Annotated in this window: 53 protein-coding genes and 3 tRNA genes (1 of these 56 cut by a window edge); 31 read left to right on the top strand and 25 right to left on the bottom strand. The window is 67.5% G+C overall.

Translation table 11 applies throughout. The features are described 5' to 3' along the window. The 4 genes from clpP to ASE86_RS10455 all read right to left on the bottom strand — a co-directional run. On the bottom strand, positions 1-181 hold the start of the coding sequence (clpP, locus tag ASE86_RS10470) for an ATP-dependent Clp endopeptidase proteolytic subunit ClpP (protein WP_056425638.1). The gene continues 464 nt to the left of window position 1, outside the view; 181 of the gene's 645 nt are visible here — the first part of the coding sequence; its start codon is at positions 179-181; its stop codon lies beyond the left edge, outside the window. A 63-nt stretch (positions 182-244) separates the two neighbouring features. Further along, positions 245-1183, bottom strand: coding sequence for a glycosyltransferase family 2 protein (locus tag ASE86_RS10465; protein WP_056425636.1), 939 nt, complete (start codon positions 1181-1183; stop codon positions 245-247). 53 nt (positions 1184-1236) lie between these two features. After that, positions 1237-2880, bottom strand: a complete 1644-nt coding sequence (gene tig, locus ASE86_RS10460; RefSeq protein ID WP_056425633.1) for a trigger factor — start codon at positions 2878-2880, stop codon at positions 1237-1239. 85 nt (positions 2881-2965) lie between these two features. Then, a tRNA-Leu gene (locus ASE86_RS10455) sits at positions 2966-3050 on the bottom strand. Positions 3051-3158: 108 nt separating this feature from the next. Here ASE86_RS10455 and ASE86_RS10450 point away from each other — a divergent pair. Beyond that, entirely contained in the window at positions 3159-3368 is a 210-nt protein-coding gene (locus ASE86_RS10450; RefSeq protein ID WP_082441785.1) for a hypothetical protein, read from the top strand. Positions 3369-3418: 50 nt separating this feature from the next. Here the strand turns inward: ASE86_RS10450 and ASE86_RS10445 are convergent, their stop codons facing one another. Together ASE86_RS10445 and ASE86_RS10440 are read right to left on the bottom strand one after the other, a co-directional pair. Beyond that, positions 3419-3664 (bottom strand): hypothetical protein, encoded by a 246-nt coding sequence (locus ASE86_RS10445; protein ID WP_056425631.1) that lies wholly within the window; start codon positions 3662-3664, stop codon positions 3419-3421. Beyond that, complete coding sequence (locus tag ASE86_RS10440) at positions 3661-5355, bottom strand: M1 family metallopeptidase (protein ID WP_056425629.1); 1695 nt, start codon at positions 5353-5355, stop codon at positions 3661-3663. Before ASE86_RS10440 ends, ASE86_RS10445 begins: the two co-directional genes overlap by 4 nt. 154 nt (positions 5356-5509) lie before the next feature. Here ASE86_RS10440 and lon point away from each other — a divergent pair, with 154 nt between their 5' ends. The 3 genes from lon to ASE86_RS10425 all read left to right on the top strand — a co-directional run bounded on the left by lon (position 5510) and on the right by ASE86_RS10425 (position 8523). Then, positions 5510-7966 (top strand): endopeptidase La, encoded by a 2457-nt coding sequence (gene lon, locus ASE86_RS10435; RefSeq protein ID WP_056425628.1) that lies wholly within the window; start codon positions 5510-5512, stop codon positions 7964-7966. 145 nt (positions 7967-8111) lie between these two features. Then, on the top strand, positions 8112-8384 hold the full coding sequence (locus ASE86_RS10430; RefSeq protein ID WP_056425625.1) for an HU family DNA-binding protein: 273 nt from the start codon (positions 8112-8114) through the stop codon (positions 8382-8384). A gap of 64 nt (positions 8385-8448) precedes the next feature. Then, positions 8449-8523, top strand: a tRNA-Val gene (locus ASE86_RS10425). A gap of 57 nt (positions 8524-8580) precedes the next feature. On the opposite strand, the gene ASE86_RS10420 is transcribed toward ASE86_RS10425, so the two are convergent. Beyond that, positions 8581-9888, bottom strand: coding sequence for an SLC13 family permease (locus ASE86_RS10420; RefSeq protein WP_056425622.1), 1308 nt, complete (start codon positions 9886-9888; stop codon positions 8581-8583). 114 nt (positions 9889-10002) lie between these two features. Between ASE86_RS10420 and ASE86_RS10415 the strand changes: the two genes are divergently transcribed. From ASE86_RS10415 to ASE86_RS10405, 3 genes are all read left to right on the top strand, one after another. Further along, a complete protein-coding gene (locus ASE86_RS10415; protein WP_056425619.1) occupies positions 10003-10881 on the top strand; it encodes a hypothetical protein in 879 nt (292 codons plus the stop codon). A 275-nt stretch (positions 10882-11156) separates the two neighbouring features. Beyond that, the gene (locus tag ASE86_RS10410) at positions 11157-12749 is read left to right on the top strand and encodes a hypothetical protein (RefSeq protein ID WP_056425616.1); all 1593 of its coding nucleotides are present in this window, start codon (positions 11157-11159) and stop codon (positions 12747-12749) included. 73 nt (positions 12750-12822) lie between these two features. Then, positions 12823-15501 (top strand): TonB-dependent receptor domain-containing protein, encoded by a 2679-nt coding sequence (locus tag ASE86_RS10405; protein WP_056425614.1) that lies wholly within the window; start codon positions 12823-12825, stop codon positions 15499-15501. Positions 15502-15640: 139 nt separating this feature from the next. On the opposite strand, the gene ASE86_RS10400 is transcribed toward ASE86_RS10405, so the two are convergent. Continuing rightward, on the bottom strand, positions 15641-16321 hold the full coding sequence (locus ASE86_RS10400) for a prolyl hydroxylase family protein (protein WP_056425612.1): 681 nt from the start codon (positions 16319-16321) through the stop codon (positions 15641-15643). 84 nt (positions 16322-16405) lie between these two features. Between ASE86_RS10400 and ASE86_RS10395 the strand changes: the two genes are divergently transcribed. After that, positions 16406-16482, top strand: a tRNA-His gene (locus ASE86_RS10395). 106 nt (positions 16483-16588) lie between these two features. Then, the gene (locus tag ASE86_RS10390) at positions 16589-17641 is read left to right on the top strand and encodes a Leu/Phe/Val dehydrogenase (RefSeq protein WP_056425607.1); all 1053 of its coding nucleotides are present in this window, start codon (positions 16589-16591) and stop codon (positions 17639-17641) included. Between the two features lie 16 nt (positions 17642-17657). Here the strand turns inward: ASE86_RS10390 and ASE86_RS10385 are convergent, their stop codons facing one another. Then, positions 17658-17945, bottom strand: a complete 288-nt coding sequence (locus ASE86_RS10385) for a hypothetical protein (protein WP_056425601.1) — start codon at positions 17943-17945, stop codon at positions 17658-17660. Continuing rightward, a complete protein-coding gene (locus ASE86_RS10380; protein ID WP_235524040.1) occupies positions 17942-18595 on the bottom strand; it encodes an acyloxyacyl hydrolase in 654 nt (217 codons plus the stop codon). The genes ASE86_RS10385 and ASE86_RS10380 overlap by 4 nt, the downstream gene beginning before the upstream one ends. 256 nt (positions 18596-18851) lie before the next feature. Here ASE86_RS10380 and ASE86_RS10375 point away from each other — a divergent pair, with 256 nt between their 5' ends. From ASE86_RS10375 to ASE86_RS10340, 9 genes are all read left to right on the top strand, one after another. Continuing rightward, positions 18852-19304 (top strand): hypothetical protein, encoded by a 453-nt coding sequence (locus ASE86_RS10375; protein ID WP_156347095.1) that lies wholly within the window; start codon positions 18852-18854, stop codon positions 19302-19304. After that, complete coding sequence (locus ASE86_RS10370) at positions 19304-19534, top strand: helix-turn-helix domain-containing protein (RefSeq protein WP_056425595.1); 231 nt, start codon at positions 19304-19306, stop codon at positions 19532-19534. Before ASE86_RS10375 ends, ASE86_RS10370 begins: the two co-directional genes overlap by 1 nt. 53 nt (positions 19535-19587) lie before the next feature. Continuing rightward, positions 19588-20313 (top strand): heme ABC transporter permease CcmC, encoded by a 726-nt coding sequence (ccmC, locus tag ASE86_RS10365; RefSeq protein WP_056425592.1) that lies wholly within the window; start codon positions 19588-19590, stop codon positions 20311-20313. Continuing rightward, complete coding sequence (locus ASE86_RS16625; RefSeq protein WP_268795314.1) at positions 20310-20438, top strand: hypothetical protein; 129 nt, start codon at positions 20310-20312, stop codon at positions 20436-20438. Before ccmC ends, ASE86_RS16625 begins: the two co-directional genes overlap by 4 nt. Further along, the gene (ccmE, locus tag ASE86_RS10360) at positions 20435-20869 is read left to right on the top strand and encodes a cytochrome c maturation protein CcmE (RefSeq protein WP_056425589.1); all 435 of its coding nucleotides are present in this window, start codon (positions 20435-20437) and stop codon (positions 20867-20869) included. Before ASE86_RS16625 ends, ccmE begins: the two co-directional genes overlap by 4 nt. A gap of 133 nt (positions 20870-21002) precedes the next feature. Then, positions 21003-22925: a heme lyase CcmF/NrfE family subunit gene (locus ASE86_RS10355; protein WP_056425586.1), complete on the top strand. Its 1923-nt coding sequence runs from the start codon at positions 21003-21005 to the stop codon at positions 22923-22925. Next, a complete protein-coding gene (locus ASE86_RS10350; protein ID WP_056427001.1) occupies positions 22922-23449 on the top strand; it encodes a DsbE family thiol:disulfide interchange protein in 528 nt (175 codons plus the stop codon). The genes ASE86_RS10355 and ASE86_RS10350 overlap by 4 nt, the downstream gene beginning before the upstream one ends. Next, a complete protein-coding gene (locus tag ASE86_RS10345) occupies positions 23446-23841 on the top strand; it encodes a cytochrome c-type biogenesis protein CcmH (RefSeq protein ID WP_056425583.1) in 396 nt (131 codons plus the stop codon). The genes ASE86_RS10350 and ASE86_RS10345 overlap by 4 nt, the downstream gene beginning before the upstream one ends. Beyond that, complete coding sequence (locus tag ASE86_RS10340) at positions 23841-24479, top strand: tetratricopeptide repeat protein (RefSeq protein ID WP_056425580.1); 639 nt, start codon at positions 23841-23843, stop codon at positions 24477-24479. The genes ASE86_RS10345 and ASE86_RS10340 overlap by 1 nt, the downstream gene beginning before the upstream one ends. Positions 24480-24502: 23 nt before the next feature. Here the strand turns inward: ASE86_RS10340 and trpE are convergent, their stop codons facing one another. Together trpE and ASE86_RS10330 are read right to left on the bottom strand one after the other, a co-directional pair. After that, complete coding sequence (trpE, locus tag ASE86_RS10335; protein WP_056425577.1) at positions 24503-25993, bottom strand: anthranilate synthase component I; 1491 nt, start codon at positions 25991-25993, stop codon at positions 24503-24505. Next, positions 25993-27939 carry a peptidylprolyl isomerase gene (locus tag ASE86_RS10330; protein WP_056425574.1) on the bottom strand — a complete coding sequence of 649 codons (1947 nt, stop codon included), beginning with the start codon at positions 27937-27939 and terminating at the stop codon, positions 25993-25995. Before ASE86_RS10330 ends, trpE begins: the two co-directional genes overlap by 1 nt. A gap of 119 nt (positions 27940-28058) precedes the next feature. Between ASE86_RS10330 and tpiA the strand changes: the two genes are divergently transcribed. Next, the gene (gene tpiA / locus ASE86_RS10325; protein WP_056425570.1) at positions 28059-28802 is read left to right on the top strand and encodes a triose-phosphate isomerase; all 744 of its coding nucleotides are present in this window, start codon (positions 28059-28061) and stop codon (positions 28800-28802) included. Positions 28803-28932: 130 nt separating this feature from the next. Here tpiA and ASE86_RS10320 read toward each other — a convergent pair whose 3' ends face one another. Next, entirely contained in the window at positions 28933-29145 is a 213-nt protein-coding gene (locus ASE86_RS10320) for a DUF3072 domain-containing protein (protein WP_056425566.1), read from the bottom strand. A 40-nt stretch (positions 29146-29185) separates the two neighbouring features. Then, positions 29186-30292 carry an alanine dehydrogenase gene (gene ald / locus ASE86_RS10315; protein ID WP_056425564.1) on the bottom strand — a complete coding sequence of 369 codons (1107 nt, stop codon included), beginning with the start codon at positions 30290-30292 and terminating at the stop codon, positions 29186-29188. Between the two features lie 118 nt (positions 30293-30410). Between ald and ASE86_RS10310 the strand changes: the two genes are divergently transcribed. From ASE86_RS10310 to ASE86_RS10295, 4 genes are all read left to right on the top strand, one after another. Next, on the top strand, positions 30411-30893 hold the full coding sequence (locus tag ASE86_RS10310; protein ID WP_235524039.1) for an Lrp/AsnC family transcriptional regulator: 483 nt from the start codon (positions 30411-30413) through the stop codon (positions 30891-30893). Positions 30894-31031: 138 nt separating this feature from the next. Beyond that, positions 31032-32957: a potassium transporter Kup gene (locus ASE86_RS10305; RefSeq protein WP_056425559.1), complete on the top strand. Its 1926-nt coding sequence runs from the start codon at positions 31032-31034 to the stop codon at positions 32955-32957. A gap of 113 nt (positions 32958-33070) precedes the next feature. Further along, positions 33071-34207, top strand: a complete 1137-nt coding sequence (locus ASE86_RS10300) for a glycosyltransferase family 4 protein (protein ID WP_056425556.1) — start codon at positions 33071-33073, stop codon at positions 34205-34207. Positions 34208-34269: 62 nt separating this feature from the next. Beyond that, complete coding sequence (locus ASE86_RS10295) at positions 34270-35673, top strand: NAD(P)H-dependent flavin oxidoreductase (protein WP_056425554.1); 1404 nt, start codon at positions 34270-34272, stop codon at positions 35671-35673. Between the two features lie 31 nt (positions 35674-35704). Here the strand turns inward: ASE86_RS10295 and ASE86_RS10290 are convergent, their stop codons facing one another. Next, complete coding sequence (locus ASE86_RS10290) at positions 35705-36148, bottom strand: hypothetical protein (protein WP_056425551.1); 444 nt, start codon at positions 36146-36148, stop codon at positions 35705-35707. Positions 36149-36296: 148 nt separating this feature from the next. Next, complete coding sequence (locus ASE86_RS10285) at positions 36297-37292, bottom strand: 2-hydroxyacid dehydrogenase (protein WP_056425548.1); 996 nt, start codon at positions 37290-37292, stop codon at positions 36297-36299. 85 nt (positions 37293-37377) lie between these two features. On the opposite strand from ASE86_RS10285, the gene ASE86_RS10280 reads away from it, so the two are divergent. Next, the gene (locus ASE86_RS10280) at positions 37378-37866 is read left to right on the top strand and encodes an SH3 domain-containing protein (RefSeq protein ID WP_056425545.1); all 489 of its coding nucleotides are present in this window, start codon (positions 37378-37380) and stop codon (positions 37864-37866) included. Positions 37867-38231: 365 nt separating this feature from the next. Here ASE86_RS10280 and ASE86_RS15705 read toward each other — a convergent pair whose 3' ends face one another. From ASE86_RS15705 to ASE86_RS10250, 5 genes are all read right to left on the bottom strand, one after another. Further along, positions 38232-38723, bottom strand: coding sequence for an SRPBCC family protein (locus tag ASE86_RS15705; protein WP_162233326.1), 492 nt, complete (start codon positions 38721-38723; stop codon positions 38232-38234). Positions 38724-38993: 270 nt separating this feature from the next. Beyond that, the gene (locus ASE86_RS10265; RefSeq protein WP_056425533.1) at positions 38994-40181 is read right to left on the bottom strand and encodes an acetyl-CoA C-acyltransferase; all 1188 of its coding nucleotides are present in this window, start codon (positions 40179-40181) and stop codon (positions 38994-38996) included. 43 nt (positions 40182-40224) lie between these two features. Further along, on the bottom strand, positions 40225-41793 hold the full coding sequence (locus ASE86_RS10260; RefSeq protein ID WP_056425531.1) for a DHA2 family efflux MFS transporter permease subunit: 1569 nt from the start codon (positions 41791-41793) through the stop codon (positions 40225-40227). Between the two features lie 160 nt (positions 41794-41953). Continuing rightward, entirely contained in the window at positions 41954-43015 is a 1062-nt protein-coding gene (locus tag ASE86_RS10255) for an HlyD family secretion protein (RefSeq protein ID WP_056425528.1), read from the bottom strand. Next, the gene (locus ASE86_RS10250; RefSeq protein ID WP_056426998.1) at positions 43008-43448 is read right to left on the bottom strand and encodes a MarR family winged helix-turn-helix transcriptional regulator; all 441 of its coding nucleotides are present in this window, start codon (positions 43446-43448) and stop codon (positions 43008-43010) included. The genes ASE86_RS10255 and ASE86_RS10250 overlap by 8 nt, the downstream gene beginning before the upstream one ends. Positions 43449-43590: 142 nt before the next feature. Between ASE86_RS10250 and ASE86_RS10245 the strand changes: the two genes are divergently transcribed. Beyond that, a complete protein-coding gene (locus ASE86_RS10245; protein ID WP_056425527.1) occupies positions 43591-44352 on the top strand; it encodes an alpha/beta fold hydrolase in 762 nt (253 codons plus the stop codon). A gap of 30 nt (positions 44353-44382) precedes the next feature. Here ASE86_RS10245 and ASE86_RS16005 read toward each other — a convergent pair whose 3' ends face one another. From ASE86_RS16005 to ASE86_RS10225, 4 genes are all read right to left on the bottom strand, one after another. Beyond that, complete coding sequence (locus ASE86_RS16005) at positions 44383-44889, bottom strand: hypothetical protein (RefSeq protein WP_056425524.1); 507 nt, start codon at positions 44887-44889, stop codon at positions 44383-44385. 75 nt (positions 44890-44964) lie between these two features. Beyond that, a complete protein-coding gene (locus ASE86_RS10235; protein ID WP_056425521.1) occupies positions 44965-46419 on the bottom strand; it encodes an AMP nucleosidase in 1455 nt (484 codons plus the stop codon). Positions 46420-46508: 89 nt separating this feature from the next. Beyond that, positions 46509-46811 carry a hypothetical protein gene (locus tag ASE86_RS16315; protein WP_200911503.1) on the bottom strand — a complete coding sequence of 101 codons (303 nt, stop codon included), beginning with the start codon at positions 46809-46811 and terminating at the stop codon, positions 46509-46511. A 117-nt stretch (positions 46812-46928) separates the two neighbouring features. Next, positions 46929-47411: a peroxiredoxin gene (locus tag ASE86_RS10225; RefSeq protein ID WP_056425516.1), complete on the bottom strand. Its 483-nt coding sequence runs from the start codon at positions 47409-47411 to the stop codon at positions 46929-46931. 127 nt (positions 47412-47538) lie between these two features. Here ASE86_RS10225 and ASE86_RS10220 point away from each other — a divergent pair, with 127 nt between their 5' ends. The 6 genes from ASE86_RS10220 to ASE86_RS10195 all read left to right on the top strand — a co-directional run. Further along, positions 47539-48099 carry a YqgE/AlgH family protein gene (locus tag ASE86_RS10220; RefSeq protein WP_056425513.1) on the top strand — a complete coding sequence of 187 codons (561 nt, stop codon included), beginning with the start codon at positions 47539-47541 and terminating at the stop codon, positions 48097-48099. A gap of 42 nt (positions 48100-48141) precedes the next feature. Next, a complete protein-coding gene (locus tag ASE86_RS10215) occupies positions 48142-48984 on the top strand; it encodes a sterol desaturase family protein (RefSeq protein ID WP_056425510.1) in 843 nt (280 codons plus the stop codon). 69 nt (positions 48985-49053) lie between these two features. After that, positions 49054-50481, top strand: a complete 1428-nt coding sequence (locus tag ASE86_RS10210; RefSeq protein WP_200911502.1) for a DUF4139 domain-containing protein — start codon at positions 49054-49056, stop codon at positions 50479-50481. Next, a complete protein-coding gene (locus ASE86_RS10205) occupies positions 50481-52013 on the top strand; it encodes a DUF4139 domain-containing protein (RefSeq protein ID WP_200911501.1) in 1533 nt (510 codons plus the stop codon). The genes ASE86_RS10210 and ASE86_RS10205 overlap by 1 nt, the downstream gene beginning before the upstream one ends. Before the next feature lie 171 nt (positions 52014-52184). After that, complete coding sequence (ahcY, locus tag ASE86_RS10200) at positions 52185-53606, top strand: adenosylhomocysteinase (protein WP_056425507.1); 1422 nt, start codon at positions 52185-52187, stop codon at positions 53604-53606. A 137-nt stretch (positions 53607-53743) separates the two neighbouring features. After that, on the top strand, positions 53744-56077 hold a 2334-nt coding region (locus tag ASE86_RS10195), incomplete at its 3' end, for a sensor histidine kinase (RefSeq protein WP_056425504.1).

Genomic DNA, 56077 nt, shown 5'->3' with positions numbered 1-56077 from the left:
CGAGGAAGAGCAGCTGCGCGGTGATGAGCGAGGCCATGTGATCCTCGACCGGCCCAACGACGAAGATGATGCGTTCGCGCAGCAGGCGGGAATAGATGTCGAAGCTGCGCTCGCCGCGGCTCGACTGTTCGATGACGATGGGGACGAGGGCGTTCTGGATGACGCTCATAGGGTCGTGCATGATGTTCCCGCTCTAGGATTGACCGCGCTTACATCGGCGTTCGGGCGGTAGGGCGCAAGAGGGTCAGACTTGCGGCCCCGGAACCGCGAGGTAGGCGAGCCGCTTGATCTCGCGCCGCCCGCGCACGACGGTGTCGAGGATCAGCCCGGTGAACAGGTTCAGCACCGCGACGATCATCAAGCCCGTAGCCAGGATCGCGGTGGGGAAGCGCGGGACCAGTCCGGTCTGGACGTAGGTGATGGCGAGCGGAACGCTGAGCAGGATCGCCGCCAGCGCCAGCACGGCGCCGATCGCGCCGAAGAACCACAAGGGCCGCTCGATCCGGTAGAGCGTGGCGATGGTCCGGGCGATGCGCGCGCCGTCGCGGTAGGTATTGAGCTTCGACGCCGACCCTTCGATCCGCGCCAGATAGCGTGTCTCGACCTCGCCGACCGGCATCTTGAGTTCGAGGGCGTGGACGCTGATTTCGGTCTCGATCTCGAAGCCGCCCGACAGTGCGGGGAAGCTTTTGACGAACCGGCGCGAAAAGACGCGGTAACCCGAAAAGATGTCGGTGAAGCTGCGCCCGAACAGCGACGCGAGCAGCCCGGTCATCGCGCGGTTGCCGAGCACGTGCCCGCGGCGATAGGCCTCGGCGGCCTCATGCACGCGGGTGCCGACGATCATGTCGAGGCCCTCGTCGACAAGCCGATCGACCATCGCGGGCGCGGAGGACGGGTCATAGGTCAGGTCGCCATCGGCCATGACGTAGATGTCGGCATCGACATCGGCGAACATTCGGCGGACGACATGGCCCTTGCCCTGCATCCGTTCGGTGCGGACGACGGCGCCGGCAGCGCGCGCGACCTCGACCGTCCGGTCGCGGCTGTTGTTGTCGTACACGTAGATGGTCGCGTGCGGGAACACGTCGCGGAAGCCCACGACCGTCTGCGCGATCGCGGCCTCCTCGTTGTAACAGGGCAGCAGGATGGCGATGCGTGGTGCGGTCACTTCAGCCCCCATCCGTTACCCCGGCGTCGCCCCGGCCTGTGCCGGGGTGACGCTGGATGCTTAGCTTATGCCTCGGTCTTCTTCTTGGCCGGGGCCTTCTTCGGCTTTGCGGCGGCGGCGACATCTTCGCCCTCCGCGGTCGGCTCGACGGCCTTCTTGGTCGGCGCCTTCTTGGTCGCGGCCTTCTTCACCGGCTCCGCTTCGACCAGCTCGTCGCCGTCAGCGGCGGGCGCTGCGTCCTCGGTCGCCTCGGCGGCCTTCTTTTTGGCCGGAGCCTTCTTCGGTGCGGCGGGCTTGTCGTCGCCCGCGTCGGCCTTTTTCGACTTGCGCGGAGTCGGCTTGTCGTGGTCGTGGGTGTGCGTGCCGGTGTCGAAGCCGTCCTCGCTCTCGATCGCGGCTTCCAGCTCCTCGCGGGTCACTTCGCGGTCGGTCACTTCGGACTTGCCGAACAGGAAGTCGACGACCTTGTCCTCGTACAGGGGCGCGCGCAGCTGGGCGGCGGCCATCGGCTCCTGCTGGACGTACTGGATGAAGCGCTCGCGCTGATCCTGCGGATACTGCTGCGCGGCCGCCATCACGAGCTGGTTCATCTCGTTGTTGCTGACCTCGACGCCGTTCGCCTGGCCGATCTCGGACAGCAGCAGGCCCAGGCGCACGCGGCGCTCGGCGATCTTGCGGTAATCGTCCTTCTCGGCTTCCAGCTCGGCCTTGGCGGCGTCGACATCGGCCTCATGCTCGGCTTCGTGCTGGAGCTGGTGCCAGATCTGGTCGAACTCGGCCTCGACCATCGACGGCGGCACGGGGAAGTCGTGGCCGGCGGCGAGCTGGTCGAGCAGCTTGCGCTTCATGTGGGTGCGGGTCAGGCCGTTCAGCTCCTGCTCCGCCTGGCCCTTCAGGATGCCGCGCAGCTGCTCCAGGCTCTCGAGGCCCAGGTTCTTGGCCAGCTCGTCGTCGATCTTGGTCTCGCCGGCGACGCGGACATCGGTGATCGTCAGGTCGAAGGTGGCGGGCTGGCCGGCCAGGTTCTTGGCGCCATAGTCTTCCGGGAAGGTGACCGAGATCTGCTTCTCGTCGCCCTTCTTCACGCCGACCAGCTGGTCCTCGAAGCCCGGGATCAGGCGGCCCGAGCCGATCTCGACCGACATGTCGGTGCCGGTGCCGCCGTCGAAGGCGACGCCGTCGGCGGTCTTGCCGACGAAGTCCATGACGACCAGGTCGCCGGTCTGCGCGGCGTGGCCCGCGTCCGCGTCGTCATACGACTTGGCGCCGCTGGCCAGTTCGGCGATGCGCGCGTCGAGCTGCGCCTCGTCCGGCTGGACGGTCAGACGCTCCAGCTTGAGGCCATCGATCGCGGGCGCGGGGACGTCGGGGAGCACTTCCAGCTCGACCGTGACAACCGCATCCTTGCCCGGTGCATATTCGTCCTCCAGGCGGACCGACGGCTGCATCGCGGGGCGCAGGCTCTTGTCCGCCATCAGCTGCTGGACGCCCTGCTGGATCGCCGAGTTCAGCGCGTCACCGGCAATCGCCTCGCCATGCATCTTGCGGATCAGGTTCGCGGGAACCTTGCCGGGGCGGAAGCCGGGCATACGGATCTGCGGCGCCATGCGCTTCACTTCGGCGTCGACCTTGGCGTCGATGTCCTTGGCGGTGATGGTCAGCGTGTAGGCGCGCTTGAGGCCTTCGTTCAGCGTCTCGACGGTCTGCATGGTTGCGGCTTGGCTTTCTGAACTAAAAAGAGGAATCCGTTAGCGGCCACCCACCTCCCGCGCGTGTCGCGTGAGAATGGGTAGCTGGTGCGGGCGAAGGGACTCGAACCCCCACATCTTGCGATACTGGTACCTAAAACCAGCGCGTCTACCAATTCCGCCACGCCCGCGCGGCGGATGGAGCCGCCGGTTGCGGCGGGCTCTATAGCAAAGCGCGTGGGCGGCGCAACCGTGTGCGATGGGCAGGCGTTGATGGCGGGTTCAAAGGAGATATCCCTATGCCCGTCGAACCGCCGATCCCCCAGCCCGATGCCCCGCCGCCCGAGGCGCCCGTTCCCGCGACGACGCCGGCCCAGCCGACGCCGGGCACGCCTGCCGAGACGCCGCCGGTAACGCCGCAACCGGCCCAGCCGACGACGCCCCCCCCGGAGGTGTCGCCGCCGACGCCCGACATCGACGTTCCGTCACCGGGTACGATCGTCGGTTGATCGATTTGGAAAACGCCCCGGCTAACCGTCGGGGCGTTTTTTCGTGCGGGTCAGCGTCGCGTCGGGCGCTGGCTGGCAGCGATCGCCAGCCCCGCGGCGATCTGAAGTGCGCCGTACACACGCCGCCGACCAGGCTTTCCGCGAAACGGCGCGACCAGCACGTCGCTGCCCGCCGCATCGCTCGCCCACAGGTCGACATGCCGCTGCGGCTGCAACAGGCCGAGCAGACCGTCGCCGATCATGAAGATCGCCGCCATCTCCGCCGCGCGACCGGTCCAGTTGGCATCCCCGCTCATTTCTTGCGCGCCGCTGCGGCCTGTGCCTGGACCGCCTCAATCGCTGAAGAGCGCCGCAGCACGCGTGCCATCGGGTCGATCACGACATGCGCGCCCTCCGGCACGGCCAGCGTGTCGCGACCGCCGGTCATGGCAATGCGCGTGACCTTGCCGTCGACCTCGACCTCGATCGGCATCGGGAACGGCTTGTTCCCAGGCGTCTTCCACTGAAGCGTCAGGCGCCCGTCATCGCGCGTCTCGACCAGGTCGGGCAGGGCGGCTTCATCCAGATACACGTCGAAGAACCAGCCATAATCCGCGCCGGTCACCTGGTTGACGATTTGGCGATACTCCTTGCTCGACGAGAAGCGGGGCGCGAAATTGCCCGGGCGCGGGTCGGGCCGGCCATAGATCGCGCGGCGCGTGATCTCGAAGAACGCCGGGTCGCCGACCAGCCCGCGCAGGGTGTGGAGCATCCACGATCCCTTGACGTAGATGTCGCCGCCGGGGCCGTTCTTGTCGGCGTCATAGACGTCCTCTTCGGCGCGGGGCTGGCCGGACACCAGCGGCGCCTTGTTCAGGATGGTCTCGCGCGATTTCAGCAGCATCGCGATGTAGCGGGCATCGCCCTCGCGCCACTTGCCGTACAGCGGCTGCATGTAGGCGCCATAGCCCTCGTGCAGCCAGAAATCGTCCCAGTCTGCCGCGGTCAGCTGGTTGGCGAACCACTCGTGGCTGAATTCATGCTGGAACAGCCAGTCGAAGCCCTCCGGCGCCTTCTTGTAGCCGTTGCCATAGGCGTTGATCGACTGGTGCTCCATGCCGAGATGCGGCGTCTCCACCACGCCCAGCTTCTCGTCGCCGAACGGGTAGGGGCCGATCACGCTTTCGAAGAAGTCGAGCGTCGGCGCGAATTCGGCGAACAGGCCCTTCGCCTGGGTCTCCTCGCCTGGCAGATACCAGTAGTACATCGGAATCGTGTTGCCGAAGCGGCTCTTGTAGCTGCCCTTCATCTCCTCATACGGCGCGATGTTGAGCGCGATCGCATAGGTGTTGGGGTTGCGCGCCGACCAGTTCCATGTCGTGCGCCCGTCGGGCAGCGTGTCGACCGACTTCAGCACGCCATTCGACGGCGCCTTCAGCCCCTTCGGCACGGTGATGTGCAGGTCCATGCGCTTCGGTTCGAACGTCGGCGAATCGACGCACGGCCAGAACAGGTCGCAGCCCTCGCCCTGCACCGCGGTCGCGATCCATGGCTGACCGTCCTTCGTCTTCGACCAGACGAAGCCGCCGTCCCAGGGTGCCCGCACCGCGACGCGCGGCGTGCCGGCATAGGTGATGCGGACGGAAAAGGCGGTGCCGGCGGGGATGCGGCGGGGCGGCGTGACGATCAGCCGGCCGTCGGGGTTGGTCCAGGCTCTTGGCGCGAGCGCGCGCCCGTCGATGCTGATCGCGCTGGCGGGCAGGTTCCTGTCCAGGTCGATCGGGATGCGGTCGACAGGCCCCTTGGCGACAAAGTTCAGCGTCGCCACGCCGGAAATCTGTTCGCGCGCCGGGAACACCTCGATCGCGAGATCGACCGTGTCGAGCATCAGCTTAGCCTGGTCGGGCGTCACGGCGCCGCCAGAGCGGGCGGTCTGGGGCGTGATTTCGGGCTTGCCGGCTTCTGGTGCGGCGGCAAGCGTGAGCAGCATGGGGAGGATCAGGGTCATGGTGACGGGTTGTCGCGACAGCGGCGCACGCGTGCAAGGGCGTTCGCGACACCGGCGCTGCACTCCGTCGTTTCGGCGGCGTTGATCGCGGGCCGGCAGCGTCCCATATATCCCCTCGACGGGCGACCTGACGTGGTCGCCTTGTGGAGATTTCATGAAGACCAGCTACCCCGTCCTTCCGCTGCGCGACATCGTCGTGTTCCCGCACATGATCGTGCCGCTGTTCGTCGGCCGCGACAAATCGGTGGCGGCGCTCGAAGCCGCGATGGCGGACGACAAGGAAATCCTGCTGATCGCGCAGCTCGACCCGAGCGAGGACGATCCCGGCCGCGACGACCTGTACGACATCGGCGTCACCGCAGAAGTGATGCAGATGCTGAAACTCCCCGACGGCACCGTGCGCGTGCTGGTGTCGGGCAAGGTGCGCGCGAAGCTCGGCGAGCTCGACGAGAGCGGCGCCTTCCTGACCGCGAGCGTCCTGGCCGTAGAGGACGACGGATCGCTCGACGCCGCCGCGGCCGAGGTGCAGGACGCTGTTGCGGCGGTGACGCCCGAGGAGCTGAGCCCGGAATTCAAGGCGCTGATGCGTTCCGTCGTTGACCAGTTCGAGAATTACGCGAAGCTCAATCGCAAGCTGCCGGCCGAGACCGCGGTGCAGCTGGGCGAACTGGAGGACCCGTCGCGCCTGGCCGACGCGGTCGCCGGCAACCTGAGCCTCAAGGTCTCGGACAAGCAGTCGCTGCTGGTCGAGACCGACCCGCACAAGCGGCTGGAGATGGTCTTCGCCTTCATGGAGGGCGAGCTGGGCGTGCTGCAGGTCGAGAAGAAGATCCGCAGTCGCGTGAAGCGCCAGATGGAGAAGACGCAGCGCGAATATTACCTCAACGAACAGTTGAAGGCGATCCAGCGCGAGCTGGGCAACGAGGGCGAGGACGGTGAGGGTTCGGACGAGATCGCCGAACTGACGCAAAAGATCGCGACGCTGAAGCTCAGCAAGGAAGCACGGACCAAGGCGACCGCCGAGCTGAAGAAGCTCAAGACCATGGCGCCGATGAGCGCCGAGGCGACCGTCGTGCGCAACTATCTCGACGTGCTGCTGGGCCTGCCTTGGGGCAAGAAGAGCAAGGTCAAGAAGGACATCGCCGCCGCGCAGGGCATCCTCGACGAGGATCATTATGCGCTGGAAAAGGTGAAGGACCGGATCGTCGAATATCTCGCGGTCCAGGCGCGCACCAACAAACTGAAGGGCCCGATCCTGTGCCTCGTCGGTCCGCCGGGCGTCGGCAAGACCAGCCTCGGCAAGTCGATCGCCAAGGCGACGGGCCGCGAATTCATTCGCCAGTCGCTCGGCGGTGTGCGTGACGAGGCCGAGATTCGCGGGCATCGGCGCACCTATATCGGCAGTCTTCCCGGCAAGGTCGTGACCAACCTCAAGAAGGCGGGCACGTCGAACCCGCTGTTCCTGCTCGACGAGATCGACAAGCTCGGCCAGGACTTCCGGGGCGACCCCGCGTCGGCACTGCTCGAAGTGCTGGACCCGGAGCAGAACGGCAAATTCAACGACCATTATCTCGAGATCGACATCGACCTGTCGGACGTGATGTTCGTGACGACGGCGAACTCGCTGAACCTGCCGCAGCCGCTGCTCGACCGCATGGAGATCATCCGGCTGGAGGGGTATACCGAAGACGAGAAGGTCGAGATCGCGACGCGCCACCTGGTCGCCAAGCAGATCGAGGCGCACGGCCTGAAGGACGGCGAGTTCACGCTGACGACCGAAGGCCTGCGCGCGCTGATCCAGAAGTACACTCGCGAAGCGGGCGTCCGCACGCTGGAGCGCGAGATCGCCAAGCTCGCGCGTAAGGCACTGCGCCGCATCCTGGAGGGCAAGGCGACGAGCGTGACGGTCACGCCCGAGAACCTCCACGAGTTCGCCGGCGTCCAGAAATATCGCCATGGTCTCGGCGAGGAGGAGCATCAGATCGGTGCCGTCACCGGGCTCGCCTGGACCGAGGTCGGCGGCGAATTGCTGACGATCGAAAGCGTGACCGTGCCCGGCAAGGGCGCGATCAAGCTGACCGGCAAGCTGGGCGACGTGATGAAGGAATCGGCGGAGACGGCGATGAGCTTCGTCAAGGCGCGTGCGCCCTCCTACGGCATCAAGCCCAGCCTGTTCCTGCGCAAGGACATCCATGTCCACCTGCCCGAAGGTGCCGTGCCCAAGGATGGGCCGTCGGCGGGTATCGGTCTCGTCACCTCGATCGTCTCGACGCTGACCGGCGTCGCGGTGCGGCGCGAAGTGGCGATGACCGGCGAGGTTACGTTGCGCGGTCGCGTGCTGCCGATCGGGGGCTTGAAGGAAAAGCTGCTCGCGGCGCTGCGCGGCGGGATTACCACCGTGCTCATCCCGCACGAGAACGAAAAGGACCTGGTCGAAATTCCGCAGAATATCCGCGACGGGCTGGAGATCATTCCCGTGAAGCATGTCGATGAAGTGCTGCGCCTGGCACTGACCGATGAGCTGCACGCGATCGACTGGACCGATGCCGATGAACTCGCCGCCATGCCGCCGCCCGGCGTGCCGCCGATCAGCGACGCCGTTCATCATTAGTCAGGCATGATTCCGGCTCCGGTGGGCCGGGATCAGGCTGAATCCCTTTGACTCTGCCTGGGGAGCGCGGCTTACTGCCGCTCTTTCCGCAGCGGCAGGCTGCGATTGCGCGACAATGCGTCATTCAAACGGGGGTTTTCTACGCATGAACAAGCAGGAGCTGATCGGTCAGGTCGCCGAGGTATCGGGGCTTGGCAAGGGTGACGCGAGCAAGGCGGTCGAGGCCGTGTTCGACAGCATCTCGGCCGCGCTGAAGAAGGGCGACGAAGTGCGCCTGGTCGGGTTCGGCACCTTTTCGGTCAGCAAGCGCAAGGCCTCGACCGGCCGCAACCCGCGCACCGGTGAGCCGATGACGATCAAGGCGTCGTCGCAGCCCAAGTTCAAGGCCGGCAAGGTCCTGAAGGACTCGGTGAACTGAGCCGGAATTTGCGGGCTGGACAGGGGCGCAACAGCCCCGTAAAGGCCCGCTTCCGCCACGGAATGGGCGCGTAGCTCAGCGGTAGAGCACACCCTTCACACGGGTGGGGTCACAGGTTCAATCCCTGTCGCGCCCACCATTCCAGGCACGAAAAGCCCGCCGGTCACGTGATCGGCGGGCTTTTTCGTTCGGCGGCTCAGAAGGGAAAGAACACCCGGATTGCGGCGATCGCCGCCGCACCGCTGATGATGTTGAGCGGCAGGCCGACGCGGACGAAGTCCATGTAGCGATATCCCGCCATCTGATAGACGATGACGTTGGTCTGGTACCCGAACGGTGTCGCAAACGCCGCGCTCGCCGCCATCATCACCGCGACTAGAAACGGGCGGGGGCTGACCGACAGGCTTTCGGCGAGCGCGATGGCGACCGGCGTCACCATGACCGCCACGGTCGCGTTCGACAGCAGTTCGGTCAGCACCATCGTCGCGACGTAGAGCACGATCAGCGCCACCAGCGGGCTCAGACCGTCGACGCCGTCGATCAGCATTCGCGAGGCGACCGCGGCAAGCCCGCTTTCCTCCATCGCGATGCCGATGACGACCATCCCCGCGATCAGGATCAGTATTTCGGGGCGCAGGCCGCTGTAGGCCTCATCGGCGCTGATGACCTTCAGCAGGATCAGCAGGACTGCACCGGCAAAGGCGGTTGCCGCGATCGGCGCGACGCCCATCGTCGCCAGCAGGATCGCTCCGACGAATGTCGCCAGCGCAATGATCGCGCGCGCCGGCTGCAATGGCCGCTTCTCGGCGAACAGGTCCGCATCGCCCACCTGTGCGGTATTCATCCGGACATGGTCCACATCACGCGGTTCGCCGACGCGTTCGTCGTCGAGATGCCGGCCGAGCAGCCGCCCGCCGATCAGGAACAGGTATAGTCCTCCAACGATCGCCATCGGCAGGCCGACCGGCGTGATCTCGAAGATGCCGAAGCGCGCCTGCCCGCCGACGCTGGCCATGTCGTCGACCAGCAGGTTGGTCGACGTGCCAATCAGCGTGCAGCAGCCGGTCAGGATGGTGATGTAGGACAGCGGCATCAGATAGCGTTTGGGCGACTTGCCGATCGCGGTTGCGACATCGCGGACGACCGGCGCACCGAGCACGACGATGGGTGTCGAATTGAGGAAGCACGATACGCTGCCGATCATCGTGAGCAGCAGCCAGACACCCGTTGAGCCGAGGCGCTGGCACATCCGGACGGCCAGAGCGATGGCGCGGTCGAGCAGTCCCGACAGTTCGAGCGCGTAGGCGATGACGAACAGCGACGCGAGCGCGAGGATCGCGGGGCTGGCAAAGGCGCTCTGCACCTCGACCGGGCGGACGACACCGGCCATCAGCAGGACCGCGGCCCCCGACAGCGCGACGACGTCGGCGCGCACCTTGTCCCAGATAAGGGCCGTGACGACGGCGACGAGGACGACGAGCGTCAGGATCTGGTCGATCGTCATGCGGCCCCTTGCGTCCCCCTTCGTCGTGCGCCTGTCAACGCCCGCATTCGGGCAAATCGTCCGGCCGGGCATTTCGGGATGGAGGATGAGCGACGATTTGCTATCCTGCCGTCCATGCAGGAACCGAGCGTCAGGAAAAGCCGATTGGCGATCGCGGGCGGGTTCGCCCTGGTTGTCGCCGTGGGCGGTGCGGGCTTCGTCGTCGGCCGGTCGACGCAGTCGGCACGACAGGCGGCGCCGGCGCCCGTTGTCACGACGCCCGCGCCGAGCCTGAAGGCCGCTCCCGAGACGGTTGTGGAAACCAGCCGGCCATTGTCGCGTGCCGATCTGCTGGGGTTGGCGGCGGCGGCGGCCGACGCGCAGGCATCGGGCGGCACTGTGCCGAAAGCGGTGCGCGACGCCGCGGGACGGCCGTTCGACTTGGTCCTGCCGTTCGGCTGTGCGGGCCCTGGCGATTCGCTTAGCGGCTTGCCGATGGGCTGGCGCTACGACGACGGCAGCCAGGCGCTGAAGGTCACCGCGTCGCCGATCGCGTGGCGCGCGGAGGAATGGCAGGCGTCCTCTACTATGGGCGACGCGCTGGAAGGATTCTGGATCGCGCGCCCCTGGTCGACGGCGGAATCGTGTCCGCCCCAGGGACGACAGGCGATGCCCACCGGAGTCGATCCGATCACTCTCCCCGGGCAGACGGTCGCGATCGCGCGGCCGGTGACGAAAGATGAAAGCGGACGGGAAATGCGCGCGCCGCGATCCTATGACATCGTGCGTCGCGTACCGCGGGATCGGCTGGACACGTCGCAGGGCTTTCGTCTGCGCATCATCGGTCGCGTCGAAGCGTCTCCGGGGGGCGTGGCCCCGATAACCTGCGTCCAACCGGCCGGGATCGAACAGCGTCCGATCTGTCGCATCAACACCCGTATCGACGAGGTGCGAATCGAGAATGCTGCGACCAGCGACGTGCTGGGCGCTTGGCCAACCGCGGCGGCGGACTGATCCCGAAGGCGGACTCGCACCCGGTCCCATGTTCCAATCTTGCTGATACAGATTTAGACCGGGCACGCAGCTCGTCGATTCAGGTGCCGTCCGCACCGGTCGTCACACATCCGTAACATCATCGTCACTCCCGCGTCGCCAAACCACAACGCCCGCGTCACATCCGCACCCTAGCGCGCCTCTCGACGGCCGCAGGGGGGACCTGAGTCGGCCGCGGGGGGCATCCGCTTCCCCGGATTGTCGCACTTCACGCGAACCACGACACGGGAGACGTCATGCGCAAGTTCAACCGCCTCGGGCTCATGTTCCTTGGCTCCACCGCCGCCCTCGCGCTCGCCGGCTGCGATGGCGCCTCCAGCGTCGCGTCGCCGGGCGAAGGCACGATCGTGATCCCGGCGCCGACGCCTTCGCCGTCGCCCAGTTCGTCGACGCCCACCCCGACCGCCGGCACGCCGGCTGCATCGTGCCCGTCGGGCTTCAATGACGGCGGCGTCGTCGGTACCTATCGCGCCTGCCGCCTGCCGAGCCTGATCACCGGCACGCTGAGCCTGGCAAAGGTCGCGGGCGTCGCCTACGAGATCAACGGCCGTGTCGACGTGGGCGTGGACGCAGGCGGCGCCGGCACCGGCACGCAGATTGGCCTGCTGAACATCGCCGCTGGCGTGCTGATCTTTGCCAACACGACGAATTCGGACAACGACTTCCTGATCGTCAACCGCGGCAGCCGCATCAACGCGGAAGGCACCGAGACCCAGCCGATCGTCTTCACCGCGCAGCAGAACCTGACCGGCGGCGTGACCGATGAATCGCAAGGGCTGTGGGGCGGCGTCATCCTGGCCGGCCGTGCGCCCATCTCGAACTGCAACGCGACCGTCGCGGGCGGCAGCGTGAATTGCGAAAACGTCGTGGAGGGCACCGGCAACGCTCTGTACGGCGGCGCGACGGCCAACGACACCAGCGGCACGTTCCGCTATGTCCAGATCCGCTATTCGGGCACGATCATCAGCCCGAACAACGAGCTGCAGGGCCTGACGCTGGGCGGCGTCGGTTCGGGCACGACGATCGATCACGTCCAGGTCCACAATTCGTCGGACGACGGCATCGAAGTGTTCGGCGGCCGCGTGAACATGCGCTATCTGGTGCTGACCGGCGCCGACGACGACGGCCTGGATACCGATGTGGGCTGGCAGGGCCTGGTCCAGTTCGTGATCGCCGCGCAGAAGCCGAACAACACCCAGACCGATAACTATTCGACCGAGATCGATTCGAACGGCAACGAAGACGCGCTGCCGCGTCAGGATTACCGCTTGGCGAATTTCACCTTCATCGACACCTCGACCGCGACCAACGCGGCGATGCGCATCCGTGGCGGTGCCGATGTCACGATGGTGAACGGCATCGTCGTGTCGAACACGCCGTGTCTGAACATCGTCGCCGGTGAAACCTCGTCGACCGACAAGTCGACGGTCCGCGCCGCCAGCACGACGCTGCAGGACCGCGGGCCCCCGGTGTTCAACTCGATCTTCTTCGCCTGCACCGGCAGCCTGTCGACGACGACGACGGTCAACGGCATCACGGTCACGACCGCGGAGCAGGATGCGCTGGTCGCGGCCGGCAGCAGCAATTTCACGACCGGCACCGCGGCGACGGCACTGGAGAACGGCATCTACCCGACCGCCACGACGCTCGCGCGCCCGGCGTTCAACGCCGCGACGCTCAATCCGTCGGGCGGCTCGTTCCTGGTCCAGACCAGCTACATCGGCGCTGTTTCGGGTGCGAACGACACGTGGTTCCGCGGCTGGACCTGCAATTCCAATCGCGCGAACTTCGGCACCAGCAGCAGCGCCTGCACCGGCCTGCCGAGCTGATGACGCTTCCGGGGGCGTCCGTGCGGCGCCCCCGGGCCGCATCCTCCGCGACCTTTGCCGAAAGCTGACATCCATGAAGATCATCGCCCTCTGCCTCGCGAGCTCCGCGCTGGTGGCGCCCGCCGCTCTGGCGCAGACGACGACTCCGGCCGCACCGCCGGCCGCGACTCCGCCTGCCGCGCAGGACGACCAGCCCGCGCAGGAGACCGTCGAGACCTCGACGCCCGGTGCGGAGGCGATGGAGGACATCGTCGTCGTCGGCCGGCACATTCCCGACACCGTGCGCGCGACGCCGCAGGTCGTGTCCGTGCTGTCGGCCGAGGATATCGCGCGGACGGGTGAAGGCGACATCGCCGGCGCGCTCCAGCGCGTGACCGGCCTGTCGGTGGTCGGCAACGGCTTCGTCTATGTCCGGGGTCTGGGCGATCGCTATTCGAGCTCGCTGCTCAACGGATCGCCGCTGCCGAGCCCCGAGCCGTTGCGCCGCGTGGTGCCGCTCGACATCTTTCCGACCAACGTCATCGCCTCCAGCCTGGTCCAGAAGAGCTATTCGGCGAACTACCCCGGCGAATTCGGCGGCGGGGTCATCAACCTGACGACGCGGGCGGTGCCGGAGAAGCGCTTCCTCCAGATCGGGGGATCGGTCAGCGCCGATACGGTCACGACCAGCGAACTGGGCGTCGTGTACGACGGTGGTCGCTACGACTGGACCGGCTATGATTCGGGCGAGCGCACCGTGCCCGGCTTCATCAAGCGGGCGGGGGCCACCGGCGCATCGGTGACGAGTGCCGCGGACCTGATAACCCTGTCGAACGCACCGACCACGTTGCTGCTCCAGAACGCGCAACTGCCCGCAAACCTGTCAGGCGAGACGAGCTTCGGCGGTTCGGTCGACGTCGGCGGCGTGCGCCTCGGCCTGATCGGTGCGGCCGGCATCAACAACGGCTGGCGCACGCGCGATGCGGTGCAGCAGGTGACCGATGCGGCATCGGGCGCGCTGGTCCGCGATTTCCGCACGATCCTGACCGACAACCGCACGATCGTGAACGGCCTGCTGGGCTTCGGCGCCGAATTCGGCGACCAGAAGATCCGCTGGACCAACCTCTACATCCACGACACGTTGAAGCAGGGGCGGCTGGCGAAGGGCAGCACCAGCAACATCGGCGTGCTGGCGAACGGCATCCAGCCGTTCATCGAACAGAACACCAACTGGTTCGAACGCCAGTTGATCGACACCCAGCTGGTCGGCGAATTCAAGGTCAGCGACGTGAGCCTCGATCTGCGCGGCAGCTATGCCGAGACGCAGCGCAATTCGCCGTACGAGCGCGCCTTCACCTACCAGTACAACTCTGCCGCACGCGACTATGTGAACAATCTGTCGGGCCTGCAGAACGCCAGCGTCAACTTCTCGGAATTGAACGAAACGCTGTGGTCGGGGCAGGCCGATCTGTCGTACCGCCTGCCGGTCGGGCGGCCGGTGACGGTGTCGGGCGGCTATTACTATGCCGACACCGACCGCGACTCGACGCGCTACACGTTCCGCTACCAGCTGCCGGGCGGGGTTGCGCTCAATCCGGTCGCGGCGCAGCAGCGCCCCGATTTCCTACTGAGCGATTCGTCGATCCAGCGGTTCGGCATCGTGCTCCAGAACACCTCGACTGCGCTGGGGGCGGCCGCCTATGACGCCGAACTGACCGTCCACGCCGGCTATGGCCAGGTGGAGGCCGAGGTGATCGACGGCCTGCGCGCGAACGTGGGTGTCCGCTACGAAAAGGCGGACGAGCGGGTGACGACAGTCAACGGCACGCGCAACACGCTGCTGGTCAACGACTACTGGCTGCCCGCCGCGACGCTCACCTGGAATTTCGCCAGCGACATGCAGGTGCGCGCGCACGGATCGAAGACGATCGCGCGGCCTCAGTTCCGCGAGCTGGCGCCGCAGATCTATCAGGATTTCGAAAGCGATCGCCAGTTCTTCGGCAACCCGCTGCTGGTCGATTCGCAGCTGTGGAATGCCGAAGCACGCTACGAATGGTTCTTCGGCCGCGACCAGCGCTTCACGCTCGCGGGCTTCTTCAAGAAGATCGACAATCCGATCGAGGCGGTCGCGTTCTTCCCGGCCGGCACCGACAACCTCCAGACCGGCTTTGCCAACGCGCCGTCGGCCAAGCTGTACGGTGCGGAGGTCGAGGTCGCGAAGAAGTTCGACCTGATGCCGATCTTCGACACCGACTTCTTCTCAACGCGCCGCCTGCTGGTGATCGCGAACTACACCTACACGCATTCCCGCGTGTCGGCGGGGAACGAGCAGGTCGCAAGTCCGCTCCAGCCGACCAACGGCGCGGCGGTGTTCGTACCGTCGAACCTGATCTTCCGCGACGGCGCGCCGATGGTCGGCCAGTCGGATCATCTGGTGAATGTCCAGCTCGGCATCGAGGATTCGGCGTCGCTGTCGCAGTTCACCGTGCTGCTGAACTACGCCAGCGACCGCGTCACGAACCGTGGTCCGGTGGCAGCGGGCGGCGGTACGCGCCTGCCCGACCTGATCGAACGCCCCGGCTTCCGCCTCGATCTGGTCGCGCGCCAGGGCTTCACCATCCGCGGCGTCGAATTCGAGGCCAAGGCAGAGGCGCGCAACCTGACCGGCACCGGCTACCGTGAGTTCCAGGACTTCGGCAACGACCTGAAGGTGGACGTCAATCGCTACCGCCTGGGCCGCGTCTTCTCGCTGGGACTGAGCGCGAAGCTGTAAAAAATCCTCCCCGGCACGGGGAGGGGGACTGCCGGCGAAGCCGGCGGTGGAGGGGGCTCTCCGCACGGCCATCGCGTGCGGAGAGCCCCTCCGTCAGTGCTCCAACTGCCACCTCCCCGTACCGGGGAGGATGATGCGGTCACCGCGGCCAGGGCCGTTCGCGGAACCACTTGGTGATGACGTACTTCACCCCCGTTCGCACCTTCATCCCGTGGTGGAGCGTGGACGGGTTTACGCGGCCGTCCGCGCGCAGGTTGTTCCACGCCAGCAGCTTGCCGGCCTCGGGATGGACGATCTTGTCGATCGCCTTGAACCGCGTCGCGCCGCCGGCCTCGACATCGTTCAGATAGATCATGACGGTCCACGTCCGCTGCCCCGACACGGTGCAATATTTGGCGAAATCGACACCTGACGGCTCGAAATAATCGGTGTGCGCCTTGAATTCTTGGCCCACCGCATAGCGCTGGCCCTGCATCGGCTCACCATAGTGCGGATCAAGCCCGGTCAGCGCGGTGATGCGACGGTCGATCTCGACCACGTCCGCGTCGTCATAGGGCAGGTCGCAGGTTTCGCTGGTGCGGAAGGCGTCGTCGCCGTTGTAGTCCGAGACGGTAGACGGGCGGCGGTTGGCGTCGATCTGCGCGACGATGCGCTCGCACAGAGCGGGCTCCAGGAAATCCTTACGGATGAACATCGCGAGCTTCGGGCTCGGCACGCGCTGGACCCGTGGGTCGGCCAGCAGGTGCGCGACGACGGGTTCGGACGGAAAGCCGGAGCCATCCGCTGGCTGGGCGACGGAGGCGGCGGGGGCGGTCGACATGCGCGGCCTTGTGCCAAAGCGTGGCCTACGATGCCAGAGGCGCTTGATCGATCGCGAAAGGGCGGCTAAGCGCCACCCCACACGGCGGTTGTAGCTCAGTTGGTTAGAGCATCGGTTTGTGGTACCGAGGGTCGCGGGTTCAAGTCCCGTCATCCGCCCCAATTTCCCGTCAGAATCTCCGCCGGGCCCGAAAAGGCTGGCGTCGAGCGGCCGGAAACATTATTGCGCGCGCCAGATATTTCCTAACCTGCCGCGGAGCCGCCACACATGAGCGCTGTCTGGGACCTGCCCGATTTCGACGAGCACGAAGGCGTGCATCTGATTCGCGAACCGAAGAGCGGGCTGACCGCCGTCATCGCTGTCCATTCGACCGCGCTCGGGCCGGCAGCCGGCGGCGTACGCTTCTGGCACTATGCCGATAACGAGAAGGCGATCACCGACGCGCTGCGCCTGTCGCGGGGCATGAGCTACAAGAACGCGATGGCGGATTTGCCGCTGGGCGGTGGCAAGGGCGTCGTGCTGGCGCCGGAACGCGGCGCGACGATAACCGAGGACCAGCTGCTGGCGTTCGGCGACGCGGTCGAATCGCTTGGCGGCAAGTACGTCACTGCCGAGGACGTCGGCATGTCGGAGGAGCGGATGAAGGTCATCGCGACCCGCACCCGTCACGTCTCGGGCTTGCCGGTCGCCGAAGGCGGCGCGGGCGGCGATCCCGGGCCGTTCACCGCGATGGGCGTGTATCTGGGCGTCAAGGCAGCGGCGAAGCGCGCGCTGGGCGTCGATTCGATGCAGGGCGTACGCGTCGCGATCCAAGGCATCGGCAGCGTCGGCGGCGGGCTCGCCAAGCTGCTGGCAAAGGACGGCGCGGTCCTGACCATCGCCGACGTCAATGCCGATCGCGCGCAGGCGCTGGGCGCGGAACTGGGCGCCGAGGTCGTATCGACCGACACGGTGCTGGCGACCGAATGCGACATCGTCAGCCCGAACGCACTGGGTGCGATCCTCGACGAAACGTCGATCGCCGCGCTGGATTGCAAGGCGGTCGCGGGCGGCGCCAACAACCAGCTGAAGCAGGCGTCGCACGGCAAGCTGCTGGCCGACCGCGGCATCCTGTATGCGCCTGACTATGTCATCAACGCCGGCGGCATCATCAACGTCGGGCTGGAGTATCTGGGGCAGGGCGACCGTGCCGAGGTCGAGGCCCGCATCGCCCGCATCCCCGACCGGTTGGCCCAGGTGTGGGACGAGGCGGACCGCACCGGCCAGCCGTCGAGCGACGTCGCCGATGCGATCGCGCGTCGCCTGATCGGGCGCGGATAAACCCTGATCGCGTGCGTCACGTCGGATCGGTCCTCGGTGCCAGCAGCGCCGTCAGCCCCGACGTGATGCAGGCCTTCAAATCCGCCACGCTCGCCGCCTTTTCGTGACACGCGATCGAGACGGAGCAGGCGGCGGTGTCGAGCGCGGCGTCGCCGCTCGAGCGTTTGTATCGACAAACTAGCCGGCCACGTCGCCGCTTGAGCACGATATCCAAGTTCGCGAGCTTGCGTGCAGTCACGACGACGTCGTCGACCGGCGGATCGGCGGTCTGAATTAGCGCGAGCGCGGCCAGGACAAGGATCATCGACGTCCGATGGTCCGGATCACCCGGACACCGAGATGGTCGATCCCCGGGTTCACCTCGTTGAAGATCTGGCGGTGGCTGTGGTGTTCCCACACGGCCTCGACCGCCCAGCGCGGGGTCAGCCGCACGCCGATCGAGGCGTTGGGGTTGAACAGCAGCCGCGATCCGAAGCCGACTCGCGTCGTCTCGATGTCGTAGCGGCGCAAGGCTTCGGCATTGGAAATTCCGGGTTGGAACGGGTCGGGCGTAAAGCGATAGCCGTCGTGGATCGTCACGCCGATGCCGACCTGACCGTAGAGCCGGTCGTTCAGCGCATGCTGTCGCCACTCCGCACCGACGCTGGCGAAGCTGGTCCGCCCGGCGGTGCTGATCTGTGCCTTCGCCACCAGCCGCGGCTTCAGCAGAAAACGCAGCGGCGCGGTGCGATAGAGCAGCTGGACGTCGACAGTCCCATTTTCCCCACTGTCGGCGTAGAAGGTGCCCGGCGGTGGGGCATCGAACGTCAGTTGTTCGCCCAGCGGGTGGAAGTTGGCGCCGTGGACGAACGCCCCGACCCCGATCTCCGGCCCCGACACGCCGCGAACTTGCGCGACCGCCGGCATCGAGACGAGCGCCATCGCGGCGCAGACCACGCTTTTCACACCGATCACTGGAATTCTCCCACCCCGGTGCCTGTCGCAACCGAAGGGTTTGATGTAAGTTGGCAATGAATTTCTGTCAAACAGAAAGAATATCATGTCGAACGGGTATCACTTGCCATTACGCAAAGCGCGGCTGTGTCGGGTCGCAGGCGGCTTATTCCTGCTGTTCGCGGTCGCGAACGTCCTCTCGCTCGCTCTGTGGCTACGCGGGCCGGCGCCGCACACATACTGTGTGCCGATGACGTGCTGGATAAAGGCTGAGCCTTTGACGTTGCTCGACGAAAGCGACCGGACGATCCTCGCCGATGCACCGGACAAGGCGCGGGCCTTTTCCACCTACATCGGGCAGCCCGAGGTTCGCGTCGGCTTGGCTGCTATCCGCGCGATCAAGACCCTGCCATTCTCGTTCATGGTAACGGGGATCGGGATCGCGCTGCTGTGTCTGGGCGGACGGTCGGGCGATCCGTTGGCGCGCGCGCTGCCGTGGATGCGGCGGGCGTCGATCGCAGCGATCCTATGGGGGGGCGCCAAGCTGGTGGTCGACAGCCTGACCGCGACCGTCCTTTCCGCAGGCTTGCCCGAAGGCTTCACTTATTATTTCGCGACCGAATGGAACGAGGTCGGGACCGCGCTGATGCTTGCGCTCGCGGCGTACACGATGGCCTGGGCGCTGGAGGCTGGCGTCAAGGCGCAGCGGGACTTGGCCGAGATCGTCTGATGCCGGTCGTCGTCAACCTCGATGTCGTGCTGGCGCAGCGCAAGGTCCGCTCGAAGGAACTGGCCGAAGCTATCGGCATCACCGAATCGAACCTGTCCTTGCTCAAATCGGGCAAGGTGAAGGGCGTGCGGTTCGGGACGCTGGCCGCGATCTGTCGCTATCTCGACTGCAAGCCCGGCGATATCCTGGACTATGTAACGTCCGACGACGATCTGACGGGCGACGGATAGGCGTCGTTCCTAGGTGACGGGCGACGGATTCTCGCCTAGAGGCGGCAACGATCGTGCCCAGCCTCCACGCCCTCGCCAATCCCGCCCGCTTCCTGAAGATCGCGCGTCCGCTGACGCCCGCGTTGTTCTGGCTGGGCGCTGTGTTGATCGCCGTCGGCGCCTGGGCGGGCCTCACGCAGACGCCGCCCGATTATCTGCAGGGCGAGAGCGTCCGCATCCTCTACATTCACGTGCCCACCGCATGGCTCGGTACCGGCGGCTGGACGGGCATCGCGCTGTCGAGCATCGTCTATCTCGTCTGGCGGCATCCGCTCGCCAACATCGCCGCGCGGGCGATCGCGGTGCCGGGTGCTCTGTTCGCGGCGCTATGCTTGGCGACCGGATCGATCTGGGGGCGGCCGACCTGGGGGACGTGGTGGCAGTGGGACGGGCGGCTGACGTCGATGCTTCTGCTGTTCTTCGTCTATCTCGCCTATCTGGCGCTGGCACGGGCCGACAGCGATCGCGGTGGGGACGGACGTATCCCGGCGCTGTTCGGGATCGCTGGTACCGTGCTGCTGCCCGTCATCCGCTATTCGGTGATCTGGTGGAATACGCTGCACCAGGGACCGAGCATTACCGTGTCCGGGTCGACGATCTCGAACGACCTGCTTTGGCCGCTGGCACTGACGGTGCCGGGCTTCACCCTGCTTTTCGGTGGGATCGTGCTCATGCGGATGCGCGCGATGCTGGCGAAGGGGCGCGTCGAGGCGCGGATGCGCCGGATGGCTGCGGCGTGAACGCCTGGCCCTTCATCATCGCGGCCTATGGCCTGACCGGCGTTGCAACTGCCGCGGTCGCGGCGTGGTCCTATGTCGCCATGCGTCGCGCCGAGCGTGCTGCAGATGAGCTGACGCGGCGATGAAGGCGAAACATCAGCGGCTGAGCCTCGTCCTGCTGGCGGTCGCGGCGGTGATCGGGGCGGCGCTCCTCGCCATGTCGGCGTTGAAGGACCAGGCGGCGTTCTTCTACGCGCCGGCCGACCTGCGTGCCGCGAACGTTGCAGCTGGCACGCCGATCCGCCTTGGCGGGATGGTGCAGGCCGGAAGCGTCCGCAAGTTGCCCGATGGCGTCACCACCGCCTTCGTCGTGACCGACAATCGCGACACCGTTCCGGTCACGTATCGCGGGATCGTCCCCGACCTGTTCCGCGAAGGATCGGGCGTGGTCGCCGAGGGAAAGGTCGCAGCGGGCGGCGGCTTCGTCGCCGACACGATCCTCGCGAAGCATGACGAACGTTATATGCCGCCGCAGGTGGCAGGCGCCATGCACAAGACCGAGACGTTGGAAAAGTGATGGGCGGGGCAACTTCGACCCCGCGATCGTCATTCCCGCAAAGGCGGGAATCCATAGTCGCTGAACGTCGCGAGTCTCGCGAAGGCCAGCCACAATTGATCCCCGCCTTCGCGGGGATGACGACGGTGAGCCGGTGATCGCCGAGGCCGGCCTTGCCGCGCTGTGGCTAGCCGCTGCGCTTTCGCTGTTGCAACTCGTGATGGCCGCGATCGGCCTGCGCACGCGGCGCGAGGATGTCGCCGGCGCGGTCCGTCCGGTCGCGATCGTCGGCGGCGCGCTCAGTGCTGTCGCCTTCGTGCTGCTCATCACACTGTTCGTGCAGTCGGACATGAGCGTGAAGCTGGTCGCCGAAAACAGTCATTCGGCCAAGCCTTTGCTGTACAAGATCGCCGGCGCGTGGGGAAACCACGAAGGATCGATGCTGCTGTGGGTGACCGTGCTCGGCATCGCCGGCGCGGCGATTGCGGTGTTCGAACGGCGGCTGTCCGCAACCACGCTGACCGCGACGCTGGGCGGGCAGGCGGCGATCGCGCTCGGCTTCTTCGCGTTCCTGCTGTTCGCGTCGAATCCCTTCGCGCGGCTCCACATCGCGCCGCCCGACGGGATGGGGCTCAACCCGCTGCTCCAGGACCCCGGCCTCGCCTTTCATCCGCCGACACTCTACTTCGGCTACGTGGGGCTTTCGGTCGCGTTCAGCTTCGCGATCGGGGCGCTCGTCACGCGCGATGTCGGCCCCGGCTTTGCGCGCGCGATGCGGCCGTGGGTGCTGGGCGCCTGGGTGTTCCTGACGATCGGCATCACCGCCGGATCATACTGGGCCTATTACGAGCTCGGCTGGGGCGGCTGGTGGTTCTGGGACCCGGTCGAGAACGCCTCGCTGATGCCCTGGCTGGCGGCGACCGCGTTGCTTCATTCGGTCACGGTGCTGGCGACGCGCGACGGTTTGCGCGCGTGGACGATCATGCTGGCGGTCGTCGCATTCAGCATGTCGATGATCGGCACGTTCCTGGTCCGATCGGGCATCCTGACCAGCGTCCACGCCTTTGCTGTCGATCCGACACGCGGCAGCTTCATCCTGGCGTTGCTGGCGATCTACATCGGCGGTGCGCTTGCGCTGTTCGCGATCCGGATAGGCACCGTCCGTGCGGGCACCACCTTCGAGCCGCTGAGCCGCGAAGGCGCGCTGGTGGCCAACAACCTGCTGCTGACCGTCATCCTGGGCATCGTGCTGATCGGGACGCTGTACCCGATCGTCGCTGCATCCTTCGGTACGCAATTGTCGGTCGGGCCGCCCTTCTTCAACGCCGCCGCCGGGCCGATCGCGCTGCTTCTGGTCGTCGTGCTGGCCGCCGGGCCGTTGCTGCGGTGGCGCAAGGACGCGCTTGGCGCGCTGGTCGAGCGGCTGACCTGGCCGATCGGCGCCGCCGCCCTGGCGCTGTCGATATTCGCCGTTTTCGCGCCGTGGAAGGGCGTGTTGACGTTGTTCGGGCTCGGCCTCGCGGTCGGGCTGGCGGTCGCCAGCGTCGCGCCGCTCTGGAAGCGCAATCTGCGACGCACGCCGCTGTTCACCTGGGGTATGGTCGTGTCCCACCTGGGCGTCGCGATTGCCTTGTTCGGAATGGCGGCGGACAGTGCGTTTACCCGCGAGGCGCTGGTGGCGGCGCGCGCGGACCAGGTGACGCGGGTCGGGCCGTTCGAGGTGCGCTTCGTGGGCGTTAGGCCTACGGTCGGCCCCAACTGGTCGGCGATCGAAGGACGGCTGGAAGTCACTCGTGGTGCCGGCGCGATGCAGGTCCTGCGGCCGCAGCAGCGGTTCTTCGCCAACCCGGCGACCACGACCAACGAGGCGGCGATCTCGACGCGGTGGGACGGCCAGCTCTACACCGTGCTCGGCCAGCCGGATGGGGCAGGGCGGTGGCAGTTGCGCCTCTGGTGGAAACCGTTCGTGACGCTCATCTGGGCGGGCGGAATGCTGATCGCGCTGGGTGGAGCGCTGTCGCTGATCGGTCGCGTCCGCCGCGAGCGCCGGGCGGATGCGCGGGAGGCATGGGCATGAAGCGCTGGCTGATCTGGCTGCCGTTCGTCGTCTTCGCGGCCCTGCTGTGGCTGGTCGCGAGCGAGATGCTGTCCCCGGCAGAGCGCGTCGTGCGCTCGAACCTCGTCGACAAGCCGGTCCCCGCCTTTGCGCTCGACGGCATCGTTCCGGGCAAGCCGGGCGTGTCGTCCGCCGATTTCGGCAAGGGCGAACCACGGCTGCTGAACGTGTTCGCCAGCTGGTGCGTGCCCTGCATCGCCGAAGCGCCGCACCTGATGGCGCTGAAACGCGCGGGCGTGCGGATCGACGCCATCGCCATCCGCGACCGGCCGGACGCGGTGCAGCGCTTCCTTCGACGCAACGGCGATCCCTATGCGACCATCGGCGACGATCGGACCAGCCGCGTCCAGCTCTCGCTCGGGTCGTCGGGCGTGCCGGAAACCTTCCTGATCGACGGCCGCGGGCGGATCGTGCGCCAGCACATCGGCGATATTCGCGCGGACGAGGTGGCCGACCTGGTCGCCGCGGTGAAGGCGGCGCGATGAAGCCGCTGCTGCTCCTCACGCTCCCGCTGGCGATCGCGAGCGCGCCGGTACCGGTGGCGCACTGGGCGAACACGCAATTGCCCGATGTGCTTCAGGAGGCGCAGGCAAAGGCGCTGATGGAGACGCTGCGCTGCCTGGTCTGCCAGGGCCAGTCGATCGCCGACAGCGACGCCGACATGGCCGCCGACATGCGCGCGCTGGTCCGGGAGCGCATCGCCCGCGGTGAGCAGCCCGGCGCGATCCGCGCGTGGCTGGTCGAGCGCTATGGGGACTATGTGACGTACGATCCGCCGTTTTCGGCGGTAACCGCGCCGCTGTGGCTGACGCCGGTCCTGTTGTTGGTGCTGGGCGTCGTGGTCGCGCGGCTGTCGTTCCGCGGCAAGCAGCGCTGATGGGCTGGATCGCGCTGTTTGCGCTGATGGCGCTGGCGTTTGCCGCAATGCTGCGGCTCGGCGTGTCGCGGACGCTGGCGTCGTTCCTCGGCGCCGCGCTGATGCTGGGCGCGCTGGGCTATGCCGTCCAGGGGCGCCCCGGCCTTGGCGGTGCGCCGGTCGCCGCGCGCAAGCAGGGCGTGACGATCGACCCGACGCTGACCGAACTGCGGCTCGACATGTTCGGTCGCTATTCGCAGGTGACGCCCTATTTCGCCGCCGGCACCGCCTTACAGCGGATGGGGGACCAGCGCACGGCGGTGAACCTGTTCCTCGGGGGCGCCAACGCGCTGCCCGACAATGCCGCGCTGTGGACGGGGCTGGGCGACGCATATGCGCTGCACGACGGCGGCACGGTGTCGCCGCCTGCGCGCCTTGCCTTCGATCGCGCGCTGAAGCTGGCGCCGGCGCATCCGGGGCCGCCGTTCTTCCTGGGGCTAGCCTATATCCGCGCCGGCCAGTTTCGCGAGGGCGCGCGCTGGTGGCGGCGCGCCTATGCCCTGTCCCCGCGCGAGGCGTCGTACCGGGCGGAGATCGGCAAGCGGCTGGCGCTGCTCCAGATGTTTCTCGCGAGTCCTGCGGGGCAGGACGCGCCGTAGCCGCCGCCAGCGACGCAAAGGTCCTATTGCCCGAACGCGGCCTCGCCCGCTCGGGCGACCGCTTCGCGCGCGGCGGCGATCAGCGCGCCGGCCTTTGCCTCGCATTCGCGCTGTTCGTATTCCGGCACGCTGTCGGCGACGATGCCGGCGCCCGCCTGCACGTGCATCACGCCGTCCTTCACCACCGCGGTACGCAGCACGATGCAGCTGTCCATCGATCCGTCGGGCGAGAAATAGCCGACGCCGCCGGCATAGGCCCCGCGCGCCTCCGGCTCCAGTTCGGCGATGATCTGGCAGGCGCGGACCTTGGGCGCACCGCTGACGGTGCCGGCGGGAAAGCCCGCGAACAGTGCCTCCAGCGCGTCGGCATCGTCGCGCACGCGGCCGACGACGTTCGACACGATGTGCATGACGTGGCTGTAGAATTCGATGCCGTAGCTGTCGGTCACCTTGACCGTCCCCGCCTGCGCGACGCGACCGACGTCGTTGCGGCCGAGGTCGAGCAGCATCAGATGCTCGGCGCGTTCCTTGGGATCGGCGAGCAGCGACGCGCGGTTCGCTTCGTCCTCGGCGGCGGTCTTGCCGCGCGGGCGGGTACCGGCGATCGGACGGATCGTCACCTCGCCATCGCGCACGCGGACCAGGATCTCCGGGCTCGACCCCGTCAGCGCGAAGCCGGGCAGGTCGAGGTGGTAGAGGAACGGCGACGGATTCACCCGGCGCAGCGAGCGATAGAGCTCGATCGGCGGCAGTGTGAAGGGCGTCGAAAAGCGCTGCGCCAGCACGACCTGAAAGATGTCGCCAGCAACGATATAGTCCTTCGCCGCCGCGACCATCTCGGCATAGCGGCCGTCGGGCAGGGCAGGCGTCGGCTCGATCGCGACATGGTCGGCGCGGACCGGTGGGGGCAGAGGCGCACTGGCGAGCCGCGCGGCGGTCGCGTCCAGCCGATCCTCCGCTGCCGCGATCGACTGCCCCGGCCACACCGGCGCGACCAGGAACAGCGTGTCGGCCAGCCGATCGAACACGAGCAGCACGGTCGGCCGCACGAAGATCATGTCCGGCAGGTCGAGCGGGCTGGGCGCCGCACGCGGCAGCCGCTCGACCAGGCCGATCGTCTCGTACCCGAAGTATCCGACCAGGCACGGCATCGCGCGCGGCAAGGCGTCGGGCACGTCCATGCGACAGGACGCGACGAGATCGCGCAGGGCGTCGAGCGTCGACGCGTCGATGGAAGCGAAGGCGTCGCGGTCGGTCAGCCAGCGGTCGTTGACCTCCGCTGCGTTTCCCCGCGCACGGAAGATCAGGTCGGGGGCCAGGCCGATCAGGCTGTGTCGCCCGCGCACGGACCCGCCCTCGACCGATTCGAGCAGGAAGTCGCCGCGTCCGGGCTCGATCAGCTTCAGGGCCGCAGCGACCGGCGTTTCGGTGTCCGCCACCTGACGCCGCCACAGCAGCGCCGGGCGACCCGCCGCCAGCGCGGCGCGCGCCGCCTCCAGCCCCTCGGTCGCCATCAGTTGGTGGCAGGCGCGCCGGTGCCCGACAGGTCGGCGCGCAGGCGCGACAGCACGGCTTCGTTGCGCTTCACGTCGACGACCTTGCGCACGGCGGCAGCGAACTGTTCGCTCAGCTCGCGCCCGCTGACGCCGCCCAGGCCCTGCTGTGTCGACGTGACCAGCACCGGGTTGCCGGTCGCATTGCCCGACTGGATCGCGTTCAGATAGACGATGAAATAGCCGCCGCGATTCGGCGCCTCGAGCATCTTGGCGCGCTTGGCCGCCATCGAGAACATCAGCGCGACCGGCGGCGGCAACTGGCCGCTCTGGCGCGCGAGTTCGGCGCGGGTAGCGTTCAGCGTCTGGACCGGCGGGAGCTTGACGCCGGTGCCCTGCAGCGCGGTGCCGAGCGGCGTGCCGCCATTGATCTTGGTAACCGCAGCCGAAGCCAGCGCCCGCGCAGCGCGCAGGTTACGGTCGATCACGAAGTCACGCAGCACCTGATCGCGGATCTGTGCGAGGGGCGGAGGAGCGGCCGGCACGACGTTGCCGATCCCGACGACGGCAAAGCTGCCATCGGCGTCCATCTGCACCAGTTGCGGGGAATCACCCGGCTCCGCGGCGAACGCGGCCTGCGCCAGGCGCTGGATGGCCGGGTCGGGCTGCGCGGTCGGCGCGGCAGGATTGACGCCGGCCGCGGTGATCGGGGCGGTTGCCTGGGCGGAGAGCTTGCCGTCAGTCACGACCTCGTCGAAGGTCGCGTTGCCGCCGATCGCGTCGTCGAGCTTGTCGTGGATGGCGGCCAGGGCTTCCTGCGCCTTCACCTTGCCCAGTTCGGCGGACAGCTCGGGCGTCGCTTCGGCGAGCGACTTGCCCGCGACCGGCTGGACCGCATCGACGCGTACGACATGCCAGCCGAGCGGCGAGCGCAGCGGGCCGAGGATCGCACCCTGCGCCGCAGCGAAGACCGCATCGGCGATTCCCGCGCTGGTGGCGGTGGTGATCGCTGCCTTGTCACCGGCGGGGATGGTGCTTGCCTCCAGCCCGGCCGCGCGCGCGGCGTCGGCGATCGACGCCCCGCCCTTGACCTTGGCGGCGAGCGCGGTGGCGGCGGCCTGGTCGGCGAGCACGACCTGGCTCAACGCGCGCTTTTCGCTCGCGGCAAAGCGGACTCGGTTCTGGTTATAGGCCTGCGCGATCTCGGCCGGGGATGGCTTGGCGGTTGCGGCAATGTCGGCCGCCTTGACCAGCGCGTACCGCACGACGCGGCGCTCGGGGATGGTGTAGCGTGCGCGCTGACGGGCGTAATAGGTCTGCAGTTCGGCATCGGTCGGCGCGGCACCCGCACCGATCGCGGACACCGGGATATAGGCGACCGTCCCCTGGCGCCGCTCGAGCAGCAGCGAGGCATAGGGCAGGGCCAGCTGCGTCGGGACCTGGGTCGCCCCGGCGGTCGGCGCGATCAGCTGGCGCGACAGCATGCCGCGTTCGATGTCCTCGCGAATGCCCTTGTCGGTCAGCCCCTGCTGGCGCAGCAGATTGTCGTACGCCGCCTGGCTGAACTTCCCGTCGAAGCCCTGGAACGCAGGGATGCTGGCGATCTCGCCGTCCACCGCGCGCTTGCCGGCGGCCATGCCGACCTTCTGCGCGAACTGCTGAAGCGCGAGGTCGTTGACCGTGCGCTCGACGATCGCGTCGAATCCGCCCTGCGCGACGAACGCTTCCATCGTCAGTCCCGGGCTCTGCTGGCGGGCGTTGTCGTACGCGGTGCGGACACGCTGGCGCAGGTCGGCTTCGCTGACGGCGGTATTGCCGACGGTCACCGCCGCACTGGCACTGCCGCCGCTCGTACGGGCGCTGTTGATGTCCCCGGCCGCAAACGCCAGCGCGATCACCGCGAGGATGCCCAGCGTGATCGGAATCCCAAGCTTGGACTTGATGATGCGGCGGAAAAAGCTGAGCATGACGGGCCGTTCGATTAGGTGTGACGCGCCGCTTTAGGGACGTGGTGCCCGCCCATCAAGCTTGTGCCGCGCGTCATCGGCGCTATCGCAGGCGCCAACGATAATCGAGGGGACCAAGGATGACGCGGCGCAAGCTGGTGGCAGGCAACTGGAAGATGAACGGCGACCGGTCGGCGCTGGCCGAACTGGACGCGATCGCCGCCGCGGCCGTGGCGAACCCGCACGTCGATGTCGCGGTCGCGGTGCCCTTCACTCTGATCGAGCGCGCGGCGGAGCGCACACCCGGCCTCTCGATCGGTGCGCAGGACGTGCACGAAAACGACAAGGGCGCGCACACCGGCTGCGTGTCGGCCGCGCAGGTCAAGGAAGCCGGCGCCAGCTTCGTGATCGTCGGCCACAGCGAACGCCGCGGCGATCAGGGAGAAACCAGCCATGACGCTTGGGCAAAGGCGGCGGCGGCGCATCGCCAGGGCTTGAACGTGATCCTGTGCTGCGGAGAGACTGAGGCCGAGCGCGACGCCGGCCGTGCCGAACGCGTCGTGCAGGCGCAGGTCGAGAAGTCGCTGCCCGACAATGCCGACGGGTCGTGGCTGACGCTCGCCTACGAACCGCGCTGGGCGATCGGGACCGGGCGCACGCCGACTCTGGACGAGATCGCAGCGATCCATGCGATCGCGCGGGCAAAAATGCGGCATATGATCGGCGACAAGGCCGACGGCGTGCGAATCTTGTACGGCGGATCGGTCACGGGCGAGAATGCCGCCGCGATCATGGCTGTCGAGAATGTCGACGGCGCGCTGGTCGGGGGTGCTAGCCTGACGGCGGCCAAGTTCGTCCCCATCATCGAGGGAGCGGCGGGGTAGGGAAACCTGCGAAGCTGTCACGTCGATACCGCAAAGGCGGCAATCAATTGCGGCTGAATGACATGAGTGCCACGTCCATCAACGACTGTTGATGCCCGGCTCCGCGGAATGACCGAGTTGGATGGAGGGCTTATGCCCCCCGCCCGGTCTTATCCTGCAACGCATCGATCTTCTTCGACGCTTCGGCCTTTGTCAGCGTATCGTCGAATTCGGCGTGCGCCTCCTCCGACAACGTTTTGAGGTAGCTTGCCTGTGCACCGGTCATCGGCTCGTCGCCGGTGGTCCAGTCATCGGGGCTCTTTTCGGCGTTGCCGGTCGGATGGTCCTTGGGATTGTCGGTCATGGCGAGAAAATCCTTTCGCCATGACCAACTCGCTCGTTCCTTATCCGTTCCACGCTTCGTAGGCGAGATCCAGGTCGTCGGCGACCGCCTTGTAGGCGATCTTGCCCTTATAGACGTTCAGGCCGGCGGCCAGATGCGGATCGGCCTTCATCGCGGCTTCGGCGCCCATGTTGGCGAGCTTCAGCGCGAACGGCAGCGTCGCGTTGTTGAGCGCGAAAGCCGAGGTGCGCGCGACCGCGCCGGGCATGTTGGCGACGCAATAGTGGATGACGCCGTCGACTTCGTACACCGGGTCCTGGTGCGTCGTCGCGTGGCTGGTTTCGAAGCAGCCGCCCTGGTCGATCGCGATGTCGACGAGGACCGCCCCGCGCTTCATCGTCTTGACCATGTCGGCCGTCACCAGCTTCGGCGCCGCGGCACCGGGCACCAATACCGCGCCGATGACCAGATGCGCGTTCTTCACAGCAGCGGCGATCGCCGCCGTCGACGCGTAGGCGGTCTTGATCTGCGAGCTGAAGAACATGTCCAGCTCGGCCAGGCGGTCGTTGTTGATGTCGTAGATCGTCACGTCGGCGCGCATGCCGACCGCCATCTGCGCGGCGTTGACGCCCGAGACACCGCCGCCGAGAATTGCGACCTTCGCCGGTGCCACGCCGGGCACGCCGCCCAGCAGCACGCCGCGGCCGCCCTGTTCCTTTTCCAGGTAATGCGCGCCGACCTGGACCGACATGCGGCCGGCAACTTCGGACATCGGCTTCAGCAGCGGGAGGCCGCCGCGCGGGGACGTCACCGTCTCATAGGCGATGCAGGTCGCGCCCGACTTCATCAGGCCCTCCGCCTGCGGCTTGTCTGCGGCGAGGTGAAGGTAGGTGAACAGCAGGTGGCGCGGCTCGAGCATCGCGATCTCGCTCGCCTGCGGCTCCTTCACCTTCACGATCATGTCGCTCTGCGCGAACACGTCCGCCGGCGTTCCGACGATGCGCGCGCCGACGTCGACATAGTCCTGGTCGGAGAAATCGATGCCGCCACCGGCGTTCGTCTCGACGATCACCTCGTGACCCGCGGCGACCAGTTCGGCGACCGACGGCGGCGTCAGGCCGACACGATATTCGTGGTTCTTGATTTCCTTCGGGACACCGACGCGCATATTCTCTCTCCATCGACTGCGTATGAGCGCATCCTACCGCGGATCGAGTGGAAAATCCGTGCAAACTTGGGCGTCGCGCTGGTAATCGATGCATGGAATCGCCGTCGACGTCGTGTTATTGCACGAGACCATGCATATCGACCGGATCGACTCGGCTATCCTGCGCATCGTCGCCGAAGATGCGCGCCTGTCGGTCAGCCAGATCGCGACGCGGGTCGGCCTGTCGCAATCGGCCTGCACGCGGCGGATGCAGGCGCTGGAGGGCTCCGGCCGCATCCTGGGCTATGGGGCGCGACTCGGCCGGCGCGAACTCGGCTTCAAGGTCCGCGCGCTGGTCGACATCACCCTGTCGACACAGGTCGAGGAGGATCTGGCGCGGTTCGAGGCGGAAGTGGGGACGATACCCGGCGTCGTCGCCTGCGCGCTGGTATCGGGCAACCAGGACTATCGCCTGACGATCGTCTGTCGCGATCTGGACGATTACGAGCGCCTCCACCGCGAACACCTCGGCCGGCTGCCGGGCGTCCTCACGATCAGCAGCAGTTTCGTCCTGCGCGAAGTTCCGACCCGTGGTGAGGCGGATGCGATTTTCGCGAGTTGAGCGCCAGATGAACATATGTTCAGAACCGTTGCGGGTGTACCGGCACAGTGCTAGGCGCCGCCGCGCTATGCCAATGGAAGGCACCCAGGTCGTGATGATGACCGTTCTCGCCGGCGACCGCGCCGCTAGGTTCCCCCGGTGAGCGACGCGCTCCCGGCTGATTCGATTCCCACCGACAGCGATGCCGATGGCCACCCCCACGCCAAGCAGGGACTGGCCAAGCTCGCGTTGGGGGCGGTCGGCGTCGTCTATGGCGACATCGGCACCAGCCCGCTGTACGCGATGAAGGAAGTGTTCGTCGGTCACCACCCGCTGACCGTCGACCAGCTCCACATCTTCGGCGTCGTCAGCCTGATGTTCTGGTCGCTGATGCTGATCGTGACGCTGAAGTACGTCCTGCTGATCCTGCGCGCCGACAACAACGGCGAGGGTGGGAGCCTGGCGCTGCTGGCGCTCATCCAGCGGCAGAGCGGGCATGGCAAGCGCTGGGGGCCGAGCCTGGTCATTCTGGGTGTGCTGGCGACCGCGCTGTTCTTCGGCGATTGCATGATTACGCCTGCGATTTCGGTGCTGTCGGCGGTGGAGGGGCTGTCGACGGTGCAAGCCGGGTTCGACAGCTGGGTGCTGCCGATCTCGATCGGGATCATCGTCGCGTTGTTCTACCTGCAATCGATCGGCACCGCGCGGGTGGGCAAGGTCTTCGGGCCGATCATGCTCGTCTATTTCATCACGCTGGCGACGCTCGGCCTCATCAACATCTTCAACCGTCCCGACGTACTGATGGCGCTGAACCCGATCTGGGCGGTGCGGTTCGCGATGCAGGACGGTACGCTCGCGTTTCTGGCGCTCGGGTCGGTTGTCCTCTGCGTGACCGGGGCGGAGGCGCTGTATGCCGACATGGGGCATTTCGGCCGCCGTCCGATCCAGGTCGCCTGGGCGATGCCGGTGCTGCCGGCGCTGATGCTCAATTACCTGGGGCAGGGCGCGCTGCTGCTCGATAATCCGGGTGCGGCAGAGAACCCGTTCTTCTTCATGGCGAGCGAGGAGTTTCGCCTGCCGCTCGTCATCCTGGCGACGATGGCGACGGTCATCGCCAGCCAGGCGGTCATCACCGGCGCCTATTCGGTTGTGCAGCAGGCGGTGCAGCTCGGCCTGATGCCGCGCATCCGCATCGACCACACCAGCGCTTCGGAAGCCGGGCAGATCTACATCCCCGTCATCAACTGGGCGTTGCTGGCGATGGTGCTGCTGCTGATCCTGGGCTTCAAGGAATCGTCGAACCTGGCCGCTGCCTACGGTATCGCGGTGACGGGCACGATGTTCATCACCACCTGCATGATGGGCGTGCTGTTCCGTCGTGTGTGGAACTGGCCGGTCGCGCTGGTCGCCGTCTTCATCGGCGTGTTCGTGCTGATCGACGGGCTGTATTTCGCATCAAACCTGACGAAGGTGCCCGACGGCGGCTGGTTCCCGCTGCTGGTCGGCATCATCATCTTCGTCCTGTTGACCACCTGGGCGCGCGGCCGATCGCTGATGATCGAGCGGCTGGCGGAAGCGGCTATGCCGGTGAAGATCTTCATCCAGTCCGCCGCCAGTTCGGCGACGCGCGTGCCGGGCACCGCTGTCTTCATGACCTCGGCGGCGAACGGCGTGCCGCACGCGCTGCTGCATAACCTGAAGCACAACAAGGTCATCCATGAGCGGGTGATCCTCCTGACGGTAAAGATCGCCGACGTGCCGTTCGTGCCCGAGCACAAGCGCGTGATGCAGGACGACCTGGGCCAGGGCTTTCACCGCATGGTGCTGAAATTCGGCTTCATGCAGGAACCCGACGTACCCAGTGCGCTGAAGCTGGTCCGCAAGGGCTGCGGCGGCGAATTCCGGATGATGGACACCAGCTTCTTCCTGGCGCGCCAGACGCTTTTGCCCTCGGAAAAGCCGGCGATGGCGCTGTGGCGCGAGCATCTGTTCGCCTGGATGCTGCGCAACGCGGAAAGCGCGATGGAATTCTTCCGCCTGCCGACCAACCGGGTCGTGGAATTGGGCAGCCAGGTCGAAATCTAGCTCGTCCGTTTGCACTGAGCCGGTCGAAGTGCTGCCCTTCTCAGTGTGACGGGGCCGGCGAAAAGAAGGGCAGGGCTTCGACAAGCTCAGCCCGAACGGGCTAGGGAGAGCCGATGCCGCAGCCCCTGAACATCCTCCACCTGCATTCCACCTTCTCGCTGGGCGGCAAGGAGTCACGCGCGGTGCGGTTGATGAACGCGTTCGGCGACCGCGCGAGGCACACGATCGTGTCGGGAATGCCCGACCAGCTCGGCGCGCGCGATGCCATCGTCAAGGGGATCGCGTACGACATCGCGCAGAACCCGCCACCGCTGACCGGCAGCCCCTCGGTCGCCCGGTTCGAGACGATCGCGCGGTACATGGCCCGGTTCGACCTGGTGCTGACCTACAATTGGGGCGCGATCGACGGCGTCATGGCGCGGCGTGTCTTCGCAAAAGGCGCGCCGCCGCTGATTCATCACGAGGACGGCTTCAACGCGGACGAGGCGCAGCGGCTGAATCGCAAGCGCAACTACTACCGCCGCTTCGCGCTGCCGGCGGCGAGTGCGCTGGTCGTGCCCAGCCACCAGCTCGAACACATCGCGCTCGACATCTGGAAGCAGCCGCGCGCCCGCGTCCATCGCATATCGAACGGTATCTCGACCGCGCTTTATGCCGGCAAGCCCGATGCGAAGGCGATCCCCGGGCTGGCGAAGCGCAGCGGCGATTTCGTGGTCGGCACGGTCGCCGGCTTGCGCGAGGTCAAGGACCTGCCGGCGCTGGTCCGCGCCTTCGGTGGCCTTCCCGGCAAGGCGAGACTGGTGATTGTCGGCGAAGGGCCGGAGGAGGCGGCGATCCGTGCCCAGGCCAAGGCGATGTTCCTGGGCGACCAGTTGATCCTGCCGGGCTTCCTGCCCGAACCGCACCGCTACATCGGCCTGTTCGATGTCTTCGCCCTGTCGTCGCGGTCCGAGCAGCAACCGATCGCGGTGATGGAGGCGATGGCCGCCGGTCTGCCGGTCGTCGCGCCCCCCGTCGGCGATGTGGCCGAGATGGTCGCGCCCGAGAATCACCATTACCTCGCACCCGACCGGCGCGAAGTCGTGCTGCGCGATCGCATCCAGATGCTGCAGGCGCGGCCGGACGAACGGATGCGGGTCGGGCAGGCGAACCAGGCCCGCGCGCGCGCCCTGTTCGACGAGGCGACGATGATCGCCGCATACGCCCGTCTGTACGCCGAAACCGCCGGCCGACCGGGGGCGCTGGGCTGATTATTCTCGCCATTTTGGTGCGGTGCGCGTATTCGCGGGCGGAATTTTGACGTGGAGGCAGTGTGTTCAAGGGCTTGACGCCGATTAACTATGGCGGTCGCGAGGTCTGGCCGCTGGTCGAAGGCGGAAAAGGCGTTGCGGCGACGAACCATATGTCGGCCGGCGCCTGGGCAGCGGCGGGCGGCATCGGTACGGTGTCGGCGGTCAATGCCGACAGCTACGACCCCGATGGCAAGATCATCCCGCAGATCTACCGCGCGCTGACGCGGCGCGAACGGCACGAGGAACTGGTCGAATACGCCATCGAGGGTGCCGTGCAGCAGGTGCAGCGCGCATCCGACATCGCGGGCGGCAAGGGCGCCATCAACATCAACGTGCTGTGGGAAATGGGCGGGGCCGAACGCATCCTGCACGGGGTCCTCGAACGCACCCGCGGGCTGGTCGCCGGCGTCACCTGCGGCGCGGGTATGCCCTACAAGCTGTCGGCGATCACCGCGTCCTACGGCGTCAGCTACCTGCCGATCGTCAGCTCCGGCCGTGCGTTCAGCGCGCTGTGGAAGCGTGCGTATTCGAAGGCGGCGGAATGGCTGTCGGCGGTCGTGTACGAGGACCCGTGGCTGGCGGGCGGCCACAACGGCCTGTCGAACGCCGAAGACCCGCTGAAGCCGCAGGACCCCTATCCGCGCGTGAAGGCCTTGCGCGACACGATGCGTGCCGGCGGCATATCCGACGACGTGCCGATCGTGATGGCGGGCGGCGTCTGGTATCTGCGCGACTGGAACGACTGGATCGACAATCCCGAGCTCGGCGCGATCGCCTTCCAGTTCGGCACACGTCCGCTGCTCACGCAGGAAAGCCCGATCCCCGAGGGATGGAAGGCCAAGCTGACCGAGATCGAGCCGGGCGAAGTGTTGCTTCACCGCTTCTCGCCGACCGGCTTCTATTCGTCCGCGGTGCGCAATCCGTTCCTGCGTGCGCTCGAAGCGCGATCCGAACGCCAGATCGCCTTTTCCGCGCAGGAGGCGGGGGATCACACGCATCAGCTCGACGTGGGCGTGAAGGGCAAGAATTTCTGGGTGACGCTGGGCGACCTGATGCGCGCGCGCGAATGGTACGGCCAAGGCTTTACCGATGCGCTGAAGACCCCGGACAATACGCTGGTCTTCGTGACGCCGGAGGAGAAGTCGACGATCCGCAAGGATCAGGCGGACTGCATGGGTTGCCTCAGCCAGTGTTCGTTCTCGTCGTGGGCGGATACCGAAACCAACTCGACCGGACGCCTCGCCGACCCGCGCAGCTTCTGCATCCAGAAGACGTTGCAGGATATCGCGCACGGCGGCCCGACCGACCAGAACCTGATGTTCGCCGGCCACGCGGCCTATAATTTCAAGAAGGACCCGTTCTATTCCAACGGGTTCGTGCCGACCGTGAAGCAGCTGGTCGATCGCATCCTGACCGGGGACTGATCGGCGACGGGCGGCGCGCGTGGGGTGGGCGTCAGTTCGCCGTTCCCGCCAGCGCGTCGCGGACCGCGTGCATCGGGGCGCTCAGGACGTTCGTCACCGTCATCGCGGCACAGATCGCCGCGGCCATGACGACCGCGCCGAACGCGACGTAGCGCAGCCGTTGCACCATGCCGCTGGCGCGCTGTGCCCCGTCCTCTGGCCGCGGCAGGCGGCGGCGGTCGCTGTGATACGCCTCCAACACCGCTTCCGCCCTGGTCGCGCTGGGGTTGAGCAGGGTGGGGATGTCGACGACATCCTGCGTGCGCAGGCCGCAGTCGGTGCCCTGCACCCACATCGCGCGCGCGATGATGATCTGGGTCGCACGGCGCAGCTCGATATAGGCGCCGCGGCTGGGCGGCAGCGTGACAGAGATGCGAAGCCCGTGCGCGGACACGTTGCGGATCGCTACGTCCTGCCACCCGTCAGCGGATTTCATCCGCGCGGTCACGGCGATTGTCTGGCGTGGTTCGCGTGGCTTCACCTGGTCCGACCCCGAAGTGGCGCGCGGCCACGTGTCTGGTTTCCAAGGACTTAGCGCAGGATCGATTACCAGATCGTTGATCGGCCGGCCCCGCCAGCCGGTGCTACACCCAGCCGTCGAGCACCTGGTCCGGCGGCCGATGCCCGTCCGACCAGGCGCGGATATTGGCGATGACGCGCTCGCCCATCGCGAGGCGCCCTTCATAGGTCGCCGAGCCCATGTGCGGCAGCATCACGACACCTGGCAGCGCCAGCAGCCGCGGATCGATCGCCGGTTCGTGCTTCCAGACATCGAGCCCGGCACCGGCCAGCCGCCCGCCTTCCAGCGCCTCGATCAGCGCATCCTCGTCCAGGATGCCGCCGCGGCTGGTGTTGATGACATAGGCGGTCGGCCGCATCAGCGCGATCCGGCGCGCGTCGATCAGGTTCTCGCTGTCGGCATTGCGCGGCGTGTGCAGCGTGACGATGTCGGCGCGCGCCAGCATCTCGTCGAGATTGGGATGCCACTGCGCCTGAAGCTCGGCCTCGACCACCTTCGGCAGGCGGTGTCGGTTGTGATAGTGGATCGTCAGGCCGAAGGCGCGCGCGCGGCGGGCGACGGCCTGGCCAATGCGCCCCATGCCGACGATCGCCAGCGCCTTGCCGCCGATGCGGTGGCCGAGCATCCCGCCGGGCGACCAGCCGCTCCATGCGCCCGAACGGACCAGCTTCTCGCCCTCCGCCAGACGCCGCGGTACCGACAGGATCAGCGCCATCGTCATGTCGGCGGTATCCTCGGTCAGCACGCCGGGCGTGTTGGTGACGAGGATGCGACGCGCGCGCGCGGCCTTCAGGTCGATGTGGTTCACGCCCGCGCCGTAATTGGCGATCAGTTTCAGACGCGGGCCGGCGCCTTCGATCAGCGCGGCGTCGATCGTGTCGGTGACGGTCGGGACCAGCACGTCGCAGTCGGCCATCGCGGCGGTCAGCGCGGCGCGGTCCATCGGGGTGTCGCCGACATTCAGCTCGGCGTCGAACAGCGCGGACAGCCGCGCCAGCACCGCATCGGGCAGGTCGCGGGTGACGATCACCCGGGGGCGGGCGGGGCGCGGGTCGGCCATGTGTCCCGCTTGGCGTGGTGCCGGCACGCAGTCAACGGTTGAAGCTTGCCGACGCTGCGCGGTACACGCGACGGATCGGAGAACGATGATGCGCAAGCTCATGACCTTGGCCGCAGTGGCGGCCGTAACGCTGGCGGTGCCGCACGCCGCCGTCGACGCCCAGAAACGCAAGACGCCTTATTATGCCGCGATCTCGGCCGGGCAGGCGCGGATGCGCACCGGACCCGGACGCAACTACCCCGTCAGCTGGCTGTACCAGCGCGCCGGCCTGCCGGTGCGGGTTGTCGATATCTACAAGGAATGGCGCAAGGTCGAGGATCCGGGCGGAACCCAGGGGTGGATGCTCGGCAACCTGCTGACCGACAGCCGCCACGCGATCGTCGCCGACACCATCGTCGTCCTGCGCGACCAGCCGAACGGCGGCGGACGGATGCAATATCGCGCGCAGCCCGGCGTCGTCGGCAAGATCAGCAAGTGCGGCAGCGGCTGGTGCTATTTCGACGTGAAAGGCCGCGGCGGCTTCGTCGAGGCGATCCACCTGTGGGGCGTCGATCCGGGCGAAGAGGTGGAGTGAGGGGCGTGCGCGTCGGTCCGGGCGAGTCCTGGGTCGCCCGCGGTGCCGGAACATCGCTGGCAAGGAGCGCGACATCGTTTTTCCCTGTAATCCTCCCCGCGGGTCGGGAGGATTTGCGAGCGTGATGCGGTCGGATCGACGCTGATCGGGCACGTATCGGCGTGGCTAAGGTCACACTCGGGTCACACTATGTCGATCGCCAATTTGGCTCCGCGCCGTCCAGCGCAGCGACGCGGCGATTGACAAAACAGCGATGAGAAAGATCGAGTCTCCGCACCTTTACGCAATGTTTTCCAACATTGATCCAAGAAAATACTGAATCGGCATCTACAGTTTTGGCATCGCTACACTGTGTGTCGAGCCCTTCAGTTGGGATGACTTGCCGCCACGCCGGCCTGTTCGGAAATCCGTTTCAGGTCCGCCAACCACTTCGGATTCGTCGATTGCAGATCGGCGGACGCGTAGAACAGCGATGACGGAAAACCCGTCATCGTTTCCACGGTGCGCACGGAAGTCCTGTTCGGGCCGAGCGGCTCGATCGTCCAGCTGTGAATCGCCGTCAGACCCATGGCTCGCCCGGTCCACGCAATCCGTCTGTGCCGGTCGATCGCGGCAATTCGCGACGTTAGGACGGTGTCGCCGACAGTCCAGGTGAAGGACGTGCCGGCAGCAAGTGGACCGGCCAGCCGGCTCTCGCTCACCTCCGGTTGCCAGGACGACCAGCGATCGATGTCGTTAAGGATCGCCCAGACCGTGCGAGCCGGGGCCGATATCACGATCGATCCGTCCGCTGCGATGGGTGCGGCCTCGGCAACTCTGTAGGCGGCAGCCCTTGCCGCGGCGTCGTGCTCGAACATGCCACACCCACTCATCAGGAGGGGGAGGAGAGGAAGCGCACACAATCGCGCGGCAAGCCTCATGGTCGATCCGCCAACGATCAAATCAGTGCCAACTTTGCAAAGGTACAGGTGACGGACGAGGCCAGGCGTTGGCCCGTATCGCCCTGATCCGTTCGTGCTGCGCTGTCGATGCACCGTTCTTCGATAGGCGCACTCATCCGGCGCGGCCCAAAGAACGGTGCTTCGACAAGCTCGGCACGAACGGGGTAGGGCGCGGTGGCCGCGGCCCTAGTTCATCAACTCCACCGCCATCGCCGTCGCCTCGCCGCCGCCGATGCAGAGCGACGCGAGCCCACGCTTCTGGCCGGTCGTCTCCAGCGCCGACAACAGCGTCGCCAGCACGCGGGCGCCGCTGGCGCCGATCGGGTGGCCGAGTGCGCAGGCGCCGCCGTGGATGTTGAGGACGTCGTGCGCGATGCCCAGATCGTGCATCGCGATCATCGAGACGACGGCAAAGGCTTCGTTGACTTCGAACAGGTCGACGTCGCCGATCTGCCAGCCGGCACGCTCCAACGCCTTGTTCATGGCGAAGACCGGGGCGGTGGTGAACAGTGCGGGCCGGTGGGCGTGGGCGGCGTGCGCGGCGACGCGGGCGACGGGGGTCAGGCCGAGCTTCTCGGCGATGCTCAGGCGGGTCATCACGAGAGCGGCGGCACCGTCCGAGATCGAGGAGGCGTTAGCGGCGGTGATCGTGCCGTCCTTCGAGAAGGCAGGCTTCAGCGTCGGGATCTTGGCGATGTCGCCCTTGGCCGGCTGTTCGTCCTGGCTGATCGTCGTCGGGCCCTTGCGACCCGAAATCTCGACGGGGACGATCTCACGGTCGAAGGCGCCCGAGCCTTGCGCCTTCTGCGCGCGCTGGAGCGACGCAATCGCGAAGTTATCCATCGCCTCGCGCGTGAATTGATAGTCGTGCGCGGTGTCCTCGGCGAAATTGCCCATCAGTTTGCCGGGCTCGTACGCGTCCTCGAGGCCGTCGAGGTACATGTGGTCCTTCAGCACGTCGTGGCCGATGCGCGCGCCGCCGCGGTGGCGCATCGACAGGTAGGGCGCGTTCGTCATGCTCTCCATGCCGCCCGCGACGATCACGTCGGCCGAGCCCGCCGCCAGCGCCTCGGCCGCCATGATCGCGGCCTGCATACCCGAACCGCACATCTTGTTGACGGTCGTCGCCTCGATATGGTCGGGCAGGCCCGCCTTTAGCGCCGCCTGGCGGGCAGGCGCCTGGCCGAGACCGGCGGGCAGCACGCAGCCCATGTAGATGCGCTCGATCGCATCGCCCTTAAGCCCTGCGCGCTCCACCGCTGCGCCGACTGCGGTCGCGCCGAGCTCGGTCGCGGTCGCGCCGGTCAGGCTGCCCTGAAAACTGCCCATCGGGGTGCGGGCATAGCTGGCGATGACGACGGGATCGGTGGTCATGAGGGTCCTCTCGTAAAACTTTGTCGGGTCCGTAGCGGCTGGATCAATGGAGGTCGACAGGGGCGGCCTTTTCGCCCGGGACCGGCTTCGGCGGCTTCTTCAGGAACAGGACGAGCGGCACCGACAGCGCGGTGACGATCGCCATCGCCCAGAAATCGTCGATGTAGGCGATCATCGCCGCCTGGCGGTTCACTTCGGCATCGATCATCGTCAGCGCCGCATCCGCCGCGATGCCGAAGCGCTGCAGCATCGACAGATCGACGCTGTTCAGCGCGTCGCCGGTCACGTGCGCCGCCAGATCGGCATGGCTGGTCTGGATGTTGCGCGCGAGCAGCGCGGTCACGACCGAAATGCCGACCGACGCGCCGATGTTGCGCATCAGGTTCATCAGCGACGATGCCTCCGTCCGGTAATGCGGCGGCAGCGTCGCGAACGCCATCTGGTTGAGCGGCATGAAGACCAGGCCGAGGCCCAGGCCCTGGATCAATCCCGAGACGACGAACGCCTGAGCGCCCATCACCAGCGTCCACGTCGTCATTTCGTAGAGCGACGCCGCCGCCACCGCGAAGCCGACGCCGACCAGGATGCGCGGATCGAACCCGCGCTGGGTCAACTGCGCGGCGACGAACATGCTGAACACGACGCCGATACCGCGCGGCATCAGCAGCAGGCCGGTATCGACGACCGGATAGCCGTAGATACGCTGGAGCATCGGCGGCAGCAGCGCCATGGTCGCCATCATCACCACCCCGACGACCAGCATGAAGGCCAAGCCGGTGACAAGGTTGCGGTTCCGGAACAGGTCGCGGTCGAACATCGGGCGCTTGCCGGTCGCGAGATGGACGATGAACATCCACAGCGCGATAAAGGCCAGTACCGCCTCGACCACGACTTCGCCGGACGAGAACCAGTCCTCGGTCTGGCCGCGGTCGAGCATCAGTTGCAACGCGCCGATGCCGATCGCCAGCAGGCTGAAGCCCAGCACGTCGAACGGGCGGACGCGGACGGGCCGCGACGGCAGCAGCCACCACAGCACGGCAAAGCAGAACACGCCCAGCGGCAGGTTGACGTAGAACACCCAGCGCCAGTCGTAATTCTCGGTCAGCCAGCCGCCGATGACCGGACCCAGGATCGGCCCGACCATGATGCCCATGCCCCAGATCGCCATCGCCTTGCCCTGGCGTTCGGGCGGATTGATGTCGAGCATCACCGTCTGGCTGAGCGGGTTCATGAACGCCGCGCTGATCCCCTGGAGGACGCGGAAGGCGACCATCTGTTCCAGGTTCTGCGCCATGCCGCACAGCGCCGACGACGCGACGAAGCCGACGACCGACCACAGGAACAGGTTACGGCTGCCGATCCGGTCGGACAGCCAGCCGGTGATCGGGATCGCGATGGCCGAGGCGACGATATAGCTGGTCAGCACCCAGGTGACGGTATCCGCCGTCGCGCCGAGTGCCGGCTGCATGTGCGGCAGCGCTACGTTGGCGATCGTCGAATCGAGGATCTGCATGATCGTGGCGAGCATGACGCCGATGGTCAGCAGGCCGCGGTTGGTGGTGGGAAGCGCGGCAACGCCCGGCGGCGGCGGGGCGGGGGCGGGGGTGGCCATCGCTATCGCCAAATCCGTTCGTGCTGAGCCTGTCGAAGCACTGCCCTTTCTTCGAACCACAGGCTCTGAGGCACGAAGAAGGTCAGCACCTCGGCCAGGGTCCCATCGAAGTCATACTTCGATGGGTGCCCGACACGCTCAGTGCGAACGGGTATTAAAGTCACTTCCGCACGTCCACGCGCACATCGGCGCTGAGCCCCGCGATCAACTGGCGCGGGCTCTTTTCGTCGATCGCGATGCGAACCGGCACGCGCTGCGTCACCTTCACCCAGTTGCCGTTGGCGTTCTGCGCCGGCAGCACCGAGAATTCGCTGCCGGTACCCGCGCCGATCGAGGCGACGTGACCGCGCAGCTTGACGCCAGGATAGGCATCGAACGTCACTTCGGCGGCCTGCCCGACGCGCATGTCGGCAAGGTCCGTTTCCTTGAAATTGGCGTCGACCCAGGATTTCGCGTCGGCGACGATCGTGACTGCGGGCAGGCCGGTGACCATCATCTGGCCGACCTGCAACCGGTCGGCCTGGCTGACCTGTCCGCCGACGGGCGCGCGAACCGACGTGCGCGACAGGTCGAGCAGCGCCTTTTCGCGCGCGACGCGGGCGGCGGCGACCTGCGGGTTCTGGCCCGGCACCGCAGCGCCCGAGGCGAGCTTCGCGCGCGCCTCGTTCGCGTCGGCCACCGCCGACTGGTAGGACGCGCGCGCCTGCTCCAGCGAATGCTGCGCCTGTTCGAACCGCGCCCGCGTCGTGAAACCGCGCTGCATCAGCGAATCCTGCCGGGCGTAATCCTCCTGCGCGGCGGCGATGCGATCGCGGGCGGCCTGAATGTCGGCACCGGTGCCGACGTAGCTTGCCTGCAGCGTCTGGACGTTGACCTGTGCGCCGGCGATCTGCGCATCGGCCTGCTCGACCGCGATTGCGTACGGCTGCGGATCGATGCGGAACAGCAGGTCGCCCGCCTTCACCTGCTGGTTCTCGCGCACGTCGACGGACACGATGCGACCCGCGACGTCGGACGCGACCGACACCTTGTCCTGCCCGACATAGGCATTGTCGGTCGACACGTATCGGCCCGACGTCGCGTAGAAATAGCCGGCGACCGCGACGACGATCAGCGGCACGCCGAACATCAGGATCGCGCGCAGCCAGCGGCGTTTCGGCTTGGCGGGGGCATCGACGGCGATCGTGGCGTCGGTCGGAATCTTGGGGTCGGCGTCAGCCATGCGCGGCGTCCTTCGGCATATCGGTCAGGTTGGTACGCACGCGCTCCAGCGCGGCGGTCAATTGGGTGCGGCCTGCGGTGTCCAGGCCGTCGAATGCGGTTTCGAACATCGTGTCGGCGTGCGCGCGCAACTGTTCGAGGACGGGTGTCGACGCATCGGTCAGGAAAATCTGCCAGGCGCGCCGGTCGGCGGGGTCGCGGCGGCGCTCGACCAGTCCCGATTCCTCCAGCCGGTCGATCATCCGGCACAGCGTGATCGGTTCGACCTCCAGCAGGTCGGCCAGCCCGCCCTGATTGATCCCTTCGTTGCGCGACAGGGCGACGAGCGTCTTCCACTGCGCGCGGGTCGCCCCGATCAACCGCGCCCGCTCGTCGAAACGGCGGCGCATCAGGCGCGAGACGTCGCTGATGAGGAAGCCCAAAGCATCGGTCATGTCGCGCATATAATAAGCATACACATCAAAAGCCAGCGTAGTGTGATGGGGGTGGTCCATGGCGAGAGGGTGGACGGGCCCGGTCGGGACGCTATGCGAGCGCGCAGGACTTTCCCCGCTGTCGATAGATGGATGCAGGCCCGTGGCACTTTCCCCGACCGAAACGCGCTTTTTCGACAGCTTCGATGGCGAACGGCTCGCCTACCGCGAGATGGGGGAGGGGCGCGCGGTCGTCCTGATCCACGGCTATTTCAGCGATGCGCAGACCAACTGGATCAAGTTCGGTCATGCCGAGAAGATCGCCGCTCGCGGCTTCCGCGTCATCATGCCGGACCTGCGCGGGCACGGCGAGAGCGCGACGCCGCACGACCTGTCGGCCTATCCGCACGATGCGCTGACGAAGGACGGTCATGCACTCGTCGCGCATCTGGGGCTGACGGAATATGATCTCGGCGGCTATTCGCTCGGCGCGCGCACGACCGCGCGGATGCTGGCAACGGGCGCGACGCCGCGGCGCGTGATGTTCACCGGCATGGGACTGGAAGGCGTGACCGATGCGAGCGGCCGGTCGGACCATTTCCGCAACGTGCTGACCAACCTTGGCCGGCATCCGCGCGGGTCGCCGGCGTTCATGGCGGAGGCGTTCCTGAAGACGACCGGCGGCGATCCGCAGGCGCTGCTCGGTGTGCTGAGCACATTCGCCGACACGCCGGTCGAGGCACTGCGTGAAATCTCCCAGCCCGCGCTGGTGGTGATGGGGCGCGAGGATGACGAGGTCGGGTCGGGCGCCGCGCTCGCCGACGAATTGCCCGACGCACGCTATGTCGAAGTCGGCGGCGGGCACATGAGTGCAGTCACCAAGCCCGAACTCGGCCAGGCGATGGCGGATTTCCTGGCGGGTTGATCCCGACCCACCGGCAGGTGGGTATCGGGATCAGGCGTCCGGCGTGTCCTTTGTGCCGATCGGCTTACCCTCACGCACAGCGTAGAGGATGCCCCCGACCGTCGCCGCGACGGCGGCCACGCCGCCGATGAGTGCCGCGAAGAAATTGCGATCGCCCATCTTTTCGCGGGTTGCGGATACCTTCTTCGCTGGCGTCGACCGCGCGACCGACCGGCGCGCGCCGCTGGCGGCGTCGGACACGCTGTCGGCGGCCCTGCTCGCCTGACGTGATACCTTGGTCACGGCCGATTTTGCCGCCGCCGTGGCGCTCTGAACCGGTTTCGCAGCCACGGTCGTCCGACGCGACGAACCGGTCGACGCGCGCTTGGCCGGGGGCTTGCGCGCAGGCTTGGGCGCCGCTGCCGCCGGGCTTTCGTCGTTGGCCTTTGCTGCCGTCGCCTTGGTCGCGCGCGGGGTCGAGGTGCGGGTCGTCTTGCGCGGTGCCGTCGCGGCCTTGCGGCGCGGCGGCGGGGCGGGAGTCTTGGGCGTGTCGGCCATGGGGTCGCTCCGATCAGGAAATCGTTTCGCCCCCAACGCCTAACTCAGCCGGGGTATCCCGGCAATGTCGTTACCTTACCGGAACGGCGGCTCGCTGAACGCCCGCAGCTTGCGGCTGTGGAGCTTCGGCCCCTCGCGACGCAGTTCCTCGCACGTCTCGATGCCGATCCGCATATGTTCGTTGATCGCGCGTTCGTAGAAGCGGTTGGCCTGACCCGGCAGCTTCAGTTCGCCGTGCAGCGGCTTGTCCGACACGCACAACAGTGTGCCGTAGGGGACGCGGAAGCGATAGCCCTGCGCGGCGATCGTCGCCGATTCCATGTCGATGCCGACCGCGCGGCTGAGCGAGAAGCGCAGCGCCGACTGCGAATAGCGCAGTTCCCAGTTGCGGTCGTCGGTGGTGACGATGGTGCCGGTGCGGAGACGCCGCTTCAGCTCCTCGCCCGACTGGCCCGACACGGTCGCCGCGGCGCGCGCGAGCGCCTGCTGGACTTCGGCGATGGCCGGAACCGGGATTTCCGGCGGCAGCACGTCGTCCAGGACATGGTCATCGCGCAGATACGCGTGGGCCAGCACATAATCGCCGATCCGCTGCGAGGGGCGCAGACCACCGCAGTGGCCGATCATCAGCCAGGCTTCCGGGCGCATGACCGCCAGATGGTCGCAGATCGTTTTCGCGTTCGACGGGCCGACGCCGATGTTGACCAGCGTGATGCCCGTGCCGTCCGCGGCCATCAAGTGATAGGCGGGCATCTGGTGACGCCGCCACGCGCTGCTGTCGCCGGCGATTCTGTCGACCTCGTCCGGCGAGGTGATGACGATTCCGCCCGCACCCGACAGACCGATGAAGCGCGATGCGCTGCCATCCGCGTTCGGTGCCAGCTGCGACGCGCCCCAACGGACGAATTCGTCGACGTAGCGATGGTAGTTGGTGAACAGCACGTACCGCTGGACATGCTCGGGCGGCGTACCGGTGTAATGGCGCAGGCGGGCCAGGCTGAAATCGGTACGCAGCCCGTCGAACAGCGCGAGCGGACGGACGCCGTCGACCGATTCCCACATGCCGTCGGCGATCTCGTCACCGATGTGGGCAAGTTCGGTCGCCGGGAAATGCCGCGCGAGTTCGAGCGCCGACACTTCGTCCAGCGCGAGCGCATGGCCGGGATCGAGGACGTAGGGGAAGGGGATTTCCTGACGCCCCTCGGCCGCCGAAACCTCGACGTCGTAATCCTCGATCAGCAGCGTCAGCTGTTCGATCAGATAGTCGGCGAAGATCGCCGGCTTGGTGACGCTGATCGCATAGTCGCCGGGGGTGACCAGCCGTCCGAACGAGCGGAAGGGGGCGGGGCGATCCGCGCCGGGGCGGAAGGTCAGGCGAATCTCGGGGTAGGCGAACGATCCGTCGAGCCGCGCTTCGGGCGGGGGCGGGGTGCCGTCGGTGAGATAGCGGGTAAGGGCCGATTTCAAACGATCGACCGAGGCGGAATAGAGACGGTCGAGTTCGGCGATAATGGTGGCTGCTTCAGTCATCGAGAAGCGTTACGCCGCACGCGTTACGCTGGCAAGACTGCCGCCGGGGTCCAGCGACCCGCATCTTCCGACGCGGGTCGCGTGGCCGGTTACTTCTTCGCGGGCGTCGACTTTGCGGCGGTCGTCGTCCGCTTGGCGGGCGCGCGGCGCTTCGGTGCGGTCGTGGTCGACTTGGCCGGGGTGGCCTTTGCGGCCGACAGCTTGGTCGCGCCGTAAGCCGCGCCGGCGACGGCGGCGGTGGCACCCGCTGCGATCGCGGCGGCGGTCTTCGGGTTCGCCTTGACGGCCTCGACCGCGGACTGGACGGCTTCGGTCACCGCTTCCTTCGCATTCGCGAACAGCGCCTGGCGGCCTTCGGTCGTAGTGATGTCGTCGTTTTCGGTGATAGCCATGGGATACTCCATTTCGTTACGCGGAGGCATCAACCTTCATGGCTCGGCGTCGGTTCCCCCGACCGGCGGCGCCCGTGAATTCCGCGCCGCCGGCGTCCGACAGGGAAACCGCAAGGCTCACATCTGGTCGAGCATATGTTCGGCAGAGCTTACCTTGAATTCGCCCGGTGCCTCGACATTCAGCTGTTCGACGACGCCGTCGTTGACGACCATCGAGAAGCGCTGCCCGCGCGTACCCATCCCGAACTTCGAACCGTCCATTTCCAGCCCCGTCGCCTTCACGAAATCGGCGTTGCCGTCGGCCAGCATGGTGACCGTGTCGCCCGCATTGCTCGACCCGCTCCACGCGCCGAGCACGAACGCGTCGTTGACCGCGGTGCACGCGATCTCGTCCACGCCCTTCGACTTCAGCGCGTCGGCCTTTTCGACGAAGCCCGGCAGGTGCCTGGCCGAGCAGGTCGGGGTGAACGCGCCGGGGACGGAGAACAGCGCAACCTTGCGCCCGGCGAAGAAGTCGTCGGAGGTGACGCCTTCGGGGCCGTTCTCGGTGGCCTTGGCAAAGGTTACGCTGGGGATGCGGTCGCCAACCTTGATCGTCATGTGCTGTGCTCCTGTCGCGCCGGTGATCGTCCCGATGGGGGACCGGCTTCGCGCCTCATCTGGACGGCGCGCGAAAATTTTCAACCCGCGGCGGTACCCGGGGGCGGCGGTCGATGTTGTTCCCGCCATGCAGAGCGCGTCCTTTCTTACCGGCCGGTTCCTCCTGGCGATGCCCGGCATCGGTGATCCGCGGTTCGAACGCGCGGTCATCGCGATGTGCAGCCATGACGACGACGGCGCGCTGGGCATCGGCATCGGCGCAATCGTCGAGGAACTGAGTTTCCACGACATGCTGGGCCAGCTGGACATCGATCCCGGCGCGACGCCCGACGTGCCGGTGCACTACGGCGGCCCGTGTGAGCGTCGTCGCGGTTTCGTGCTGCATTCGCGCGACTGGACCGGCGCGGACACGGTCGATGTCGCGGGGCGATGGGCGATGTCGGGCACCGTCGATGTGCTGCGCGCGATCACCGGCGGCACCGGGCCGCGCCGCTGGTTGCCCGCACTCGGCTATGCCGGCTGGGGCGAGGGGCAGCTGGAGGACGAGATGCGCCGGACCGGCTGGTTGGACGTGACGGGCGACGACGCGTTGCTGTTCGACACGCCCGCCGACCGCCGCTGGACCGCAGCGTTCGAAGGCGCCGGCATCGATCCGCGGATGCTGGCCGCGACCGGCGGCACTGCCTGACCGCAAGACTTTGGCAACGACCACTGCATAGAGTGGGTGGTCATGACCCTGCTGGCATCCGTCATCGAGTCCGCGACCGCGACCGCCATCGTCTGGACGTTCGGCTTCGCGGTTGTCACCGCGGTCGAAATCGCGCTGCCACGCGAACGGCACTCGCTGGGCGGGCGTGGCGCGGGACTGGTGTTCTGGGCGATCTGGCTCGCGTTCAGCGCAGTCGTCTATGCCGCGTTCCGGGCGATGTGGAGCAGACTCGGCATCCCGCCGCTGGTGACACTGCCGACCGGCCTGCACTGGGCGGGCGTCGCGTCGATCATCGCTGCGCCGATCCTGGGGGCGGTCGTCTACGACTTCTTCTTCTACTGGTGCCACCGCATCCAGCATCGCTGGCTGTGGAAATATCACGCGGTGCATCATTCGATCCGCGAGCTGTCGAGCGTCAACGCCTATCATCACATCAGTGAGCCGGTCGTGCAGATGCTGCTGATCACCGTGCCGATGAGCCTGATCGCGCAGGACGCCGGGCCGGCGGTGCCGGCGATGATGGCGCTGCTCCATCTGCATCTGATGTTCATCCACGCGCCGACGCGGGCGCACCTGGGGCCGCTTGGCCGCTGGGTGGTCGATAACCGGTTCCACCGTATCCACCACTCGCTCGACACGCGGCATTTCGACCGCAATTTCGGCGCGTTCACGACCGTTTGGGACCGGGTGTTCGGCACGGCCTGGATGCCGGAGCGGGGCGAATGGCCCGCGACCGGGATCGCCGAGGTCGACCAGCCGCGCACCCTGCGCGACTGGGTGATGCTGCCGGCGGACTATGATGCGGCGGTCGCGCAAGGGCGGGGGACGCCTGTCGCCGAGACGAACGTGCCGGCGCGCGCCTGACCCACCAACCCCGTTGCCCTCCGCCCGGTGCCTCGTCATGCTGGCGCGGATCGAGCGAGGGAGAGTGTGATGGCAAGGGCGATTCTGACCGGGTGCCTGTTGATCCTGGCCCATCCGGCGCTGGCGCAGGAGGCGGTGCCAGCCGCGGCATCGCCGGTGACCGCGCAGGGCGACCTGTCGGTCACCATCTACAACAACGATGTCGCGCTGGTGCAGGACATCCGCCGCATCGACCTGCCCGCCGGGCGCACCCCCCAGGCTTTCCCCGATGTCAGCGCGCAGATCCGGCCCGAGACGGTGTCGCTGAGTGCGGCCGACGCCGCGATCGTCGAACAGAATTTCGATTATGACCTGCTCAGCCCGACCAGCCTGATGGAAAGCGCGGTGGGCGAGACGCTGACGCTGGTGCGCACCAACCCGTCGACGGGAGCGGAAACGCGCGAGCGGGCCAAGATCCTGGCGGTCAACGGCGGCGTCGTGCTCCAGATCGGCGAGCGGATCGAGGTGCTGCGCGACGACGGCCTGCCGGTGCGCGTCGTGTTCGACCGGATACCCGCCAACCTGCGCGCCCGCCCGACGCTGTCGGTCACGCTGGCGAGCGAGCGGGGCGGCGCGCGCCCGGCGACCTTGTCCTACCTGACGCGGGGGCTTGGCTGGCAGGCCGACTATGTCGCGCTGTTCGACGACAAGACGGGGACGATCGACGTCCAGGGCTGGGTGACGTTGCGCAACACGACCGGTACGACCTTCAACGCCGCGCGCACGCTGCTGGTCGCGGGCGATGTCGCTTCGGCCGATGGCGAACAGGGTTACGGCATGGTCCGTCCGCGGCCGGTGCGGCGCGCGCCGCTGCGCCAGGCCGGCACCGAGACGGGGACCCGCGAACAGCTCGGCGATTTCTACCTCTATCCGCTCGCCGAGCGCACGACGATCGCCGACAAGCAGACCAAGCAGGTCAGCTTCCTCGACGTGAAGGGGGCGGCGGCGACGTCGGGCTATGAATTCGTCAACAGCTGGCTGAATTCGGCGCGCGAGCCGGTGAGTGCGGGATCGATGCTGCGCTTTGCCAATTCGCGCGGCGGGGGCTTGGGCGATGCGCTGCCGGCCGGGACGGTCCGCGTCTACGTCCGCGACCAGCGGGGCCAGGCACAGTTCACCGGCGAGAATACCATCGGCCACACGCCGCAAGGCTCGCGCATCGCGCTGCGCACCGGGGATGCCTTCGACGTGAAGGTGCAGCCGGTGGTCGAGGAGCGGACGCAGCTCGGCACCAGCCGCTGGCGCACGCGGATGCGCTACACGATCACCAACGCGCGCCCGCGTGCCGTTACGGTCGACGTGGTGCAGGGCGGGCTGGACTGGGGCTTCGCCGACACGCGCATCGTGCAGGAAAGCCAGAAGAGCCAGCGGAACGATGCGGACGCGACCGTCTGGCAGGTCGCGGTCCCGGCCAACGGCCAGGCGGTCGTCACTGCGACGTTCGAAACGCGGTACTGATGGTCTGGCTTGCCGCCCTGCTGTTCGGTGCGGCGCAGGTCGCGGCCGAGCCGCCGGTCGTCCGCGCGTCGGCGCCCAGCGACATCGCGGTGACGATGTACCGCGATCCCTACCGCGGGCGCGACGGCGCCATCGACGCGCGCAATCCGAACGGCTTTGCGCTGATTACCGAAACCCGCACGGTGCGCCTGGCTGCGGGGGAGTCGACCGTCCGCTTCGAAGGGGTCGCCGACGGGATGATCCCGGTCAGTGCGGTCATCGACGGGCTGCCCGGCGGCACGGTGGAGAAGAACCGCGACGCGCGGCTGCTGTCGCCGGCGTCGCTGGTCGACGGGACGCTCGGGCGGCGGGTGACGCTACGGCGAACCGACCGCGCGACGGGCGCCGTGCGCGAGGAACAGGCGACGATCCTCGCCGGCCCGACCCCCGGTATCGTCCTGCGCACCACCGCGGGGATCGAGACGCTGCGATGCAGCGGCCTGCCCGAGAAGCTGGTCCATGCCGGCGTGCCGCCCACGGTATCCGCCGATCCGGTGCTGAGCGTCACCACGCGCAGCCCGCGCGCCGCGAAGGCCCGAGTGACGCTGTCCTATCTGGCGACCGATTTCGACTGGGGCGCGAGCTATGTCGCGACGCTACGCCCCGACGGCAGCGGGATCGACCTGTTCGCCTGGATGACGCTGGCCAACGCCAATCGCCAGGGGTTTCCCGCCGCACGCGTCAACGCCGTCGCGGGCCGGCTGGAGCGGCGCTTCCTGCGCCAGTATCGCGCGGCTGTTCCCGCCCTGTCTCTGCGTTGCTATCCGCTGGGGACGACGACGTCCGACCTGCCCGAATATGAAGCGGAGGATGCGGACGAGATCATGGTCACGGGCAGCCGGATGATGATGGCGGAGGCAGTGTCGGCGCCACCCCCGCCGCCACCGCCCGCTCCTCCACCGCCCCCGCCGCCGCCGGAGGATCTGGGCGACCTGAAGCTGTATCGCGTGCCCGAACGGGTGTCGGTCGCGGCGAACCAGCAGAAGCAGGTCGCGTTGCTGCGCCGCGACGCCGTGCGGGTCGAGCGCGTTTATGCCGCCCGGCTGTTCCCCGGCGCCGCCGCCGCTCGGCCGACCGCGATCGAACTGCGGATGGCGAATGACGCGGCCGCCGGGCTCGGCGTACCGCTGCCCGCGGGCACCACTGCACTGTACGGGACACGCGATGGCGCGCGGGTGCTGCTCGGGCTCGGGCGGCTCGACGATATCGCGGTCGGGGGCAAGGTGTGGATCGGTGCGGGTGCCAGTACGCAGGTGATGGTCGAGCAACGCTTCGCCGCTGGTGCCGGAGCGGTGACGGTGACCAACGCGAACGCGCAGCCCGCCACGGTCGAGGTGCGGCTGGGGGCGGCGGGTGACACGTCGCTGCGGGATTTCTCCGCGGATGTCGCGCGGGTCGATGGGGTGTGGACATGGCGGGCGACGGTGCCGGGGCAGGGGACGGCGGTGTTGTCGTATCGGGTGGAGCAAGCTGGAGCGGCGGCACGGAAGTGAATTTCGTGCCTTTGCGTCGGACGGCGCTGTGGCGCCGCCGGCCGGCCGCCGGGGCGGCACGTCGCTGCGCTCGGGCCGTCCGGGCGGCATATAAAGAATCCTTTATATTTGCCTTTTCTGCGCGTTCCGGCTAACGGCGCGGCCATCCTATCAGTTTCGGAGACTACCCAAGTGGCAACCGCCCCCGCGACCCGCGCGAACGATTACGTCATCGCCGACATCAGCCTCGCCGAATTCGGCCGTCGCGAGATCGACATCGCCGAAACCGAAATGCCCGGCCTGATGGCGCTGCGCGAGGAATTCGGTGCATCGCAGCCGCTGAAGGGCGCGCGCATCACCGGTTCGCTCCACATGACGATCCAGACCGCGGTGCTGATCGAGACGCTGACCGCGCTCGGCGCCGACGTCCGCTGGGCGACCTGCAACATCTATTCGACCCAGGACCACGCCGCCGCCGCGATCGCCGCGACCGGCGTGCCGGTGTTCGCGATCAAGGGCGAGAGCCTGGCCGATTACTGGGACTATGTCGGCGACATCTTCAACTGGGGTGCCGATGGTGACGGCACCACCGCCAACATCATCTTGGACGACGGCGGCGACGCGACGATGTTCGCGCTGTGGGGCGCCAAGCTGGAAGCCGGCCAGACGATGGGCGAGCCGGAGAACGACGAGGAAGTCGAGTTCCAGCGCGCGCTGAAGGCGTTCATCGCCAAGTACCCGGGCTATCTGACCGAGACCGTCAAGAACCTGAAGGGCGTGTCGGAAGAGACGACGACCGGCGTGCACCGCCTGTACGAGATCGCGAAGAAGGGCGAGCTGCCGTTCCCGGCGATCAACGTCAACGACAGCGTCACCAAGTCGAAGTTCGACAACCTGTACGGCTGCAAGGAATCGCTGGTCGATGCGATCCGTCGCGCGACCGACGTGATGCTGGCCGGCAAGGTCGCCTGCGTCGCCGGCTTCGGTGACGTCGGCAAGGGCTCGGCCCAGTCGCTGCGCAACGGCGGCGCCCGCGTGCTGGTGACCGAGGTCGATCCGATCTGCGCGCTGCAGGCCGCGATGGAAGGCTTCGAGGTCGTGACGATGGAGGAAGCGGTGACCCGCGCCGACATCTTCTGCACCGCGACAGGCAACGCCGACGTCATCACCGCCGAGCACATGGCGGCGATGAAGCCGATGAGCATCGTCTGCAACATCGGCCACTTCGACAGCGAGATCCAGATCGCCGCGCTGTCAAACTACGACTGGACCGAAGTGAAGCCGGGCACCGACCTGGTGAAGTTCCCGGACGGCAAGCAGATCATCATCCTGGCCAAGGGCCGCCTGGTGAACCTGGGCTGCGCGACCGGCCACCCGTCGTTCGTGATGTCGTCGTCCTTCACCAACCAGACGCTCGCCCAGATCGAACTGTGGACGGCCGGGAGCAAGTACGAGAACAAGGTTTACGTCCTGCCCAAGCACCTCGACGAAAAGGTCGCGGCGCTGCACCTGGAAAAGCTGGGCGTGAAGCTCAGCAAGCTGACCCCGAAGCAGGCCGGCTACATCGGCGTGCCGGTGGAAGGCCCGTTCAAGCCGGATCACTATCGCTACTGATCGGGTTCCCGATCGAATGACAGGCGGGGCGGGGAGGCACAGGCTTCCCCGCCCCGTTTTCGTTGCCGCGCTCACCGGTTGGCGACGCGCGACGACGGCCATTGGCGGGGCGATCTTTCGTCCTTAAGAGCCGTGCGATGATCGCGATCACGACCACCACAGCGGTACTGGCAGGGGCTGTCCTGGCGCTGTTGATCGCCGGCGCGGTCTGGGCGCTCTATACCGGCTTGGCGGCGCGCGGCGAGGCCCGGTTGCTGACCGAAGAGAGCAGCCGCAGCGGGGCCCTGCTCGGTACCGGGCCGGCGCAGGCGGCGATCGTGCGCGGTGACGGGCGGGTCGAGCTGCCCCAGCGGATCGCCGATTGGTTGGGGCTGTCGGGCGCGCCGCGATACCTGACCGACCTGGGCAATGCCAGCGAAGGCCTGCCGCAGGGCGAACTGGATGCCCTGTCCGCCGCGGTGCTGGCGGCGCAGCGGGCGGGCAAGCCGTTCCGCATGAGCGTCGTCGCGCGTGGGGCCTCGTGCCGGCTGTCGATCGTCGGCGTGCGCGCGCCGGAGGCAGCCCTGGCGCCGGGCGGCGTCGTGCTGTGGTTTTCCGACCAGACCGACAGCGAGGACGAGATCGTCCGGCTGACCGGCGAAACGCAGGAGCTGCACGACGCGTTCGAGGCGCTGGCCGGGCTGATCGAAGCCGCGCCGATGCCGATGTGGTACCGCGACCGCGACCTGGCGCTGGCAATGGTCAACACCGCCTATGTCGAGGCGGTCGAGGCGCCCGATGCGCGCACCGCGATCGACCGTGGGCTGGAACTGGTCGAGGGATCGGGCATGGGCGGGCCGCTCGCCAACGCGGCCATCGCGCGCGACACCGCCCGGCCGCAGATGGCGGCGGTGCCCGCGACGATCGCCGGCGCGCGGCGGATGCTGCGCGTCCATGACGTCCCGCTGCCGACGGGCGGCGTGGCGGGCTTTGCGGTCGATATCGACGAGTTGGAGCAGGCGCGCGGCGGCATCAAGCGGTTCGGCGAGGCGCAGCGCGCGATGCTCGACCGGCTGTCGGCCGGCGTCGCGCAGTTCGCGCCCGACCGCAGCCTGATCTTCTGCAACCAGCCGTTCCGCCGCATCTTCGGGTTGCGCGAGGAATGGCTGCGCGATCGCCCCGAATTCGACCGCGTGCTGGAGCGGATGCGCGAGGCCAAGCGCCTGCCCGAGGTCCGCGACTTCCCGGCGTGGAAGAACGAGCGTCGCGGCTGGTTCCTGTCGCCCGAGGCGGGCCAAGAGGAAAACTGGCATCTGCCGAGCGGGATGCACCTGCGCGTCGTGCCGCAGCCGCTGCCCGATGGCGGGCTGGTCGTGGTGTTCGAGGATCGTACCGAACAGGTCCAGCTGGCGAGCGCGCGCGACACGCTGCTGCGCGTGCGGACCGCGACGTTCGACAACCTCTACGAAGCGCTGGGCGTGTTCGCCGCGGACGGACGGTTACAGATCTGGAACCAGAAATTCCGCTCGCTGTGGGGGTTCGAGGAGGAATTCCTGGCTGGCCACCCGCGCGTCGATGCGCTGGCCAAGGCCGCCGCGCCCAAGCTGGAGAACCCGCGCAGCGCGGAGGTCATCGGCGACCTGGTGCGCTCGGCGACGGTCGACCGGCTGAACCGTGCCGGGCGCTTCGCCTTTGCCGACGGGCGGCAGTTCGAATTCGCCGCGGTGCCGCTGCCCGACGGCAACGCGCTGTTCACGATGCTGGACGTGACCGCCAGCCGCCGCGTCGAGCGCGCGCTGACCGACCGCAACGAGGCGCTGGAAGCGGCGGACCGGGTGAAGACCCAGTTCGTCGCCAACATGAGCTACGAACTGCGCACCCCGCTCACGTCGATCAAGGGCTTCGCCGAGATGTTGCACGGCGGCTATGCCGGCGCGATGACCGAGGCGGGGACGGGTTACGCCGAGGCGATCCTGCAATCGGTCGATCGCCTGTCGGCGCTGGTCGACGACGTGCTCGACCTGACGCAGGAGGATGCCGGGGCCAAGCGCGGCCAGGTCGATCTGGAATTGCTGGCGCGCGAGGCGGTCGAAAGCATCGCAGGCGAGGCCAAGGCGAAGCGGATCGCGCTGGCGGTCGATGTCCTGGGCTCTGCCGGCCGCGTGACCGGCGACCCGGTGCGGTTGCGCGAGTCGGTCGAGCATCTGCTGCGCCACGCCATCGCCGGCACCCGGCCCGAGGGGCGCGTGCTGCTGCATATCGACGGGACGGACGGCCGGGCGCGGATCGTCGTGTCCGACGACGGGCCGGGCATGAGCAAGGACCAGGCGGCAAAGGCGTTCGACCGCTTTGCCCATCACGGCATCGCGCGCGACGGCGAACGCGCGCTGGGGCTGGGCCTGCCGCTCGCCAAGCGGTTCGTCGAAGCGCACGGCGGCACGATCGCGCTGGTCAGCGAGCCCGGGCAGGGGACGCTGGTGACGATCGAGTTG

Source organism: Sphingomonas sp. Leaf33, from assembly GCF_001421785.1.
Classification (GTDB): domain Bacteria; phylum Pseudomonadota; class Alphaproteobacteria; order Sphingomonadales; family Sphingomonadaceae; genus Sphingomonas.
The sequence above is the reverse complement of the archived record's forward strand: the minus strand, read 5'-3'. Positions and strand labels throughout refer to the sequence as shown.

What these genes read in the sequence shown, in the direction of transcription:
- ASE86_RS10465 (WP_056425636.1), bottom strand. Translation starts at nt 1,183, where the DNA reads ATGGGGGCTGAAGTGACCGCACCACGCATCGCCATCCTGCTGCCCTGT.
- tig (WP_056425633.1), bottom strand. Translation starts at nt 2,880, where the DNA reads ATGCAGACCGTCGAGACGCTGAACGAAGGCCTCAAGCGCGCCTACACG.
- ASE86_RS10450 (WP_082441785.1), top strand. Translation starts at nt 3,159, where the DNA reads ATGCCCGTCGAACCGCCGATCCCCCAGCCCGATGCCCCGCCGCCCGAG.
- ASE86_RS10445 (WP_056425631.1), bottom strand. Translation starts at nt 3,664, where the DNA reads ATGAGCGGGGATGCCAACTGGACCGGTCGCGCGGCGGAGATGGCGGCG.
- ASE86_RS10440 (WP_056425629.1), bottom strand. Translation starts at nt 5,355, where the DNA reads ATGACCCTGATCCTCCCCATGCTGCTCACGCTTGCCGCCGCACCAGAA.
- lon (WP_056425628.1), top strand. Translation starts at nt 5,510, where the DNA reads ATGAAGACCAGCTACCCCGTCCTTCCGCTGCGCGACATCGTCGTGTTC.
- ASE86_RS10430 (WP_056425625.1), top strand. Translation starts at nt 8,112, where the DNA reads ATGAACAAGCAGGAGCTGATCGGTCAGGTCGCCGAGGTATCGGGGCTT.
- ASE86_RS10420 (WP_056425622.1), bottom strand. Translation starts at nt 9,888, where the DNA reads ATGACGATCGACCAGATCCTGACGCTCGTCGTCCTCGTCGCCGTCGTC.
- ASE86_RS10415 (WP_056425619.1), top strand. Translation starts at nt 10,003, where the DNA reads ATGCAGGAACCGAGCGTCAGGAAAAGCCGATTGGCGATCGCGGGCGGG.
- ASE86_RS10410 (WP_056425616.1), top strand. Translation starts at nt 11,157, where the DNA reads ATGCGCAAGTTCAACCGCCTCGGGCTCATGTTCCTTGGCTCCACCGCC.
- ASE86_RS10405 (WP_056425614.1), top strand. Translation starts at nt 12,823, where the DNA reads ATGAAGATCATCGCCCTCTGCCTCGCGAGCTCCGCGCTGGTGGCGCCC.
- ASE86_RS10400 (WP_056425612.1), bottom strand. Translation starts at nt 16,321, where the DNA reads ATGTCGACCGCCCCCGCCGCCTCCGTCGCCCAGCCAGCGGATGGCTCC.
- ASE86_RS10390 (WP_056425607.1), top strand. Translation starts at nt 16,589, where the DNA reads ATGAGCGCTGTCTGGGACCTGCCCGATTTCGACGAGCACGAAGGCGTG.
- ASE86_RS10385 (WP_056425601.1), bottom strand. Translation starts at nt 17,945, where the DNA reads ATGATCCTTGTCCTGGCCGCGCTCGCGCTAATTCAGACCGCCGATCCG.
- ASE86_RS10370 (WP_056425595.1), top strand. Translation starts at nt 19,304, where the DNA reads ATGCCGGTCGTCGTCAACCTCGATGTCGTGCTGGCGCAGCGCAAGGTC.
- ccmE (WP_056425589.1), top strand. Translation starts at nt 20,435, where the DNA reads ATGAAGGCGAAACATCAGCGGCTGAGCCTCGTCCTGCTGGCGGTCGCG.
- ASE86_RS10350 (WP_056427001.1), top strand. Translation starts at nt 22,922, where the DNA reads ATGAAGCGCTGGCTGATCTGGCTGCCGTTCGTCGTCTTCGCGGCCCTG.
- ASE86_RS10345 (WP_056425583.1), top strand. Translation starts at nt 23,446, where the DNA reads ATGAAGCCGCTGCTGCTCCTCACGCTCCCGCTGGCGATCGCGAGCGCG.
- ASE86_RS10340 (WP_056425580.1), top strand. Translation starts at nt 23,841, where the DNA reads ATGGGCTGGATCGCGCTGTTTGCGCTGATGGCGCTGGCGTTTGCCGCA.
- trpE (WP_056425577.1), bottom strand. Translation starts at nt 25,993, where the DNA reads ATGGCGACCGAGGGGCTGGAGGCGGCGCGCGCCGCGCTGGCGGCGGGT.
- ASE86_RS10330 (WP_056425574.1), bottom strand. Translation starts at nt 27,939, where the DNA reads ATGCTCAGCTTTTTCCGCCGCATCATCAAGTCCAAGCTTGGGATTCCG.
- tpiA (WP_056425570.1), top strand. Translation starts at nt 28,059, where the DNA reads ATGACGCGGCGCAAGCTGGTGGCAGGCAACTGGAAGATGAACGGCGAC.
- ASE86_RS10320 (WP_056425566.1), bottom strand. Translation starts at nt 29,145, where the DNA reads ATGACCGACAATCCCAAGGACCATCCGACCGGCAACGCCGAAAAGAGC.
- ald (WP_056425564.1), bottom strand. Translation starts at nt 30,292, where the DNA reads ATGCGCGTCGGTGTCCCGAAGGAAATCAAGAACCACGAATATCGTGTC.
- ASE86_RS10300 (WP_056425556.1), top strand. Translation starts at nt 33,071, where the DNA reads ATGCCGCAGCCCCTGAACATCCTCCACCTGCATTCCACCTTCTCGCTG.
- ASE86_RS10290 (WP_056425551.1), bottom strand. Translation starts at nt 36,148, where the DNA reads ATGAAATCCGCTGACGGGTGGCAGGACGTAGCGATCCGCAACGTGTCC.
- ASE86_RS10285 (WP_056425548.1), bottom strand. Translation starts at nt 37,292, where the DNA reads ATGGCCGACCCGCGCCCCGCCCGCCCCCGGGTGATCGTCACCCGCGAC.
- ASE86_RS10280 (WP_056425545.1), top strand. Translation starts at nt 37,378, where the DNA reads ATGATGCGCAAGCTCATGACCTTGGCCGCAGTGGCGGCCGTAACGCTG.
- ASE86_RS15705 (WP_162233326.1), bottom strand. Translation starts at nt 38,723, where the DNA reads ATGTTCGAGCACGACGCCGCGGCAAGGGCTGCCGCCTACAGAGTTGCC.
- ASE86_RS10265 (WP_056425533.1), bottom strand. Translation starts at nt 40,181, where the DNA reads ATGACCACCGATCCCGTCGTCATCGCCAGCTATGCCCGCACCCCGATG.
- ASE86_RS10260 (WP_056425531.1), bottom strand. Translation starts at nt 41,793, where the DNA reads ATGGCCACCCCCGCCCCCGCCCCGCCGCCGCCGGGCGTTGCCGCGCTT.
- ASE86_RS10255 (WP_056425528.1), bottom strand. Translation starts at nt 43,015, where the DNA reads ATGGCTGACGCCGACCCCAAGATTCCGACCGACGCCACGATCGCCGTC.
- ASE86_RS10250 (WP_056426998.1), bottom strand. Translation starts at nt 43,448, where the DNA reads ATGACCGATGCTTTGGGCTTCCTCATCAGCGACGTCTCGCGCCTGATG.
- ASE86_RS16005 (WP_056425524.1), bottom strand. Translation starts at nt 44,889, where the DNA reads ATGGCCGACACGCCCAAGACTCCCGCCCCGCCGCCGCGCCGCAAGGCC.
- ASE86_RS10235 (WP_056425521.1), bottom strand. Translation starts at nt 46,419, where the DNA reads ATGACTGAAGCAGCCACCATTATCGCCGAACTCGACCGTCTCTATTCC.
- ASE86_RS16315 (WP_200911503.1), bottom strand. Translation starts at nt 46,811, where the DNA reads ATGGCTATCACCGAAAACGACGACATCACTACGACCGAAGGCCGCCAG.
- ASE86_RS10225 (WP_056425516.1), bottom strand. Translation starts at nt 47,411, where the DNA reads ATGACGATCAAGGTTGGCGACCGCATCCCCAGCGTAACCTTTGCCAAG.
- ASE86_RS10220 (WP_056425513.1), top strand. Translation starts at nt 47,539, where the DNA reads ATGCAGAGCGCGTCCTTTCTTACCGGCCGGTTCCTCCTGGCGATGCCC.
- ASE86_RS10215 (WP_056425510.1), top strand. Translation starts at nt 48,142, where the DNA reads ATGACCCTGCTGGCATCCGTCATCGAGTCCGCGACCGCGACCGCCATC.
- ASE86_RS10210 (WP_200911502.1), top strand. Translation starts at nt 49,054, where the DNA reads ATGGCAAGGGCGATTCTGACCGGGTGCCTGTTGATCCTGGCCCATCCG.
- ASE86_RS10205 (WP_200911501.1), top strand. Translation starts at nt 50,481, where the DNA reads ATGGTCTGGCTTGCCGCCCTGCTGTTCGGTGCGGCGCAGGTCGCGGCC.